Here is a 57,671-nt window from a genome sequence, read left to right on the forward strand (position 1 = left end):
TCTGCTGCGCCGTATCGCCTTTCGGCTGCGCGGTCTCCGACAGTACGAATCCCAGGGTGCCGCCCACGATTGCCGTGGCGACCACGGCGGTTATCCAGCGTTTTGACATGCCACTTCTCCTTCCTCTGGTAAGGCGAAAGGGGGCAGTCTAGGTACGCGGGTGCCAGAAATTCGCTATGCACTTCACAGCCAGGCCGAGCGGCGCGAGGCGTGGGCGCTAACTTGGACGCTTGTCTCACCCGCAGGGTGTATTGCGTCTCGTTTGTGAGTTGGGCGGGCGGCTTGGCACGGCCGAGGCAAGTCTGCTTGGCAGCCAGGCGGAGCTTCACCGCGCCTGCCGTGCACCTTGTGCCTACTCGGGGATTGCCGCAGCCGTGCGGCTGGGCAGTTGCTCGGGCAGGTGAGCCAGCGCCTTGAGGGCCAGCTCGCGGTTCGGATAGCTGCCATAGAGCAGGGCGTAGCGAGTGCCGCTTTCGTGCTGCTGCAGGCGCAGCGGCTGGTCGGGATGACGGCCGAGCAGGGCCTGCATGAACGCCTGGCTTTCGCCTTCGATCAGGCGAATGGTATAGCGCTCGTGGGCCCGCGCCGTCGCGACGTCGCCGCCCTGACCATCGCCCAGACTGGCCGGATCGACCGGCCTGGGCGTCTCGATCAGGCTGCGTTGTGGCTGTGGCTGTGGTTGCGCAGGCTGGAGCTGGGGCTGGCGCAGATCGGTGACGGGCGTGGCCGCGTCCTGGCTGAACAGATCGTGGGCCTGCGGCGGCAGGTGGTGGTAGCCGCTGGCCTGGCCGAGCAGGCGCAGGTCGCGGTACTTGCCGAGGCTCAGGTTGGCCAGGCCTACGCCGTCGCGCGCCACACTCGGACGCAGGAAGACCATCAGGTTGCGTTTCTGCCGTGCGTCGCGGGTCGAGCGGAACAGCCGGCCGACGCCCGGGATGTCGCCCAGCAGGGGAACCTTGCTCGCGCTGGCCGAGGTGTCGTCCTGAATCAGGCCGCCGAGCACGATCACCTGGCCGTCATCGGCCAGCACGGTGCTCTTGATCGAGCGCTTGTTGGTGACCAGATCCACCGCCTGGGCATTGAGGCCGGTGCTGGGAGCGATGGAGGAGATTTCCTGCTCGATCACCAGGCGCAGCGTGGCGCCGTCGTTGATATGCGGCGTGACCTTGAGGGTGACGCCGATGTCCTTGCGCTCGATGGTGGTGAAGGGATTGCCCGCGCCCGACGCGTCGGTGGTGTAGGAGCCGGTCTGGAACGGCACGTTCTGCCCGACCAGAATCTCCGCCGGCTGATTGTCCAGGGTCAGCAGTGTCGGCGTGGACAGCAGATTGCTCTTGCCGGTGGCTGACAGGGCGGTGATCAGCATGCCGAAGTTGTCATTGCCCAGGCCGAAGATCGCTCCGTTGGGCAGCGTCTTGGCCAGCTCGGCGGTCTCGTCGCGGGCGATGGCGCCGAGCAGGGTGCCGATGGACAGTCCGGTGTTGCTGAAATTGACCCCGCCCAGGGCGTTGTGGCGGCCGTCGATGGCCCACTGCACGCCCAGCGCGTCGTTGATGTCGCCGGACATCTCGACGATGGCGGCTTCCACCAGTACCTGCGCGCGCGGCGCATCCAGCTGGCGCACCAGATCCTCGAACAGGCTGACCATGTCGGCTTCGGCCATGATGACGATGGCGTTGAGGCTCTGGTCGGCGCGGATCATCAGTTTCAGGGGCGTCGAACTCTGGTTGCCCTGGCTCTGGCTCAGGTTGTCGCCGAAATCGCCCAGGGTCTCGGCCAGCTGCTTGGCGTCGGCATGGCGCAGGCGTATCACCCGCGTGTTGGCCGAGCGCGAGCTGGGCGTGTCGAGGCTTTGCGCCAGCTTCAGCAGGCGCAGTCGCGCTTCGCGAGGGCCGAGCAGCAGCAGGCGGTTGCTGCGCGGGTCGGCGATGACCTGGGCGCCACCGGCCTGGGCGTTCTGCAGCGAGGCGCCGAGCAGGTTCGCCAGATCGCTGACCCAGGCGTGCTTGAGCTCGTAGACGCTGAAGTTGTCCTGGCTGCGGTCGTCCAGCTGGCGAATCAGGTCGCCGATGCGTTCGATGTTGGCGGGCGCGTCGCTGATGATCAGGCTGTTGGACGAGGGCACCGCGGCCAGGTGGCCGTGGTTGGCCACCAGCGGGCGGATCATCGGCAGCAGGTCATTGGCGGCGCCGTGCTGTACCTGCAGCACGCGGGTTTCCAGGTTGCCCTGGCTGCCGGCGCTGCTTCTGGCCTCGGCATTGGGCATGATGCTGAGCTGGTCGCCTTGCGGCATGACGGCAAAGCCGTGGGTGGTCATCACCGAGAGAAACAGCTTGTACAGCTCGGCCAGGCCCATGGGCTCCTGGGCGATCACCGTGACCTGGCCCTTGACCCGCGGGTCGATGATGAAGGTCTGGCCGCTGATGCTGGAGATCTGCTCGATGAAATCGCGGATGTCCGCGCTCTGCATGTTGACGGTCCAGCTCTCTTCGCTCCGGCCGGGCTGCACCGCTGTGGCGTGGGCCTGGCCTGCGAGCACCAGCAGCAGGGCGGCGCAGCACAGCGTCCTGAGTAGTCGGGAGAGGATCGGCATGGTGGTATGGCAGTTCCATGGCAAATGCGCAGCGGCATCCGATGCAAGGCGAAAGCGCTACGGCTGGAGGGCGGTCGGCAAGGAGGGCGGTAGGCTAATCAAAAAGACGTCGCCGTGTTGCGGGCAGATGGCAATCTGCGATGACGGTCACAGGGGTTTTCGCAAGGCTGCGGCCGGGTGCGCGTTTCGGCGGGATCATCGCCGAACGGGCGAGATGTTCGAGGCAAAGGGTGGGGTCTGGCCACCCTTCGCCCATGGCATGTCAGGGCAGGAAGTGTTGCAGCAGATCGTTGAGAAACAGCTGGCCTTCGGCGGTGGCGCATAGCCGTTCGGGCTCGGCGCGCAGCAGCTTGCGTCCCTCGGCCTCGGCGCGGGCAGCGTCCAGGCTGGCCAGCGGCAGGCCGGTGCGCTCGCTGAACAGGCGGGCCGGCACGCCGTCTGTGAGGCGCAGCACGTTCATCAGGAACTCGAAGGGCAGTTCGTCGGCGCCGAGTACGCGCTCGCCGGCCTGGAAGACCTTGGCCGGGTCCAGATAGTCCTTGGGCAGGCGCGTCTTCCAGCTGCGCAGGATGCGCCCGTCGGGGGCGCTGAGCTTGGCATGGGCGCCGGCACCGATGCCGAGAAAATCGCCGAAGGTCCAGTAGTTGAGGTTGTGCCGCGCCTGCTTGCCCGTCTGGGCATAGGCAGACACCTCGTACTGGGCGTAACCCTCGGCGGCCAGCAGGGCCTGGCCGGCCTCCTGGATGTCCCATAGCAGATCGTCTTCCGGCAGCACCGGCGGCTGGCTCCAGAACACCGTGTTCGGCTCCATGGTCAGCTGGTACCAAGACAGGTGCGTCGGGCCCTGGCTGATGGCGGTGCGCAGGTCGAACAGCGCGTCCTCGATGCTCTGCTCGGGCAGGCCGTGCATCAGGTCGAGGTTGAAGTTGTCGAAGCCGGCGGCGCGCGCCATATCGGCGGCCCGCACGGCCTCGTTGCCGTCGTGGATGCGCCCCAGCGCCTTGAGCTTGGCTTCCTGAAAACTCTGCACGCCGATGGACAGGCGATTGATGCCCAGCGCCCGGTAACCCTTGAACTTGGCCTGTTCGAAGGTGCCGGGGTTGGCTTCCAGGGTGATTTCGATATCCGGGGCGAAGGCCACGCGCCGTTCGACGCCTTCCAGCAGACGGCCCAGGGCGCGGTCGGAGAACAGGCTGGGGGTGCCGCCGCCGAAGAAGATCGACGTCAGCGTCCGGCCGTGCACGTGCCGCAGGTCGGCATCGAGGTCGGCGAGCAGGGCGTCGACGTATTCCTCTTCAGGCAGCGTCGGCCCAGCGGCGTGGGAGTTGAAGTCGCAGTAGGGGCATTTGCGCACGCACCAGGGGATATGGATATAGAGCGCGAGGGGCGGGAGCAGGAAACGCCCGCCAGCGGTATCGCTCATGCCAGCCCCAGGCGCTGTTTGAGCAGCGCCATGGCGCGGGCGCGGTGGCTCAGGCGGTTCTTCTGCTCGGCCGGCAGTTCGGCGCTGGAGCAGCCGGTTTCCGGCACCCAGAACAGCGGGTCGTAGCCGAAGCCGTGCTCGCCACGGGCCTCGTGCAGGATGCTGCCGTGCCACAGACCTTCGCAGAGGATCGGCAGCGGATCGTCGGCGTGGCGCACCAGCGCCAGGGCGCAGACGAACTGCGCGCCGCGCTCGGTATCCGGTACGTCTTTCAGGGCCGCGAGCAGCTTGGCGTTGTTCGCCGCATCGCCCTGACCATCGGCGTAGCGCGCCGAGTAGATGCCGGGTGCGCCGCCGAGGGCATCCACCGCCAGGCCGGAGTCGTCGGCCAGCGCCGGCAGCCCGGAGATGCGTGCGGCATTGCGCGCCTTGAGGATGGCGTTTTCGACGAACGACAGGCCGGTTTCCTCCGGCTCGACGCTGGAGAATTCGCCGATCGAACGCACGCGCACGGCGTCGCCGAGCATGGCCTGCAGTTCCTTGAGCTTGCCGCCGTTATGGCTGGCCAGCACCAGTTCCTTGAAGTCAGTCATCCGGGAACATTTCCTGATTGAAGGTGATGCGGTGCGTGTTGTCGCCCTGGCGCACGTCGAGAGTGAAGCTGAGTATCTCGCGGCTGGAGAAGGGGAACTGCGCCAGGTAGTAGATGGCGCCGCTCTCGGTGACCTGCCTGAAGGTCAGTGCGGTGCTCTGCCCCAGCAGGTTCTTCACCTGGCCGCTGACCTGCGCGGTGCTGGCCTTGCCGGCCTTGAGCACGGCGACGTTGACCACGCCCTGGGTCTTGCTGCGCACCAGGCCGGCGGCGCTGGCGATGTCCGGTTGCAGGAAGCTGGAATTGAACACGCTGTAGTGCACATCGAGGTCGCCGAAGCTCTGCTTGCGTTCGGCGGCGGCCGGCAGGGCCAGGCACAGGGCGATCAGAAAGGGGATGATGCGACGCATGATGGTTCTCCTCGGTCAGGTTCAGACCGCGACGCGGTGGGCTGCGAGATCCGCTCCGCTGATGCGATAGATGCCGATCTCACCCAATAGATTAGGCCAGGCGCGGCTGGCCCAGCCATGGCGGTGATCGCGGTCCACCGCCAGGCGCTCCTCGATCCGTGCGCCCTGGGCGTGGCACAGGCGCTCGAAGTCCTCGAAGGTGCAGAAGTGGATGTTCGGCGTGTTGTACCAGGTGTAGGGCAGGAAGTCCGACACCGGCATGCGACCCTTGGTGGTCAGGTACCAGCGGCAGCGCCAGTGGCCGAAGTTGGGGAAGGTGATGATGCAGGTCTTGCCGACCCGCAGCATCTCGGCCAGCACCTTGTCCGGGTAGTGCAGCGCCTGCAGCGACTGGGTCATGACCACCACGTCGAAACTGTTGCTGGCGAAGTTGCCCAGGCCCAGGTCGAGGTTCTGCTCGATGACGTTGACGCCGCGCTCGATGCACAGGGCGATCTTGTCCGGGTCGATTTCCAGGCCGTAGCCGGAAACCTGCTTGTTGTCGCGCAGCCAGGCGAGCAGTTCGCCGTCGCCGCAGCCCAGGTCGAGCACACGGCTGCCCGGGGCGATCCATTCCTGGATGATGTCCAGATCCGCTCGCATGCTCATACCTCGATTCGCTTCATGTAGCTGCCGAATGCCTGCAGGTAGCGCGGGATCGGCATGAGGAAGGCGTCGTGGCCCTGGGGGGCGTCGATCTCCAGGTAGCAGACGTTCTTCTTCGCCGCCGTCAGGGCATCGACGATCTCCCGCGAGCGGGCGGGGGAGAAGCGCCAGTCGGTGGTGAAGGACATCAGGCAGAAGTCCGCCTTGGCCACGGCCAGGGTCCTGGCCAGGTCGCCGTCGTGGGCGGCGGCCGGGTCGAAGTAGTCCAGCGCCTTGGTCATCAGCAGGTAGGTGTTGGCGTCGAAGCGCCCGGAGAACTCCTCGCCCTGGTAGCGCAGGTAACTCTCCACCTGGAACTCGACGCTGTGGAAGTCGTAGTTGAGCTTCTCGCTCTTCAGGCCGCGGCCGAATTTCTCGCCCATGGCATCGTCGGACAGGTAGGTGATATGGCCGACCATGCGCGCCAGCATCAGCCCGCGCTTGGGGATCACGCCGCGTTCCTGGAAGTGTCCGCCGTGGAACTCCGGGTCGGTGAGAATCGCCTGGCGCGCCACTTCGTTGAAGGCGATGTTCTGCGCCGACAGCTTGGGCGCCGAGGCGATGGCCAGGCAGTGACGCACGCGCTCGGGGTAGCTGATGCTCCATTGCAGGGCCTGCATGCCGCCCAGGCTGCCGCCGATCACCGCGGCCCACTGCTCGATGCCGAGCACATCGGCCAGGCGCGCCTGGCTGTGCACCCAGTCTTCCACGGTCATCACCGGGAAATCCGCGCCATAAGGCTTGCCGGTAGCCGGGTTGGCGCTGCTCGGGCCGGTGGAGCCGTTGCAGCCGCCGAGGTTGTTGAGGCTGACGACGAAGAACTTGTTGGTGTCGATGGGCTTGCCGGGGCCGATGCAGCTGTCCCACCAGCCGGGCTTGCGATCATCCGGGCTGTGGTAGCCGGCGGCATGATGATGGCCGGACAGGGCGTGGCAGATCAGCACGGCATTGCTGCGCGCGGCATTCAGCTCGCCGTAGGTTTCGACGACCAGTTCGTACTCGGCCAGGCTGCGCCCGCAGGCCAGCGCCAGCGGTTCGCTGAAACGAAATACCTGGGGGCTGACCAGGCCGACGGAATCTTCGGGAAAGGCAGTGGGCATGGACGTGGCTAACGAATCGGAGGAGGGCGCCAGTCTAAAGAGCACCGCAGGTAGCGGCAAGCGAGCTGGCAACTGCGCAGCTCATGGCGAGCGCAAGGGCGGGTTGGACCCGCCCCTCGCGCCAGGGTGGGCTATTCGCCGCCGACCTGGGCGCCGATCGCCGAGGGCAGGCTGACCACCTTGCCCTGGCGCTGTACCGGCGCCGGCCGGCGCAGGATGCGCAGCATGTCGGCGGCCTGGGCCAGCTGCAGCTCCAGCTCTTCCTTGTAGCGCGCCAGTTGCTGGCTGCGCTTGCGTGTCTGCTGGGTCTCCTGGGCCAGGGCCTTGAGGCGTAGCATGTGGCTTTCCAGCATCTGCTTGTGTTCCAGGGTGTGCTGCATCAGCGGCATCAGCGCATCCGCGGCCCATTGCTCGGCATCCTGGCGCAGGCGCCGGTGCAGACCGATCACTTCCTGGGCCAGGGTGGCGAAGAAGCGCCGGGTCAGGCTGCGCTGTTCGGTGAGCAGGGTCTTCACGTGCAGGCGGAACTGATCGCCCTTGACCTGCAGCTTCTTCAGCTCACGCTGGTAGCGCTGGATCTTGAACTGCGGCGCGTCGATGCCACCCAGCGGGTTGTCTTCGTTATGTCGGCGGTAGATGGCGGCGACCATGCGGTTGGCCATCTCGGCTTCATGCTCGAGGCTGTGCAGGTCATGCTCCACGGCGCGGAAGAAGTGCAGGATGGCCTGATTGATGCCAAGGGTAGTCCAGCTGCCGGTGAGATTGCGCCGTACATTGGCCAGGTGCTCGTCCAGGCGCTCGGGGCGTGCGGCATGGCGCAGCAGCTGGCCCTGGCGCTGCAGCAGGCGCTGGTTGGTCTTCAGGCCGAGCAGGCGTTTGTGGTGCCGGCTGTGGTCTTCCTTGGTCTTGGCGGTCAGTTCGAACAGCAGCTGGCCATTGTCCTGCTGGTGGTTGCCGAGCAGGGTGAGCTGTTCGCTGACCTTCTCCAGGCGCAGGCCCAGCACGTGCTGGCTGTTGTTGAGCAGGGCCAGGACCTGGCGCACCACCTGATCTTCGATCAGGCGCTCCTTCTGGGTGACGATGCGGTCGCACAGCAGGGTTTCCAGGTTTGCCATCTGACTGCGGGCCAGCAGCTCCTCGTCCTTGCGCACCTTGGCCAGCAAGGCCTGCTTGGCCGACAGCGGCAGCACGTCCTGCTTGGCGATACCCAACTGCTTGGCGGTGGCGCTCTGGATCTGGCCGATGGCGTTCTGCACGAAGGTCTCGCCGGCCAGGTCGTCCCACAGCACGTCGATCTTGTTCAGTACGGCGAACAGGCTGGTCTGGGTGTCTTCGTCGAGCTGGCGGATGTGCTGCTGCCAGATGCTCATGTCACTGGCGGTGACGCCGGTATCGGCGGCCAACAGGAAGATGATCGCCTGAGCATTGGGCAGCATCGACAGGGTCAGCTCCGGCTCGCTGCCCAGCGCGTTGAGGCCGGGCGTGTCGAGAATGCGCAGACCCTGACGCAGCAGCGGGTGATCGAAGTTGACCATGGCGTGACGCCAGGCCGGCACCAGCACCTGGCCACGCTTGCCGGTGCCTTCGAGCATGTCCGGGTGGAAGCCGAGCTGGATCGCCTGCTCCACCGGCATGGGCTTGGTCTTGGCCACCTGGCTGAAGGCCAGGGCCATGTTGGCCGGGTCGCTGGTGTCCAGGGGAATGTTCACCCAGTGCCGGGGAATGCGCTTGAACTGGGCGACGCTGGCCGAGGCGGTGCGCGTCTCGATGGGCAGCAGGCGGATGTAGGAGCGCTCCGAGCGCGGATCGAAGAACAGCTCGGTGGGGCACATGGTGGTGCGCCCGGCGTGCGACGGCAGCATGCGCTGGCCGTACTCGGAGAAGAACAGGCTGTTGATCAGCTCGGTCTTGCCGCGGGAGAACTCGCCAACGAAGGCCAGGGTGATGTGGTCAGTGCGCAGGATCTTCAGCGCGCGCTCGAGCTTGGCCTGCACCGCTTCGGAATTGAGCCGGTTGTGCTCCAGCCAGCTGCGGTAGCGGGTGATCTCGCGCATCAGCTCGCGCTTCCAGGCGACGTAGGCGTCCACTTGCTGGCTGAGACGTTCCATGCTCATCCTGGCTCTCCTCTCGGCAATGCGTGCAGCGGATCGTATCAGGGCGTTCGCTGGCGGCACCGTCGCGGTGCCGACACGCCCTGTACGGTTCGCGCCATTTTGCCGTCAGAACGCACGGCGTTCGTGTGAATAATCCGCATTATGCGGCGCCGCCTGCGGCCGTCAATCTCCCCGCCCGTTTGTCCCGCCTTAAGGCCGGGGGTGCCCGCCGAGCGGTCGTTGCGCGCGCCGAACGGTCATTTCCCGGGAAAGGTCAGCCCAGGCAGCGTCGGCAGACGCTGCGGCGCGTGGATGCGCAAGCGCTTGTGGCGGTTGAGCTCGCCGCTTTCCAGGTTCACCTGGGCCTTGGCGACGCCGAAGGCCTTGGCCAGAAAAGCCAGCAGATGGGCATTGGCCTTGCCCTCGACCGGCGGGGCGGTGAGGCGGATCTTCAGCCTTTCGCCATGCAGCCCGGCGAACTCGTCCTTGCTCGCCTTGGGCTGCAGGTGACAGTCGAGGATCAGGTCCTCGCCGTCCCAGCGAAAGTAGCTCACGCTATCAAAGGAAGGGGCTGAGCATCGGCGGCAGGCCGGTGGAGGCGGCCAGGCTGCCGATGACGAAGCGGTCGATCAGATTGATGGTGATGAAGGCGAAGATCGGCGAGATATCCAGGCCGCCCAGGTTCGGCAGCAGCTTGCGGAACGGTACCAGCAGCGGTTCGCAGATCTGATTGACCAGCTGCGCGCCCGGGTTGTAGCTGCCCGGAGCGACCCACGACAGGATCACGCTGATGATCAGAGCGAAGAAGAACACCTTGAGAAACAGCGAGGTCACGCCGATCACCGACCACACCAGCAACTGCAGGATGAAGCCGCCGACGTTGTAGCCCATCAGGGTCAGGGTCACCACCATCAGCAGCAGCTGCACCAGGATGGCCAGTACCAGCGAGGCCAGGTCCAGCCCGGCGAAGCCCGGAATGATGCGGCGCAGCGGCGTCAGCAGTGGCTGCGTGGCCTTGACGATGAACTGGCTCAGCGGGTTGTAGAAGTCCGCGCGCACCAGTTGCAGGATGAAGCGCAGCAGCACGATCAGCAGGTACAGGCTGCCGAGGGTCTGGATGATGTAGATCAGGGCTTCTATGAGGCCGGACATGCTGTCTCCTTATTGACCCAGTTGTTCGGCCAACTCGGCCGAGCGGTTGGCGGCGGCATTCAGCGCCTGTTGTACCAGGGTTTCGAAGCCGCCGGCCTGGAAGGTTTTGATCGCCGCTTCGGTGGTGCCGTTCGGCGAGGTCACGCGGCGGCGCAGTTCGGCGGCGTCCACATCGCTCTCGCTGGCCATGCGCGCGGCGCCCAGGGCGGTGTGGATGCTCAGGCGGGCGGCGGTTTCGCGCGGCAGGCCGAGCTGTTCGCCGGCCGCGGTCATGGCCTCGATCAGCAGGAAGAAGTAGGCCGGGCCGCTGCCGGAGACGGCGGTCACCGCATCGAGCTGCGCTTCGTCGTCCAGCCACAGGGCCAGGCCCACGGCGCTCAGCACCTGCTCGGCCTGGGCCTTCTGCGCGGCGCTGACGCGCGGATTGGCGAACAGGCCGGATACGCCCTGGCGCAGCAGCGCCGGGGTGTTGGGCATGCAGCGCACCACCGGGCGTTGACCCAGCCAGTTTTCCAGGCTGGCGCAACTGATGCCGGCAGCGATGGAGATGATCACCTGATCGGCGGTCAGGTGCGGCGCCAGGTCCAGGCACACCGCCTTCATCACCTGAGGCTTGACCGCCAGCAAGATCAGCTCGGCGCCTTTGATGGCCTCACTGTTGTCGGCGAAGGTGGCGATGCCGTGCTCCTGCTGCAGGCGCGCGCGCTGTTCGCTGCCGGGCTCGCTGGCGCGGATGGCGCTGGCCGCCACGCCCTGGGCGCGCAGGCCGCCAATCAGGCTGGCGGCCATGTTGCCGGCGCCGACGAAGGCGATGATCGGGTTGCTGCTCATTGCGGGAGTTCCTTCATTCAATGGGAGGGCTGGCCGTAGTCGCGGGCGCCGAACAGGGCGGTGCCGATGCGCACCCAGGTGGCGCCTTCGGCGATGGCGGCCTCCAGGTCATGGCTCATGCCCATGGACAGGGTGTCGAGTTGCAGGCCGAGATCATCGCGCAACTGGCGCAGGCGAGCGAAAGCGGCGTGTTGCGCGGCGATGTCGTCGGTGGGTTCAGGGATCGCCATCAGCCCGCGCAGCTTGAGGTTGGGCATGGTGCTAACGGCTCTGGCCAGCTCCGGCAGTTCCTCCGGGCTGCAGCCGGATTTGCTGTCTTCACCGCTGACGTTGACCTGCAGGCAGATGTTCAGCGGCGCCAGGTGCGCAGGGCGTTGGTCGGACAGGCGTTGGGCGATTTTCAGGCGATCCACCGAATGTACCCAGTCGAAATGCTCGGCGATGGGCCGGGTCTTGTTCGACTGAATGGGGCCGATGAAGTGCCAGATCAAGGGCAGGTCGCTCAGCGCGGCCTGCTTTTCCAGCGCCTCCTGCAGGTAGTTCTCGCCGAAATCGCGCAGGCCGGCGGCATGGGCCTCACGAATGGCGTCGGCCGGTTTGGTCTTGCTCACCGCCAGCAGGCCGATATCGGCAAAATTGCGCTGCGAGGCTTGCGCCGCCTCACGGATGCGCGCTCCGACCTTTGCAATATTCTCTGCTATCGTGGACATTACCTGCGCTCTACAAAGCCCGACCTTTAGAGGGTTCGCGGCATTCTACCTGCTTGCTTGTAATTGGGGAGTCCCATGGATATCACTGAGCTGCTCGCCTTCAGCGCCAAGCAAGGTGCGTCGGATTTGCACCTCTCGGCGGGTCTGCCGCCGATGATCCGCGTCGACGGCGATGTGCGCCGCATCAACCTGCCACCGCTGGATCACAAGCAGGTACACGCGCTGATCTACGACATCATGAACGACAAGCAGCGCAAGGATTACGAAGAGTTCCTCGAGACCGACTTCTCCTTCGAGGTGCCGGGCGTGGCGCGCTTCCGGGTCAACGCCTTCAACCAGAACCGCGGTGCCGGTGCGGTGTTCCGTACCATTCCCTCGAAGGTGCTGACCATGGAGGACCTCGGCATGGGCGAGGTGTTCCGCAAGATCACCGACGTGCCGCGCGGCCTGGTGCTGGTCACCGGCCCTACCGGTTCGGGCAAGTCGACCACCCTGGCGGCGATGCTCGACTACCTCAACAGCAACAAGTACCACCATATCCTCACCATCGAGGACCCCATCGAATTCGTTCACGAGTCGAAGAAGTGCCTGGTCAACCAGCGTGAGGTGCACCGCGACACCCACGGCTTCTCCGAAGCGCTGCGCTCGGCCCTGCGTGAAGACCCGGACATCATCCTGGTGGGCGAGATGCGCGACCTGGAAACCATCCGCCTGGCGCTGACCGCCGCGGAAACCGGTCACCTGGTATTCGGCACCCTGCACACCACCTCGGCGGCCAAGACCATCGACCGTGTGGTCGACGTGTTCCCCGCCGAAGAGAAATCCATGGTCCGTTCGATGCTCTCCGAATCGCTGCAGGCGGTGATCTCGCAGACCCTGCTGAAGAAGATCGGCGGCGGTCGTGTCGCCGCTCACGAAATCATGATCGGCACCCCGGCCATCCGTAACCTGATCCGCGAGGACAAGGTGGCGCAGATGTATTCGGCGATCCAGACCGGCGGCGCCCTGGGCATGCAGACCCTCGATGCCTGCCTGAAGACGCTGGTGTCCAAAGGCCTGGTCAGCCGCGACAGCGCGCGCGAGAAGGCCAAGAGCCCGGAAAACTTCTAACAGCCGTAGCGACTGTGCCGCACGCCGCCAGTCGCCAGGTCCGCTCAGGGCCATAATCGGGCGTGCAGTTGATTGGCGAGACCCAAGATGGAATTCGAAAAACTACTGCGCCTGATGGTCGAAAAAGGCGGCTCCGATCTGTTCATCACCGCTGGCGTGCCGCCGTCGATGAAGGTCAATGGCCGGATCATGCCGGTGACCAAGAACGCCATGTCGCCGGAGCAGACCCGCGAGACCGTGCTGGGTGTGATGAACGAAGCGCAGCGCCGCGATTTTGCCGAGAATCACGAGTGCAACTTCGCCATCAGCGCCCGTGGCATCGGTCGTTTCCGCGTCAGTGCCTTCTACCAGCGCAACCTGGTGGGCATGGTGCTGCGCCGCATCGAGACCAACATCCCCACCATCGATGACCTCAAGCTGCCGGAGATTCTCAAGAAGCTGGCGCTGACCAAGCGTGGCCTGGTGTTGTTCGTCGGTGCCACCGGTACCGGTAAGTCCACCTCGCTGGCGGCGATGATCGGCTACCGCAACAAGAACAGCAGCGGCCACATCATCTCCATCGAAGACCCGATCGAATACATCCACCAGCACCAGAACTGCATCGTCACCCAGCGCGAGGTGGGCATCGACACCGAGTCCTTCGAGGTGGCGCTGAAGAACACCCTGCGTCAGGCACCGGACGTGATCCTCATCGGTGAGGTGCGTACTCGCGAGACCATGGACCACGCCGTGGCCTTCGCCGAAACCGGCCACCTGTGCCTGGCCACCCTGCACGCCAACAACGCCAACCAGGCGCTGGACCGCATCATCAACTTCTTCCCGGCCGACCGGCAGAACCAGGTGTGGATGGACCTGTCGCTCAACCTCAAGGCCATCGTCGCCCAGCAGCTGGTGCCGACCCCGGACGGCAAGGGCCGTCGCGCGGTGATCGAGGTGCTGATCAACACCCCGCTGGCTGCCGACCTGATCCGCAAGGGCGAGGTGCACGAGCTCAAGGGTCTGATGAAGCGCTCCACCGAGCAGGGCATGCAGACCTTCGATCAGGCGCTGTACAACCTCTACACCCAGGGCGAGATCACCTACGAAGATGCGCTGCTCTACGCCGACTCGGCCAACGACCTGCGCTTGATGATCAAGCTCGGTTCGGAAACCGACGGCGATCACCTGACCAGCATGGCCCAGGGCCTGGCGCTGGAGGTCAGCGAGGAAGATCCGGGGCGTCGCTTCCGCTGACGCTGCCTGACGGGGGACGCGCTGCGTCCCCTTCGTTTATCTGGGCGATGCGTTTGCCCTTTCTGCCGGCCAGCACCAGTGCCTGGCCATCGCGCTGCGCACCGGCGCGCGCTTCGCTCATCAGTTGCGGAATCAGCGGGCCTTCCGGCAGGTGCTTCCAGAATCTCAGTGGCAGATGCTGCTGCATTGCCGTGCGGTTGAGCCGCGCCGGATTGAAGGTGCTGCCGTAATAGGCGCGCCAAAGGGCCTGGCCATCATCCTCGGGCTGCTGTGCCCAGGCTTGCCACTGCGCCGGGCAGTGGCGCTCGTGCTGTAGACGCTGGCCGTCCCAGAACACGCCATCGCGCGGCGTGGCGATCAACCAGCTGTGCTTGCCCAGGCGCTCGGCGAAATGGCCGCTGGCCGAGGCCAGGATGTCGTGCGCCGGCTCGAACCAGGCGACGAAATCCGGCGCGCCTTGCGCCTTGCTCGGCTGAAAGCGCACGAAGGCATGCAGGTGATGGGCCTCGCGGCGCACCGCCTTGAGCCTCCGATGCAACTCGCTACCGTCGGGATCGCCGGCCAGCACCGCGCTGCGCTCGCCCTGCACGAAGCGCCAGAGCACGCGGTAGAGCAGGCTCCAGCGCTCCTCGCCGCGGTACTGCGCGGCGCTTTCCAGCAGCTCCAGCAGTTCGGGCGATACGCGCAGGCGACCATTGGGCTCCGGCGCGCGTTCGGCGGGTTGATCGAACAGGCCGGGCGCCGCTTCTTCGTCCAGCCACTGCAGCTGATGCGGCGCCAGGCCCTGCAGCAGGGCGCGGCGCGCGGCCTGGCGCCAGGTGGCGAAGGTGCCGTCGAAGCGCAGGCTGTGCATCACCACAACGCCATCTGCGCCGGGGTGTCGCGCAATTGCTGGCGCAGCACCAGGGATTCGTGTTCGGCCCGCGGTGGCCGGTAATCCTGAGTGACGATGAAGGGCTTGGCCTTTTCCAGCACGCAGCGCAGGCGGGTCAGGTCCTCATAGCGGATGCGCCGTTCACGGCGCAGCGCGCCCAGGCGCCTGGCACTGAGCACGCCGATACCGGGCACGCGGGCGATCAGCGACTCATCGGCGCGGTTCAGGTCCACCGGAAACTGCTCGCGATTGGCCAGCGCCCAGGCCAGCTTGGGGTCGATATCCAGCGCCAGGTTGCCGGGGCCGGCCAGCAGCTCCGTGGCGCTGAAGCCATAGCCGCGCATAAGGAAATCGGCCTGGTACAGGCGATGCTCGCGCAGCAGGGGCGGCGCCTCGAACGGCACGGTTTTCGGGCTCTGCGGGATGGGGCTGAAGGCCGAGTAGTAGACGCGGCGCAGGCGATAGTCCTGATACAGGCTCTGCGCGTTGTGCAGGATGGTGCTGTCGTCGGTGGCGTCGGCGCCGATGATCATCTGCGTGCTTTGCCCGGCCGGGGCGAAGCGCGGCGCGCGGCGCTCCTCCTGGGCCTCGCGCTCGCCCTGGTGGATGCTGTGCATGGCCTGGTGAATGCTGCCGACGTTCTTTTCCGGCGCCAGGCGCACCAGGCTGGTTTCGGTGGGCAGTTCGATATTGACGCTGAGGCGGTCGGCATACAGGCCGGCCTCGGCGATCAGTTCCGGCGCGGCATCGGGGATGGTCTTCAGATGAATGTAACCGCGGAACTGATGTTCCTGACGCAGCAGCTTGGCGACGCGGATCAGCTGTTCCATGGTGTAGTCGGCCGAGCGGATGATGCCGGAGCTGAGGAACAGGCCGCTGATGCAGTTGCGTTTGTAGAAGTCCAGGGTCAGGGTGACCACTTCCTCGGGGGTGAAGCGCGCACGCGGCACGTCGCTGGAGCGGCGGTTGATGCAGTACTGGCAGTCGTACAGGCAGAAGTTGGTCAGCAGGATTTTCAGCAGCGCCACGCAGCGTCCGTCCGGCGTGTAGCTGTGGCAGATGCCCATGCCGTTGGTCGAGCCGATGCCGTCCTTGCCTTTGGAGCTGCGCTTGGGCGCGCCGCTGCTGGCGCAGGAGGCATCGTACTTGGCGGCGTCGGCGAGGATGGTGAGCTTGTCGATCAGTTGCATGGCAGGCGATATCGATACTGTTTTTTTATACAGTATATGGGCATCGTACAGCTATCAAGCCATTCGTTGAGTTGCACCGCCTCGCCGCAAATGAAACCTTCATTCCGCGCGCAGCGTCATAGCTGCATCTCGCACAAGGAGTTCGCCATGCAACGACAGGACACCCATAGCAAGCTGATCGGCTACCTGCTGTGGATTTTCGGTTTTCTCGGTTCGCACCGTTTCTATTATGGCAAGCCGGTGACCGGCACCATCTGGTTCTTCACCCTCGGTCTGCTGTTCATCGGCTGGATCATCGACCTGTTTCTGATCCCCTCGATGGATCGCGAGGCGGACCTGCGCTTCACCGCCGGCGATACCGACTACAACGTCGCCTGGATCCTGCTGACCTTTCTCGGCGTGTTCGGCGTGCACCGCATGTACCAGGGCAAGTGGATCACCGGGATCATCTACCTGCTGACCGGCGGCCTGTTCCTGATTGGCGTGCTCTACGACTTCTGGACGCTCAATTCGCAGATCTCGATCAAAAACGCGCAGCGCGGTTGATCGGGCGGCGACAATTGGCGGTGCGCGCAGCGCACCCTAGGGTCGTCGCGTCGTAGCCCGGATGCAATCCGGGGAAATGAAAAGGGCATCCCGCGGGATGCCCTTTTCGTTGTTGCTGGCCGGATCAGTCGTCGCTGTCGTCGTCGTCCGCGCCGTCGACCTTCATGCCCAGCTCCTTGATCTTGCGCGTCAGGGTGTTGCGCCCCCAACCCAGCAGCAGGGCGGCGTCGCGGCGGCGGCCGGCGGTGTGCTTGAGCGCGGTCTCGATCATGATGCGTTCGAAGGCCGGCACGGCTGTGTCGAGCAGGTTGGACTGGCCGCGTGCCAGGGCCTGGTCGGCCCACAGGCGCAGCGCCTGTTCCCAGTTGGTCACCGGTGCGGCGTCCTGCGGCTGAGTGAGCAGCTCCGGCGGCAGGTCGTCGACATGCACCTCACGCCCCGAGGCCATGACGGTGATCCAGCGGCAGGTGTTCTCCAGCTGGCGCACGTTGCCCGGCCAGGGCAGGTGCTTGAGGTAGTCCTCGGTCTCGCTCTTGAGCAGCTTCGGTTCCACCGCCAGTTCCTGCGCGGCGCGGGCGAGGAAGTGGTTGGCCAGGGTGGGGATGTCTTCGCGGCGGTCGGCCAGGCGCGGAATGTGGATGCGGATGACGTTGAGGCGGTGGAACAGGTCTTCGCGGAACTTGCCGGCCTGCACCAGGGTTTCCAGGTTCTGGTGGGTGGCGGCGATGATGCGCACGTCCACCTTCACCGGGGTATGGCCGCCGACACGATAGAACTCGCCGTCGGCCAGCACGCGCAGCAGGCGCGTCTGGGTGTCGGCCGGCATGTCGCCGATCTCGTCGAGGAACAGCGTGCCGCCATCGGCCTGCTCGAAGCGGCCACGGCGCTGGTTGGCCGCGCCGGTGAAGGCGCCTTTCTCGTGGCCGAACAGCTCGGATTCCATCAGATCCTTGGGGATGGCCGCCATGTTCAGGGCAATGAACGGAGCCGCGGCGCGCGGGCTGTGGCGGTGCAGGGCATGGGCCACCAGCTCCTTGCCGGTGCCGGATTCGCCGTTGATCAGCACGGTGATATTAGAGTGGGACAGGCGGCCGATGGCGCGGAACACCTCCTGCATCGCCGGCGCCTCGCCGATGATTTCCGGGGTGCGCGCCTGCGCGGCGGGCGCGGCCAGGCTCTGCTGTTCCTGGGCATGCTGGAAGGCGCGCTTGACCAGCGAGACCGCCTCGTCGACGTCGAATGGCTTGGGCAGGTATTCGAAGGCGCCGCCCTGGTAGCTGGCCACCGCGCTGTCCAGGTCCGAATGCGCGGTCATGATGATCACCGGCAGGCGCGGGTACAGCTCGCGGATGCGTGCCAGCAGGTCGAGGCCGCTGGCGCCGGGCATGCGGATGTCGGAGATGATCACGTCCGGCTGCTGGCGAGTCAGGCGGGCGAGTACACCGTCGGCACTGTCGAAACTCTGGGTGGTCATGCCTTCCTGTTGCAGGGCCTTTTCCAGTACCCAGCGGATGGAACGATCGTCGTCGACAATCCAGACGGTTTCACTGCGGCTCATGGCGTGGTCGCTCCTTGTTCCAGTGGCAGGAAGATCGAGAACACGGTGTGGCCGGGGTGGCTCTCGCACTCGATCAGGCCCTGGTGCTGACTGATGATGTTCTGGGTAATCGCCAGGCCCAGGCCGGTGCCGTCGGCACGCCCGCTGACCATGGGATAGAAGATGGTTTCCTGCAGCTCCGGCGGAATGCCGGGGCCGTTGTCGATGATCTCGACCTTGACCACCAGGCGGTGGCGCGTGTGGCCGATGGTGAACTGGCGCAGGGTGCGGGTGCGCAGGCTGATGCGCCCCAGGCCCATGTCGTGCTTCTGCCCGGCGATGGCCTGCATGGCGTTGCGCACGATATTGAGTACGGCCTGGATCATCTGCTCGCGGTCGATCAGCAGGTCCGGGATGCTCGGGTCATAGTCGCGCACCAACGTGATGCTGCCTTGCGCTTCCGCCTCGATCAGGTTGGCGACGCGCTCGAGCACCTCGTGCACATTGGTCATCGCCAGCGACGGCAGCTTGTTCGAGCCGAGCATGCGGTCGACCAGATTTCTCAGGCGGTCGGCCTCCTCGATGATGACGTTGGTATAGTCCTTGAGCTCTTCATTGGGCAGTTCGCGCGACAGCAGCTGGGCGGCGCCACGAATCCCGCCGAGCGGGTTCTTGATCTCGTGGGCCAGGCCGCGCACCAGCAGTTTGGTGGTTTCCTGCTTGGACAGCTGCGCCTCTTCCTTGGTGATGCGCAGCAGGCGGTCGCGCGGGTGCACTTCCAGCAGCAGCAGGGTCTCGCCCTTGCTGAACAGCGGCGTCACCGCGTAGTCCACGGTCAGCGTCTGGCCGGTGACCGAGGTCAGCACGGCTTCACGCTTGTTGAACGGATGCGCCTGCTCCACCGCCTGGCGCAAGGATGACAGCGCTTCGGGCGATTCGGTGAACAGGTCGCTGATGAACTGACCGTGGCTGCGCTGGCCGCTGACGGCCAGGAGCATTTCCGCCGCCGGGTTCATGTACTCGAGGCACAGCTGGCTGTCGAGCAGCAGGGTGGCGGTGGTCAGGTTGTCGAGTAGCAGGCGGTGCAGCGCGTCGTTGATGGTCATAGGCAGTGCGTTCCGGCAATGGGCAGGAAAATGCAAGAAGCAAACCAAGGCCCCGAAAAGACGCATTTTTTTGTCGCCCGCCAGTGCTGGCGGCCCGTCTTTGGGCGCTTGCCAGCCGGCTCAGGCGTCGCTCCCGGCTGCTTTTGGGGCGTTTTGCCGGGAGGCGCAGCCGAGACGGCGAGGCTGGGTAGGAAGAAGCGACCCAAAACAGGGAGAGCTTAGGAGGTGGTGCGGATGATTGCACCATAAAGGTGCGTAGCGGCTCAGAAGAAGGGCAGGATGCTGACCTCTTCCTTGGGCTTGTCTTTTAGGGGGCATTCGGGACGAACGCCGTAGTCGTCCTTCTTGCAGGGGTTGACCTTGCGCTTTTGCGCCAGCGTCATGCGATGCATGTGGAAGGGCTGCGCCGGGGTGCGCTCGACGATCAGGCCGGCGGCGTCGATGATCTCGGCCACCAATTGGTGCGTGCCGCGGTCGACATGGCGCAGGGAGAACACCGGGCTGCGGCTCGCCTCGCCCTGCACTTCGCCGTCCAGCAGCAGACGGTAGCTGTGCCCCGGCAGCAGGGCGGGCTCGCTGGTCAGGGTGACGATCATGTCGCCCGAGCCATTGTGGATCGAGGCGTCCGGCTCGGGCAGCAGGACGCGTAGCAGCTGGTAGTGCACGGTGGCCTTGGTCACCGGCTGCTGCGTCGGCGCCAGTTTGACCGTGGGCGTCGCCTGGTTCAGCTGCACGCTGTTGGATGGCGGCAGGGTCACCCGTTCGGCGTTGCCGCTGCGCGGCTTGTCGGTAAAGACACGGTTACCCTCAGCATCGATATAGGTGTAGACCTGGGCCAATGCGGCCGGCGCGATGAGCAGAAGGAGGACTAACGGCAGACGCATATTCAATTGGCGGGCTTCGGTGTTGGACGGGGGGGCGGCGGTGTCTGGCGCGCCGGGCTGTTCAGGCTGATGCGCTGCACGGTAAAGGTTTCGGTCGCGCTCTGCTGGATGATGCGCTCACCTGCAACGACCGCCACCGCCAGGCTGTGCTCGCCGCGGTCGACATTGGTCAGTTGCAGGCTGGGTACGTTACTCGCCTGGCCGTAGGGCTCGCCATCGAGGATCAGGCGCAGGCGATGGCCCGGCTGCAGGCGGGGCTCGATATTGACGCTGACGATAAAGGTGCCGTTGTTGGCGCGCATGGCTTCGTCGTCCGGAATGCCGGTCAGGCGCAGCACCGAATAGGGTGCCTCGGACTGCGGCGAGCTGGCGCCGGTGCTCTCGGCCGGCGCCTTGGGAACCTGCATTTCCACGGTGTTGGTCGGCGGCAGGTCGACGCTCTCGGCCGCCGTGCCGTCAGGCGGCTGGTTGGTATACACGGTATTGCCGTTGGCGTCGGTGTACTTGTAGATCTGCGCGCTGGCCGGCAGAGCCAGGGCGAGCAGCAGGCAGGCGAGTAATGGGCGCATGGGCCGGTCCTTCCTCGGGTGGTGCCCTAAGCCTTGCACTGCTATGGGTTCCTGGCAAGCGCGGGGCGCTGTGGCTGTGATGTTTGGCTACAAATCGGTTCGGGCCATGGGGCCGCCCAGGCTGTGCGCAGCCTATTCTGCAGATTCTCTGGCGCTGTGGCTTTCGGTGCGCGCGGCGCACCCTACAGGTGGGAAATGAAAAAAGCCCCGCCAGGCAGAGCCGGGCGGGGCTTTCAAGCGCGCCGTCAGACGGCGCGAGTCTGGCTTAGACGCTGTAGTACAGGTCGTATTCCAGCGGGTGCACGAAGGTGCGCACCTTGATTTCTTCTTCGCTCTTCAGCTCGATGTAGGCATCGATGAAGTCGTCGGAGAACACGCCGCCCTTGGTCAGGAACGCGCGGCCCTTGTCCAGCTCTTCCAGGGCTTCCTTCAGGCTGCCGCACACCTGCGGGATCAGCTTGCCTTCTTCCGGCGGCAGGTCGTACAGGTTCTTGTCGGCTGCATCGCCCGGGTGGATCTTGTTCTGGATACCGTCGATACCGGCCATCAGCAGGGCAGCGAAGGCCAGGTAGGGGTTGGCAGCCGGGTCCGGGAAGCGCGCTTCGATACGGCGGGCTTTCGGGCTGGCAACGTAGGGGATACGGATCGAGGCGGAACGGTTGCGAGCCGAGTAGGCCAGCATCACCGGTGCTTCGAAGCCCGGAACCAGACGCTTGTAGGAGTTGGTCGACGGGTTGGTGAAGCCGTTCAGGGCCTTACCGTGCTTGATGATGCCGCCGATGAAGTACAGGGCGGTCTCGGACAGACCGGCATAGCCTTCGCCGGCGAAGGTGTTCTTGCCGTCCTTGGAGATCGACATGTGCACGTGCATGCCCGAGCCGTTGTCGCCGTACAGCGGCTTCGGCATGAAAGTGGCGGTCTTGCCGTAGGCATCGGCCACGTTGTGCACGCAGTACTTCAGGGTCTGAACTTCGTCAGCCTTGGCCACCAGGGTGTTGAACTTCACGCCGATTTCGTTCTGACCGGCAGTGGCCACTTCGTGGTGGTGCACTTCGACGACCAGGCCCATTTCTTCCATGGCGTTGCACATGGCGGTACGGATTTCGTGGTCGTGGTCGCACGGCGGAACCGGGAAGTAACCGCCCTTGACGGCCGGACGGTGGCCCTTGTTGCCGCCTTCGACGTCGCCGTCGGTCATCCAGGAGCCTTGCTCGGAGTAGATCTTGAACATCGAGCCGGAGATGTCGGACTTGAACTTCACTTCGTCGAAGATGAAGAACTCGGGCTCGGGACCAACGAATACGGTGTCGCCGATGCCGGTGGTCTTGAGGAACTCTTCGGCGCGCTTGGCGATGGAGCGCGGGTCGCGGTCGTAGCCTTGCATGGTGCTCGGCTCGATGATGTCGCAGACCAGGATCAGGGTCGGCTCTTCGGTGAACGGGTCCAGCACGGCGGTGTCGTCCACCGGCATCAGGATCATGTCGGAGGCTTCGATGCCTTTCCAGCCATGGATGGACGAGCCGTCGAACATCTTGCCGTGCTCGAAGAAGTCTTCGTCCAGGGCGTCACGGGCCGGCATGGTCACGTGGTGCTGCTTGCCCTTGGTATCGGTGAAGCGCAGGTCTACCCACTTCACGTCGTGTTCTTTGATCAGTTGAACAGCCTTAGACATGTTGTCCTCCAGGTGGAAAAGGCTCGTATCGATGAGCCCCGATATGTGCGGTGAAGCCCGGCGGGATAGTCCGTCAGGGCGACCTGCCTCACAAGGGAGCAAATTGCATGCCAGTGCCCTTTATTGGGCAGAGGCCGCGAAACTCAGGCGCTGCGCCGCCTGCGCGGCAAATCCGCATGGATATTTGCACCATTTAAGGGCTGCAAAATATTGGAAAGACCTATTTTGGTGCGCTCTCTCGATGCTGCAGTATTTTTGGTCAAAGCTTGAGCAATTTCCGCTATAATCCGCGCCCCTGTTTTTTCGTCGCCTCGAGCGGGCGCTTTATTCATGAAGCTGATCGTCAAAGTTTTCCCGGAAATCACCATCAAGAGTCGCCCGGTGCGCAAGCAGTTCATCCGCCAGTTGGGGAAGAACATCCGCGCTGTGCTGCGCGATCTCGACCCTGAGCTGCGGGTCACCGGTGTCTGGGACAACCTCGAGGTGGAAACCGACCTGGACGATCCCAAGCTGCTCGCCGAGATGACCGAGCGCCTGCGCAACACACCGGGCATCGGTCTGTTCCTCGAGGTCAACGAATATCCGCTGGGCGATCTGGATGCGATCACCGAGCACTGCAAGCGCCACTACGCCGATCAGCTGCCGGGCAAGATCTTCGCCGTGCGCTGCAAGCGCGGCGGCAAACATCCCTTCAGCTCCATCGACGTCGAGCGCCATGTCGGCTCGCGCCTGCGCCAGGAGTGCAATGCCGTCGGCATCGATCTGAAGAAGCCGGAAGTCGAAGTGCGCATGGAGATCCGCGATCAGCGCCTGTTCGTGGTGCACAACCGTCACGAAGGCCTGGGCGGCTACCCGCTCGGTTCGCTGGAGCAGACCCTGGTGCTGATGAGCGGCGGCTTCGACTCCACCGTGGCGGCCTATCAGATGATGCGCCGCGGCCTGGTCAGCCACTTCTGCTTCTTCAATCTCGGTGGTCGTGCCCATGAACTGGGCGTAATGGAAGTGGCGCACTATATCTGGCAGAAGTTCGGCCGCTCGCAGCGCGTGCTGTTCATCAGCGTGCCGTTCGAGGAAGTGGTCGGCGAGATTCTCGGCAAGGTCGACAACAGCCAGATGGGCGTGATCCTCAAGCGTATGATGCTGCGCGCCGCCACCCGGGTGGCCGAACGCCTGGAGATCGAGGCGCTGGTCACCGGCGAGGCGATCAGCCAGGTGTCCAGCCAGACCCTGACCAACCTGGCGGTGATCGACTCGGCCACCGACATGCTGGTGATGCGCCCGCTGATCGCCAGCCACAAGCAGGACATCATCGACACCGCCACGCAGATCGGCACCGCCGAGTTCGCCAAGAACATGCCCGAGTACTGCGGCGTGATCTCGGTCAACCCGACCACCAAGGCGCGCGGTTATCGCATCGAGCGCGAGGAAGCGCAGTTCGACATGGCCATCCTCGAGCGCGCCCTGGAGCGCGCCACCCAGCTGCCGATCGATCGGGTGATCGACGAGCTGGGCAAGGACGTGCAGGTCGAGGAAGTGCGCGAGGCCCTGGCCGGGCAGATCGTCATCGACATCCGTCACCCCGATGCCGCCGAAGACGAGCCGCTGGACGTGCCGGGTGTCGAGGTGCAGACGCTGCCGTTCTACGCGCTGAACAACAAATTCAAGGAACTGGATGAGAACCGCCAGTACCTGCTGTATTGCGACAAGGGCGTCATGAGTCGCCTGCATGCCCATCACCTGCTGAGCGAGGGGCATGCCAATGTGCGCGTTTATCGTCCGGCATAGGACGCCGGGGCTCAATGGCGGCAGTATCCGCCATCGCCCTCCCGACCCTTGGCTTTCAGGCGCACCCGTTCAGGTTCGCTGAACCCGTTTTCTTCATATTCGTCGTCCAGGCTGGACGGCACACCGAATCCTCTGATCGAGATACACACAGTGATCGAAAAACTGCGCAACATCGCCATCATCGCCCACGTCGACCATGGCAAAACCACCCTCGTCGACAAACTCCTGCGTCTGTCCGGCACCCTCGACCGCAAAGAAGCGGAAAACGAGCGCGTCATGGACTCCAACGACCAGGAAAAAGAGCGCGGCATCACCATTCTGGCCAAGAACACCGCGCTGAAGTGGAACGACTACAACATCAACATCGTCGACACCCCCGGGCACGCCGACTTCGGCGGTGAAGTAGAGCGCGTGATGAGCATGGTCGACTCCGTGCTGCTGGTGGTCGACGCCCAGGACGGCCCCATGCCGCAAACCCGCTTCGTGACCCAGAAGGCGTTCAAGGCCGGTCTGCGTCCGATCGTCGTGGTCAACAAGATCGACCGTCCGGGCGCGCGCCCTGACTGGGTCATCGACCAGATCTTCGACCTGTTCGACAACCTCGGCGCCACCGACGAGCAGCTGGACTTCCCGATCGTCTACGCCTCGGCCCTGAACGGCATCGCCGGCATGGACCACGAGAAGATGGACGACAACATGGATGCTCTGTTCCAGGCCATCGTCGATCACGTCCCGGCGCCGGTCGTCGACGTCAACGGTCCGTTCCAGATGCAGATCTCGCAGCTGGACTACAACAGCTTCCTCGGCGTGATCGGCATCGGCCGCATTGCCCGCGGCACCATCAAGGCCAACAGCCCGGTGACCGCCATCGGCGCCGACGGCAAGAAGCGCAACGGCCGTATCCTGAAAATCATGGGTCACTCCGGCCTGCAGCGCGTCGAGGTTCAGGAAGCCCAGGCTGGCGACATCGTCTGCGTATCGGGTATGGACGAGCTGTACATCTCCGACACCCTGTGCGACCAGAACAACGTCGAGGCTCTGCCGCCGCTGACCGTTGACCAGCCGACCGTGAGTATGACCTTCCAGGTCAACGACTCGCCGTTCGCCGGCAAGGAAGGCAAGTTCGTCACCAGCCGCAACATCAAGGACCGCCTGGAGAAGGAACTGCTGCACAACGTCGCCCTGCGCGTCGAGCCGGGCGAGACCCCTGAGAAGTTCAAGGTCTCCGGCCGTGGTGAACTGCACCTGTCGGTACTGATCGAAACCATGCGCCGTGAAGGCTTCGAGCTGGCCGTAGGTCGTCCGGAAGTGGTGATCATCGAGAACGAGGCCGGCGAGAAGCAGGAGCCGTACGAGAACGTCACCATCGACATCGAAGAACAGCACCAGGGTTCGGTGATGGAGCAGATGGGCCTGCGCAAGGGCGATCTGACCAACATGGTTCCCGACGGCAAGGGTCGTATCCGCCTGGAGTACACCATCCCGGCACGCGGTCTGATCGGCTTCCGTAACAACTTCCTGACCCTGACTTCGGGCAGCGGCATCCTGACCTCGACCTTCAGCCACTATGGCGCGATCAAGGCCGGTGAAGTCACCAACCGTCAGAACGGCGTACTGGTCTCCATGGCCACCGGCACCGCGCTGACCTACTCGCTGGAAACCCTGCAGGCGCGCGGCAAGCTGTTCCTCGAGCCGGGTCAGGACATCTACGAAGGCCAGCTGTGCGGCATCAACAGCCGTGACAACGACCTGGTGATCAACCCCACCAAGGGCAAGAAGCTCGACAACATGCGCGCTTCCGGCAAGGACGAAGTCATCGCCCTGGTTCCGCCGATCAAGTTCACCCTCGAGCAGGCGCTGGAATTCATTGCCGATGACGAGCTGGTGGAAGTGACGCCGAAGTCGATCCGTCTGCGTAAGAAGTACCTGAACGAGAACGACCGCAAGCGCTTCGAACGCGCCAAGGTCTGAGTCTCCCCAGGCTGAAATGAAAAGCCCCGCCAGAGCGATCTGGCGGGGCTTTTTGATGCCCTTTAGATGCGCTTGCGCCGATGGTTCCGTGCAGCTGATAGGGGCAAAGTGATATTATTTTCGCATTAACCCACTTGTGTCGTGTGGGGAAGTACCTTCTTTTCAGATGTCGAATCTATGCCAACCAATGGCCTGACCATTCTCATTCTTGCCGCTGAAAGCGGTATCAAACAGGAGCGCTGGACGGCCACGTCAGCGCCCAAACAATTGATTTCAGTAAGGGGGGAAACCCTGCTCGGGCGTACGCTGCGATTGCTTGAAGCCCAAGGTGCGAAGGAGCCGCTTCTATTGACCGCCAACGAGGTGTTGGCATCGTACCCTGTGCCGAGCTGGTGTCCGTTGCAGCGAGAAACCAAGGCGCACAGCCTGCTCTCGGCTGATGCGGTGATCCGGGAGGGCGATCTCCTGGTCCTCTACAGCGATGTTTACTATTCCGAGGCCGCTCTCGCTACGGTCCTGGCCTGTGAGGGCACTCGATTCTATGGGCGCGATGGTCGAAGCGCTTACACCTTCAAGAACTACGGTGAACTGTTCGCTGTGCGTATTGCTGCCTGCGATCGCGAGCGAGCCCGCCTGGCCTTGGCAGATGCCATCGCGTTCTATGATCGCACCGGTAATCAGAGTTTCTGGACGTTCTACAGGCTGATGGCAGGCTTGCCGCTGCACGACCACAAGGCTATCGAGCGTCGTTTCTTCGTGAACATCCATGATGAAACGGACGATATCGATTTTGCCGATGAAGTCCCGTCGTTGCTTGAGGCCATCGAGAAGCCATTGCGCTGGCGGGTGCGTCATCTGCTGCGGCGTTTAAGTCTTGCCAACAAGAAGCGCCGTGAGCGCGCGCGCCGCGTGGCTGCAGATTCCAGAGCGCTGGTCTGAAAGGTATCGATATCCCAAGGTTCATTGCTGGCTCTGGATTCTGCAGATCGGGATGCCTCAGCTCTGCTGAAGGCTCTTGGGGGCGTATCGCTTGAAAGAGGGCCCCGACATTCATGCCGGGGCTCTCTGCTTTCACCGGTCGCTGCGCGGCCTGCAGGCCAGCAATCCGTAGATCGCCAGGCCGATCACCAGCAGCAAGCTGAGCGACATCACTCGCCCGAGGCCTGGCGCAGCGACTGCGCCGGGGTGTCGCCGAGGTTGTTGAGCATGCGCTCGCTGTACCAGTCGAGGAAGTTGACCACGCCGAACTCGTAGGTCTTGGAGTACGGGCCGGGCTGGTAGGCGGTGGAGTTGATGCCGCGCTGGTTTTCCTCGCCGAGGCGACGGTCCTGGTCGTTGGTGGCGTCCCACACCTGGCGCAGACGCTCCACGTCGTAATCGACGCCTTCCACCGCATCCTTGTGCACCAGCCACTTGGTGATCACCACCGTCTCCTGGGCGCTGATCGGCCACACGGTGAAGTTGATCAGGTGGTCACCCATGCAGTGGTTCCACGAGTGCGGCAGGTGGAGGATGCGCATGGAGCCCAGGTCCGGGTTCTGGATACGCCCCATCAGCTTCTTGCAGCCCGGCTTGCCGTCCATGGTCATGGACACGGTGCCCTTGAGCAGCGGCATGCGCACGATGCGGTTACGCAGGCCGAAGCCGGCATGGGCGTAAGGAATCTTCTCCGCGTCCCAGGCGGCGGCGCATTCGGCGACGTGATCCTTGAATTCCTGGGTTGCGCGCGGGTCGTTGGTGTCGTCCCACTCCAGCAGGGTGTTGAGCAGCTCCGGGTGCGAACCGTTGCAGTGGTAGCACTCGCGGTTGTTCTCGATCACCAGCTTCCAGTTGGCCTTCTCCGGCATCACGCTCTGCACCGCGACCTTGGTGTTCTCCATGTCGTACGGCTCCATGTAGTGAGCCAGGCCGGCGAGAAATTCGTCGATCGCCGGCGGGTTCTCCGCCAGGCTGATGAAGATGAAACCGCCGGCGCTCTTGCAGTGAACCGGCTTGAGGTTGTAGTCGCTGAGCTTGAAGTCCGCGCCCATCTCGGTGCCGGCGAACAGCAGGCGGCCGTCCAGCTCGTAGGTCCACTGGTGGTAGGGGCAGACCAGCTTGGCCACCTTGCCCTTGTCGCTCACGCACAGACGCGAGCCGCGGTGACGGCAGACGTTGTGGAAGGCGTGGATCTGTCCCTCGGCGCCGCGGACGACGAGGATCGGGTTGTCGCCCAGCTGCAGGGTGATGAAGTTGCCCTTGGTCGGGATCTCGCAGGTCATGCCGGCGATCAGCCATTCCTTGTGGAAGATCTCCTGCATGTCGATCTGGAACAGGCGCTCGTCGTTGTAGAAGGGCTGTGGCAGCGAGAAGGTGCGTTCGCGCTCGTGCAGCATGCGGGCGGTGGCCTTGCGTGCGGGCTCCAGCGGGTCGCCCAGGCTCAGGGTATGGGTGCAGTCCATCGGTGACTCCTCATGGCTGGCGCGGGTGCGGCAGCCGTACATGTGGCTGATACGGTGTATGACGCAAGACGTTCGTCGGCCGCTGCGTCGCCTGGAATCGGCGCGATGCGTGGCGCGATCTGTTGTGGTCCATCTGGTGAGGAGTGTGGATCCGGCAAGTGGGGAAACCTTATCCATGGGCGACACGGCCGAATGCGTTTCCGACGCGGCAGGCCCCGTGCCATCGGGCAGGTCGCGATAAGCATGCGGATGTCGCAGTTAGATAAATGATCCTCGGTGGCCTTTCGCACAATCGCTGCCATATAGGCCGATGTCCGGCCGCGTGGAGAGCCGTTCATGACCACCAACGCCTTCCTCAACCCGGTTACGACGCAAACCTGGACCAACGGCCGCCATCTGGTGCGTTGCGTCAAGGTGATCCAGGAAACCTGGGATGTGCGCACCTTTTGCTTCATGGCCGATCAGCCGGTGCTGTTCTTCTTCAAGCCGGGGCAGTTCGTCACCCTGGAGCTGGAGATCGACGGACAGCCGATCATGCGTTCCTACACCATCTCCAGCTCGCCGTCGGTGCCCTACAGCTTCTCCATCACCATCAAGCGGGTGCCGGGCGGCAAGGTCTCGAACTGGCTGCACGACAACCTCAAGGAGGGTGACGAGCTGCCGGTGCATGGTCCGGTGGGGCTGTTCAATGCCATCGATTTCCCGGCCGACAAGGTACTGTTCCTTTCCGGTGGCGTGGGCATCACCCCGGTGATGTCGATGGCGCGCTGGTTCTTCGATACCAACGCCAACGTCGACATGGTCTTCGTGCACAGCGCACGTTCGCCCAAGGACATCATCTACCACCGCGAGCTGGAACACATGGCCTCGCGCATCACCAACTTCAGCCTGCACCTGATCTGCGAGAAGCACGGCCTGGGCGAGGCCTGGGCCGGCTACCGCGGCTACCTCAACCAGAGGATGCTGGAGCTGATCGCCCCGGACTTCATGGAACGCGAGATCTTCTGCTGCGGGCCGACGCCTTACATGAGCGCGATCAAGCACCTGCTGCAGGGTAACGGCTACGACATGAGCCGCTACCATGAGGAAGCCTTCGGCCCGACGCCGCCGGAGATTCGCGCCGAGGTCAAGGAACTGGCCGCCGAAGCGGCCGAGGCGCCGGAGGTGCCCGTTGCCGATCTGCACCAGGTGGAGTTCATCAGCACCGGCAAGAGCATCCGCGTCGCCCCCGGCGAAACCGTGCACGCCGCCGCCGCCAAGCTCGGCTTGCACATTCCCAAGGCCTGCGGCATGGGCATCTGCGGCACCTGCAAGGTCATGAAGACCGCCGGCGAGGTGGACATGGAGCACAACGGTGGCATCACCGACGAGGACGTCGCCGAGGGCTACATCCTGTCTTGCTGCAGCGTGCCGAAGGGGGATGTGGCGATCGATTATTGAGTGGCAGGCGACGCTGGCGGCTGACGGGGATTTGACTAGTCTTCACAGGGCTCCCGGCGCGTGCTCTTCATCCCGCAGTAGAAGTGTTCCCAGGGGCATGGGTGGGAACGGACGGTGTCCGTTCTCTTTGCTGGGGATGCTGCCACGCCTAGGGCGCACGGCTGTTCCCCATATTGCGTGCAGGGGGCCTCGGGATGGGGTGCAACAACGGGCGCGGGCGAGGGGCGGTGCGGGCCGGTGGCCGTCTTCCCTTTGCGGTACTGGTATGTGGCGGGGTGGCCTTGAATGCGATGGCGCCAGTGGCAGCCATCGATTTCAACGGCAGCGAATCGGCCGGCGATGCCGTCATCGACAACACCATCGATGGCGTCAATTTCAACGACCAGAGCACGGCCGGCAATGCCACTATCAACAACAGCTTCAGTGGCCTGACCTTCTTCAACGATCAGAGCACGGCCGGTAATGCGACGATACGCAGCGAGAACGGTGGCGCGACGATCTTCACCGGGCAGAGCAGCGCCGGCAACGCGCTGATCGTCAGCGGTGAGGAGGGTGGTACGTTCTTCACCGGCAGCAGCAACGGGGGCACGGCCCGGCTGGTGGCGGAGGATAGTGGCTTCGTCGACTTCACCGAAGTCCAGGGGCCTGCTGGTGGGGGGCGCTTCACCGTCGGCTCGATCGAGGGCAACGGTAGCTTCGAGTTCGGCTCGGCGGTGGTGGCCGTCGGCAGCAACAACCTGGATACGCAGGTAATCGGCTCCCTCAGTGGCGATGTGGACGGCACCCTGATCAAGATCGGCAGTGGCACGCTGACGGTGCGCGGCGAGAACGCCAACAGTTTCGCCAGCGCCATTCGCATCGAGGGCGGGCTGATCAACTTCGATGAAGGGGACAGCCTGGGCAGCGGCGGTATCGTGCTCGACGGCGGCGGACTGCAGTGGGCTGATAATTCCTCATTCGATATCTCCCCGCGGATCGATGCGCTGGGGGCGGCAGGCGGCACCTTCGATACCAACGGCAACGATGTGCTGCTCTCGGGCGCCATTGGTGGTAGCGGCTCGCTGACCAAAGTTGGCGCCGGCGTACTCGTCCTGCAGGGGGCGGCCAGCTACAGCGGTGCCACTATTGTCCAGGCCGGTACCCTGCGTCAGGGCAGCGCCGGCGGCTTTGTACAGAACGGCGCTTATGTGATCAATGGCGGTGCGCTCGACCTCAACAGCGTCGGTCTAAGTATGGGATCGCTGTCCGGCAGCGGCGGTCAAGTGTTGCTCGGCAGCGCCGATCTGGTGGTCAACCAGGCGAGCAATACCAGCTTCGCCGGCTCCATCCTCGGTTCGGGCGCCTTCATCAAGGACGGTGCCGGTACGCTCGATCTGGGCGGTAGCCACGGCATCGCGGGTATCACCGAAGTCCGCGGCGGAACCCTGGCGGTCAACGGCTCACTGCTTTCCGCTATCCAGGTACAGAGCGGCGCCACGCTGAGTGGCACCGGTAGCGTCGGCAATGTACTGATAAACGCTGGCGGCACCCTGGCACCTGGCAACTCCATTGGCACGTTGAATGTCGATGGCGACCTGGTCTTCGGTCCGAACTCGGTCTATCAGGTGGAGACGGATGCGGCGGGCAACGCCGACCGGGTGGTGGTCAGTGGCCTGGCCAGTCTCGCCGGAGCCGTGCAGGTACTGGCGGAGAATGGCAGCTATGCGCCGAGCACCAGCTACAACATCCTCAGTGCGGGACAATTGAGCGGCCAGTTCGACAGCGTCAGTTCCAATCTGGCCTTCCTGACACCCAGCCTTAGCTATGAGGGCAATGCCGTCACTCTGACGCTGGCACGCAACGACACCAGCTTTACCAGCCTGGCGCGTACGCCCAACCAGCGCGCATTTGCCGAAGCCGCCGAGCGCCTCGACGAGGATAACGAGGTCTATCGCACCCTGCTCGACCTGGGCGAGGACGAGGTCGCCGACACCTTCAACAAGCTGTCCGGCGATGCCCATGCCAGCATCGCCTCGTCGGTGCTGTTCGACGATCTCAATCTGTCGCGGGCGCCGCTGGGCAACCTGCGGCGCAACCTTGCTTCTCCGGAGCGTGTGCTGCCCTACTGGGTACAGGTGGGCGGTGGGCGTCAGCGCATCGACGACGACGGCAACGCTGGCGAGATCATTCAGGATCACGAGAGCATGCTGCTGGGCGGAGACTGGCCGGCATATGGCGACTGGCGTCTGGGTGGCGCCTTCGGGTTCGGTCAGGAGCGTCTCGACGTCAACTCGCGTGACGCCAAGGCCGATTCCGACAGCTATCGCTACGCTCTCTACGGTGGGCGCGACGTGGCGCTGACGCAGGGCACGCTGAAGATCTTCGGCGGCGGCGGCTATAGCCAGCACCAGATCGACAGCCGTCGCGACGTACGCCTGATCGACGGCCCCGAACGCCTGACTCGTCAGTACGACGTCAATACCGCGCAGGGCTTCGGCGAGCTGGCCTGGCACCTGAAATTCAGTGAGCCGGCCTATGTCGAGCCCTTCGTCGGCTTGTTGCTGATCGACCAGCGCAGCGACAGCTTCAGCGAGAAGGGTGGGGCGGCGGCGCTGTCTGCGAGCAGCCAGCGCAACGAGTTGCTCAGTACCAGTCTCGGTGTACGCGGCCAGCAGTTGTTCCAGGTCGCCGAGCGCGACCTGCTGCTAAACGGCTCGTTCACCTGGCGGCAGATCAACGGTGACCTGCGCCCGGAGCTGGACCTGCAGTTGGAGGGGGGCGACAGGTTCCGCGTGTTGGGCACCGAGCTGCCGCGCAACAGCTTCCTGGTCGAGCTCAATGCCGATTACTCGATCACCCCGAACATCGTCCTCGACATCGATTACAACGGCGTATTCAGCGACCGCAGCAACGCCAACAACATCGCCTTCAACCTGCGCTGGAAGATGTAGGCAGCGGCCCGGCGCCAGCCGGGCCGGCTTCAGGCGCTCATCACCTCACGGATATCGGCCGCCAGCTGGCGCACGCGCGCCTCGTCGGTGTCCCAGCTGCACATGAAGCGCGCGCCGCCGGCGCCGATGAAGGTGTAGAAGCGCCAGCCGCGGGCGGTGAGGGCGGCGATGGCCGGTTCCGACAGCTGCAGGAACACGCCGTTGGCTTCGACCGGGAACATCAGACTTACGCCGGGGACATCGGCCACCAGTTCGGCGAGCAGTTGCGCGCAGCGGTTGGCATGGTTGGCGTACTTGAGCCAGGCGTCGTCCTGCAGGATGCCCACCCAGGGCGCGGACAGGTAGCGCATCTTCGAGGCCAGCTGGCCGGCCTGCTTGCAGCGGTAGTCGAAGTCCTCGGCCAGCGCCTTGTTGAAGAAGATGATCGCCTCGCCCACGGCCATGCCGTTCTTGGTGCCGCCGAAGCACAGGACGTCGACGCCGGCCTTCCAGGTCAGATCGGCCGGGCTGCAGCCGAGGAAGGCGCAGGCGTTGGAGAAGCGCGCGCCGTCCATGTGCAGGTTGAGATTGAGCTCCTTGCAGGTCTGGCTGATGGCGCGGACTTCTTCCGGGCGGTACACAGTGCCGACCTCGGTGGTCTGGGTCAGGGTGACCACGCGCGGTTTCGGGTAGTGGATGTCCTGGCGCTTGAGGGCGATTTCGCGGATGGCCTGCGGCGTCAGCTTGCCGTTCTCGGTCCTGGCCAGCAGCAGTTTGGAGCCGTTGGAGAAGAACTCCGGCGCGCCGCATTCGTCGGTCTCGACGTGGGCGGTCTCCGAGCAGATCACGCTGTGGTAGCTCTGGCACAGGGAGGCCAGGGCCAGGGAGTTGGCGGCAGTGCCGTTGAAGGCGAAGAACACTTCGCAGTCGGTCTCGAACAGGCGGCGGAAGTGATCGGCGGCACGCGCCGTCCATTCGTCGTCGCCGTAGGCGCGCTGGTGGCCCTGGTTGGCCTCGGCCATGGCGGCCCAGGCTTCGGGACAGATGCCGGAGTAGTTGTCGCTGGCAAATTGCTGGGCATTGTCGGGCATTGGCGCGTTCCTTCTGAAAAGCCGGCCGGCGAATCTGCCGGCAAAGGGGTCACTTTACTCCGTGGCCGCAGTGGCAGACGTCCGCTGCGGCGACGACTTGTTGTGTCGATGCGTACTGGCCGGTCCGGTCGTGAACAACCGTTCGGCCAGGGAATGGAACTCGGCGGGTCCTGCCGGGCTCACACTTCTAGGGTCGGCAATCGGCCCTCTTTCGCAATCAGAGAAGGAGTTTCATATGACTTATCGTCACCTGCTCGCCGTTGCCCTGCCGCTGGCCGTGGCGCTTCCCGTCAGCGCTGCCGAGTGGTCGGCGCAGGCCAAGAACGAGTTCGTTCAGCAGTGCGTGGCCGGCGCCCCGGCAGGCTACGAGGAGCCACAGCTGCGTGCCTATTGCGACTGCGCGGCCACCAAGGTCAGTCAGGAATTCACCGAGGCCGAGTTGCAGGAAATGAGCCGTCAGTCGCCGCCGGATCCCGCCATGCAGCAACGCATGATGAACGCATCCAGCAGCTGTGGCGACAAGCTCAAGCCGTGACAGTCGGTTGAGCAGAACGCATGCATCTGCGCCGGGGCCCCGTGGGCCCTGGCGTGGCGCCGGATGTCCACAGGCAATGCACAGCAATGCCCCCAAGATTTGTGCACAAGCCTGACGCAACCCTCTGATTCTGTTCGTTTTTTGTTCGCTCCCCGGAAAGCCTCGGTGCTTCTGGGCTGTGGCCTGCGCCGAACAGTCTATGCACAGTTTCGTCCACACCTTCTGTGCATATCCCCAGCGCCTTCTGCCCCGTCCGTCGTTTCACGAGTGGATAAGTCCCGTGCAGCGAGCCTGGACAATTATCGAGCAATCGACGCAAGCCCCCGCCGCTTCCTGGCTGCAGCCATGTGCTGACAGCTTATGCACAGCTTGATGCACCTCTTCTGTGCATGATCCTTCTTGTTAACTGTTTGATAAATATACGAAAACCGCCTTGTATCGGACTTCCCGGCGCGCCCGACGGGGGGCCTCGGCTTCCCCCCGTTATCCGGCGCCAAGGCAGGCCCCGGAAGCCAGGCGCCTATTTGCGACAAGGCCATGTCGCAAACGAATGCTCTCGCGGCGTTGGCAGGCATTTGAGGGGGCAGGGGCGGCCCTACCATCGCTGCACAGGGCCTTGCCGGCCCGTCCGTCCAAGACCGCCGCCCACAGGCGCCGCAGGAGAACCGAGATGTTCAGCAAGCAAGATCAGATTCAGGGTTACGACGACGAGTTGCTCGCGGCGATCGATCAGGAAGAACGCCGTCAGGAAGAGCACATCGAGCTGATCGCCTCGGAAAACTACTGCAGCCAGCGCGTGATGGAAGCGCAGGGCAGCGGCCTGACCAACAAGTACGCCGAGGGCTACCCGGGCAAGCGCTACTACGGTGGCTGCGAGTATGTCGACAAGGTCGAGCAGCTCGCCATCGATCGTGCCAAGCAGCTGTTCGGCGCCGACTTCGCCAACGTTCAGCCGCACTCCGGCTCGTCCGCCAACAGCGCCGTCTACCTGGCCTTGCTCAATGCCGGCGACACCATCCTCGGCATGAGCCTGGCCCACGGCGGCCACCTGACCCACGGCGCCAAGGTGTCGTCTTCGGGCAAGCTGTACAACGCCGTGCAGTACGGGCTGAACCCCGCCACCGGCCTGATCGACTACGACGAGGTCGAGCGCCTGGCCGTGGAGCACAAGCCGAAGATGATCGTGGCCGGCTTCTCCGCCTATTCCAAGACCCTGGATTTCCCGCGTTTTCGCGCCATCGCCGACAAGGTCGGTGCACTCCTGTTCGTCGACATGGCGCACGTCGCCGGTCTGGTTGCCGCTGGCCTGTATCCGAACCCGATTCCCTTCGCCGATGTGGTCACCACCACCACCCACAAGACCCTGCGCGGTCCGCGTGGCGGCCTGATCCTGGCCAAGGCCAACGAGGAGATCGAGAAGAAACTTAACTCCGCCGTGTTCCCCGGCGCTCAGGGCGGCCCGCTGATGCACGTGATCGCGGCCAAGGCGGTGTGCTTCAAGGAAGCCATGGAGCCCGAGTTCAAGGCTTACCAGCAGCAGGTCATCGACAACGCCCAGGCCATGGCCAAGGTCTTCATCGAGCGTGGCTACGAGGTGGTGTCCGGCGGTACCGACAACCACCTGTTCCTGCTCAGCCTGATCAAGCAGGGCCTGACCGGCAAGGAGGCCGACGCCGCGCTCGGTCGTGCCGGCATCACCGTGAACAAGAACGCCGTGCCGAACGACCCGCAGTCGCCGTTCGTGACCTCGGGCATCCGCATCGGTACCCCGGCGGTGACCACCCGCGGCTTCAAGGTCGCCCAGTGCCAGGCGCTGGCCGGTTGGATCTGCGACATCCTCGACCACCTCGGCGATGCCGATGTCGAGGCGCAGGTGGCCAAGCTGGTGGCCGGGTTGTGCGCGGACTACCCGGTGTATCGCTAAGCCAACCTTCTCCCCCGGCCCCTCTCCCGCAAGCGGGAGAGGGGAGTAGAACCCTGGAGCATGCCCATGCAACGTTATTCCGGCTTCGGCCTGTTCAAGCACTCGTTCAGTCACCATGAGAACTGGCAGCGCATGTGGCGTAATCCAACGCCCAAGCCGGTTTACGACGTGATCATCGTCGGCGGTGGCGGCCACGGCCTGGCCACCGCCTATTACCTGGCCAAGGAGTTCGGCGTGAAGAACGTCGCCGTGGTCGAGAAGGGCTGGCTGGGCGGCGGCAATACCGCGCGCAACACCACCATCGTGCGTTCCAACTACCTGTGGGACGAGTCCGCGCACCTGTACGAGCACGCGATGAAGCTGTGGGAAGGCCTGTCGCAGGACCTGAACTACAACGTCATGTTCTCCCAGCGCGGCGTGTTCAACCTCGGCCACACCCTGCAGGACATGCGTGACATCGAGCGCCGCGTCAGCGCCAACCGCCTCAACGGCATCGATGGCGAGGTGGTGGACGCCAAGCAGGTGGCGGAGATGATCCCCTACCTGGATTGCTCGAAGAACACCCGTTACCCGATTCTCGGCGCCTCGCTGCAGCGCCGTGGCGGCGTGGCCCGTCACGACGCCGTGGCCTGGGGCTTCGCCCGTGCCGCCGACGCCCTGGGCGTCGACCTGATCCAGCAGACCGAAGTGATCGGCTTCCGCAAGGAAAACGGTGCGGTGATCGGCGTGGAAACCAGCAAGGGCTTCATCGGCGCCAAGCGCGTCGGCGTGGTCGCTGCCGGTAACTCCGGGCACCTGGCCAAGCTCGCCGGCTTCCGCCTACCGCTGGAGTCGCACCCGCTGCAGGCGCTGGTCTCCGAGCCGATCAAGCCGATCATCGACACCGTGATCATGTCCAACGCCGTACACGGCTACATTAGCCAGTCGGACAAGGGCGACCTGGTCATCGGCGCCGGCATCGACGGCTACAACGGCTACGGCCAGCGCGGCTCCTACCCGACCATCGAGCACACCCTGCAGGCCATCGTCGAGATGTTCCCGGTGCTCTCGCGCGTGCGCATGAACCGCCAGTGGGGCGGCATCGTCGACACCACGCCGGACGCCTGCCCGATCATCGCCAAGACGCCGGTGAAGAACCTGTACTTCAACTGCGGTTGGGGCACCGGTGGCTTCAAGGCCACCCCGGGTTCGGGCCACGTGTTCGCCGCCAGCCTGGCCAAGGGCGAGATGCACCCGCTGGCCAAGGCCTTCTCCATCGAGCGCTTCCACAACGGTGCGCTGATCGACGAGCACGGCGCAGCCGGTGTGGCCCACTAAAGGTCGCGCGTAGCGCGACGGCTGATGACCCTCTCCCGCTTGCCGGAGAGGGTGGCCCGAAGGGCCGGGAGAGGGTAGAGCGGTGGACACCGCACCCCTCTCCCACAACCCCTCTCCCGCGGGAGAGGGGAGACAAGCTTGCCCCGCGCGGTCATCCGAGCGGGTTTGAAGATTCACCGGAGGTAGCAACCATGCTGCACATCTTCTGCCCTCACTGTGGCGAACTGCGTTCCGAAGAAGAATTCCATGTCGGCGGCCAGGCGCACATCGCCCGCCCGCTGGACCCGAACGCCTGCACCGACGAGGAGTGGGGCGAGTACCTGTTCTTCCGCGACAACCCGCGCGGCATCCACCACGAGTTGTGGATCCACGCCGCCGGCTGCCGCCAGTACTTCAACGTCACTCGCCACACGGTGAGCTACGAGATTCTCGAAACCTACAAGATCGGCGAGCGCCCCAGCGTGACTGAGGCGTCGCTTGCCGCGAAGAAGACCGTCGACCAAGGAGTAACGGCATGAGCCAGGTCAATCGTCTTGCCCAGGGTGGCCGCATCGACCGCAGCCAGCCCCTGACCTTCAGCTTCAACGGCCAGACCTATCAGGGCTATGCCGGCGATACCCTGGCCGCCGCGCTGCTGGCCAACGGCGTCGACGTGATCGGCCGCAGCTTCAAGTACTCGCGTCCGCGCGGCATCGTTGCCGCCGGTGCCGAAGAGCCCAATGCCGTGCTGCAGATCGGCTCCACCGAGGCGGCGCAGATCCCCAACGTGCGTGCCACCCAGCAGGCGCTGTACGCGAACCTGACCGCCACCAGCACCAACGGCTGGCCGAGCGTCAACACCGACCTGATGGGCATTCTCGGCAAGGTCGGCGGCGGCATGATGCCGCCCGGTTTCTACTACAAGACCTTCATGTATCCGCAGAACCTCTGGCTGACCTACGAGAAGTACATCCGTAAGGCCGCAGGTCTGGGGCGCTCGCCGAAGGAAAACGACCCGGACATCTACGACTACATGAACCAGCACTGCGACGTGCTGGTGGTCGGTGCCGGCCCTGCCGGTCTGGCTGCGGCCCTGGCCGCCGGACGCAGCGGTGCGCGGGTGATCCTCGCCGACGAGCAGGAAGAGTTCGGCGGCAGCCTGCTGTCCACCCGCGAGATGCTCGATGACAAGCCGGCCGCCGACTGGGCCGCCAAGGCCATCGCCGAGCTGCAGAAGATGCCGGAAGTGACTCTGCTGCCGCGTGCCACGGTCAACGGCTACCACGACCACAACTTCCTCACCATTCACCAGCGCCTGACCGATCACCTCGGTGAAGTCGCGCCGATGGGCCAGCCGCGTCAGCGCATGCACCGTGTGCGTGCCGGTCGCGTGGTGCTGGCCACCGGTGCCCACGAGCGCCCGCTGGTGTACGCCAACAACGACGTGCCCGGCAACATGCTGGCCGATGCCGTGTCGACCTACGTGCGTCGTTACGGCGTGGCCCCCGGGCAGAAGCTGGTGCTGTCGACCAACAACGATTACGCCTACCGCGTGGTGCTCGACTGGCTCGACGCCGGTCGCCAGGTGGTGGCCGTGGCCGACGCGCGCAGCAACCCGCGTGGCAGCTGGGTCGAAGAAGCGCGCCGGCGTGGCGTGCGCGTACTCACCGGCAGTGCCGTGGTCGAGGCGCGCGGTAGCAAGCGCGTTACTGGTGCGCGCATCTGCGCCATCGACCTGGTCTCGCACAAGGTCACCAGCCCGGGCGAGACCGTCGACTGCGACCTGATCGTCAGCTCCGGCGGCTACAGCCCGGTGGTGCACTTGGCCTCGCACCTGGGCGGGCGTCCGATCTGGCGTGAAGACATCCTCGCCTTCGTCCCGGGTGAAGGTTTCCAGAAGCGTCACTGCGCCGGTGCCGTGAACGGTGTGTTCGGTCTCGGCGACGCCCTGGCCGATGGTTTCGAAGCCGGTGCCAAGGCTGCAGCCGAAGTCGGCTTCAAGGCCGTGACCGGCAGCCTGCCGAAGGCCGAGAAGCGCATCGAGGAAGCCTCGGTCGCGCTGTTCCAGGTGCCGCACGACAAGGGCACTTCCCGTGCGCCGAAGCAGTTCGTCGATCAACAGAACGACGTCACCGCCGCGGGCATCGAGCTGGCCACCCGTGAGGGCTTTGAGTCGGTCGAGCACGTCAAGCGCTACACCGCGCTGGGCTTCGGCACCGACCAGGGCAAGCTGGGCAACATCAACGGCCTGGCCATCGCCGCCAAGTCGCTGGGCATCAGCATCAGTGAGATGGGCACCACCATGTTCCGCCCGAACTACACTCCGGTGACCTTCGGCGCCATCGCCGGCCGTCACTGCGGCGAGCTGTTCGAGCCCAAACGCTACACCGCCCTGCAGAAATGGCACCTGGAAAACGGCGCCGAGTTCGAGGACGTCGGCCAGTGGAAGCGTCCCTGGTACTTCCCGAAAAACGGTGAAGACCTGCATGCCGCCGTGGCCCGCGAGTGCCTGGCCGTGCGTAACGCGGTGGGCATCCTCGACGCCTCGACCCTGGGCAAGATCGACATCCAGGGCCCGGATGCGCGCGAGTTCCTCAACCGCGTCTACACCAACGCCTGGACCAAGCTGGACGTGGGCAAGGCCCGCTACGGCCTGATGTGCAAGGAAGACGGCATGGTCTTCGACGACGGCGTCACCGCCTGTCTGGCCGACAACCATTTCGTCATGACCACCACCACCGGCGGCGCCGGCCGCGTGATGGAGTGGCTGGAGATCTACCACCAGACCGAATGGCCGGAGCTGAAGGTGTACTTCACCTCGGTCACCGACCACTGGGCAACCATGACCCTGTCCGGCCCCAACAGCCGCAAGCTGCTGGCCGAGGTCACCGACATCGATCTGGACAAGGACGCCTTCCCCTTCATGAGCTGGAAGGAAGGCAAGGTCGGTGGCGTACCGGCCCGCGTGTTCCGCATCTCCTTCACCGGTGAGCTCTCCTACGAAGTCAACGTGCAGGCCGACTACGCCCTGGGCGTGTGGGAGCAGATCATCGAGGCGGGCAAGAAGCACGGCCTGACCCCGTACGGCACCGAGACCATGCACGTGCTGCGCGCCGAGAAGGGTTTCATCATCGTCGGCCAGGACACCGACGGTTCGGTCACCCCGGACGATCTGGGCATGGGCTGGTGCGTCGGTCGCACCAAGCCGTTCTCCTGGATCGGCTGGCGCGGCATGAACCGCGAGGACTGCCTGAAGGAAAACCGCAAGCAGCTGATCGGCCTCAAGCCGCTGGATCCGAACAAGGTCCTGCCGGAAGGCGCGCAGTTGGTGTTCGATCCCAAGCAGCCGATTCCGATGACCATGGTCGGTCACGTCACCTCCAGCTACATGAGCGCGGCCATGGGTTACAGCTTCGCCATGGCCCTGGTCAGGGGTGGCCTGTCGCGTATCGGCGAGCGCGTGTTCGCGCCGCTGGCCGATGGCAGCGTGATCGAAGCCGAAATCGTCAGCCCCGTGTTCTATGACCCGAAAGGGGATCGCCAGAATGTCTAACGTCAATGTCTACAAGCAACGCCCCGACGACATCGCCGGGCAATCGCCGCTGCACCACGCCGGCCTGCACGAGCTGGCCGGCAAGGGCCGCAAGGGCGCCGGAGTGACGCTGCGCGAGAAGAAGCTGCTGGGCCATCTGGTCCTGCGTGGCGACGCCGACGATGCCGACTTCGCCGGCGGCGTGCACAAGGCCCTGGGCCTGGAGCTGCCGGTGGCGCTGACCCTGGTGGCCAACGGCGACACCTCGCTGCAGTGGCTGGGCCCGGACGAGTGGCTGCTGATCGTGCCCGGCGGCAGCGAATTCGAGGTCGAGCGCAAGCTGCGCGAGGCCCTGGCCGGCCAGCACATCTCGGTGGTCAACGTCAGCGGCGGGCAGACCCTGCTGGAGCTGTCCGGGCCCAAGGTGCGCGAGCTGCTGATGAAGTCCACCAGCTATGACGTGCACCCGAGCAACTTTCCGGTGGGCAAGGCGGTGGGTACGGTGTTCGCCAAGTCGCAGCTGGTGATTCGCCACACGGGCGAGGAAACCTGGGAACTGCTGGTCCGCCGCAGCTTCTCCGACTACTTCTGGCTGTGGCTGCAGGATGCCAGCGCGGAGTATGGGTTGGCGGTCGAGGCCTGAAGCTGACACGAACGGCTCCCTCTCCCCTTTGGGGAGAGGGTTGGGGAGAGGGGAAGAGCGGATTGCGTTGTTCCGGCGGCCCTCTCCCCAGGCCCCTCTCCCGCAGGCGGGAGAGGGGTGAAAATCATCGGAGTCTATTATGAGCCGCACCCCCGACACCTGGATCCTCACCGCCCACTGCCCGAGCGTGCTCGGCACGGTGGACGCGGTGACGCGCTTTCTGTTCGAGCAGCGCTGCTACGTCACCGAGCACCATTCGTTCGATGACCGCCTGTCCTCGCGCTTCTTCATCCGCGTCGAGTTCCGCCAGCCGGAGGGGTTCGACGAGGCCGCGTTCCGCGCCGGGGTGGCCGAGCGTCTGGCGCCCTTCGCCATGCAGGTCGAGCTGACCCCGCCGGGTTACCGGGCCAAGGTGGTGCTGATGGTGTCCAAGGCCGACCACTGCCTGAACGATCTGCTCTATCGCCAGCGCATTGGTCAGCTGGCCATGGACGTGGTGGCGGTGGTGTCCAATCACCCGGATCTCGAGCCGCTGGCGCGCTGGCACGGCATTCCCTATCACCACTTCCCGCTCGACCCGGCCGACAAGCCGGCGCAGGAGCGCAAGGTGTTGCAGGTGATCGAAGAGACCGGCGCGGAGCTGGTGGTGCTCGCCCGCTACATGCAGGTGCTGTCGCCCGAGCTGTGCCGCAGGCTGGACGGCTGGGCGATCAATATCCACCACTCGCTGCTGCCCGGCTTCAAGGGCGCCAAGCCCTACCACCAGGCCTATCAGAAGGGCGTCAAGCTGGTCGGCGCCACCGCGCACTACGTCAACGACCACCTCGACGAGGGCCCGATCATCGCCCAGGGCGTGGAGGCGGTGGACCACGCCCACTACCCCGAAGACCTGATCGCCAAGGGCCGCGACATCGAGTGCCTGACCCTGGCGCGCGCAGTCGGTTATCACATCGACCGCCGTGTATTCCTCAACGCCAACCGTACGGTGGTGCTCAACGCCTGAGGGGCAATCGCAGTCGCGTGGGGTGGGCTTCAGCCCACATGCTTTTTCGATGGGCAGAAGCGGAACGTCGCTAGGCCCACCCTATGGTCGCCATTCGGTGCGCGCACCGGCAGTCAACACAGGAACATCGGTGCGCATGGCGCACCCTACGGAACCCGCCCTGCCAGGTTTTACCGGCGGTGTCCGGCAACAGACGAAAGAAGCTCCAGTGCAAGGCCGCGCGGCCGCCGGTCGCGTCTTGTGTCCACAACAAGAAAGAGGAGAGTTACGCATGTCTGATAATCGTGGTGTGGTTTACCTCGGCGCGGGCAAGGTCGAAGTGCAGAAGATCGACTACCCGAAAATGCAGGACCCGCGTGGTAAGAAGATCGAGCACGGGGTCATCCTGAAAGTCGTTTCCACCAATATCTGCGGCTCCGACCAGCACATGGTGCGCGGTCGTACCACCGCTCAGGTCGGCCTGGTTCTGGGCCACGAGATCACCGGCGAGGTGATCGAGAAGGGCCGCGACGTCGAGCGTCTGCAGATCGGCGATCTGGTTTCGGTGCCCTTCAACGTCGCCTGCGGTCGCTGCCGCAGCTGCAAGGAACAGCACACCGGCGTCTGCCTGACCGTCAACCCGGCGCGTGCCGGCGGTGCCTACGGCTACGTCGACATGGGCGACTGGACCGGTGGCCAGGCCGAATACGTGCTGGTGCCCTACGCCGACTTCAACCTGCTCAAGCTGCCGGATCGCGACAAGGCCATGGAGAAGATCCGTGACCTGACCTGCCTGTCCGACATTCTGCCTACCGGTTACCACGGCGCGGTCACCGCTGGCGTCGGCCCGGGCTCCACCGTCTACGTCGCCGGTGCTGGCCCGGTCGGTCTGGCTGCCGCCGCCTCGGCGCGTCTGCTCGGCGCTGCCGTGGTCATCGTTGGTGACCTCAACCCGGCCCGTCTGGCCCATGCCAAGGCGCAGGGCTTCGAGATCGCCGACCTGTCGCTGGACACCCCGCTGCATGAGCAGATCGCTGCGCTGCTGGGCGAGCCGGAAGTCGATTGCGCCATCGACTGTGTGGGCTTCGAGGCCCGTGGTCATGGTCACGAAGGTGTCAAGCACGAGGCCCCGGCCACCGTACTCAACTCGCTGATGCAGGTCACCCGCGTCGCCGGCAAGATCGGCATCCCCGGTCTGTACGTCACCGAAGACCCGGGCGCGGTGGACGCCGCGGCGAAGATGGGCAGCCTGAGCATCCGCTTCGGCCTCGGCTGGGCCAAGTCGCACAGCTTCCACACCGGCCAGACCCCGGTGATGAAGTACAACCGCGCACTGATGCAGGCCATCATGTGGGATCGCCTCAACATCGCGGAGATCGTCGGCGTACAGGTCATCAGCCTGGACGACGCACCGCGCGGTTACGGCGAGTTCGACGCAGGCGTGCCGAAGAAATTCGTCATCGACCCGCACAAGATGTTCAGCGCTGCCTGATGCCTTGGCCGGATGAGAGTCGCGGGGAGCGTCCCCCTGGCTCCATCCGGGCAACGCCAGTTTCACGGCCTAGGCGCATTGGTCCGCGCCTTCTTTCGGGAGCCTGCGGGCTCCCTTTTTCTGTCTGGCCTCAATCAGCCTCGGCGCGCAGTTGCGCGATACGGGAATCCTTGTCCTGCCAAAGCTGCGTCACCCAGCCCTGCAGGTACTGACGAAACTCGCCGTCCTGCTCGTAATCGCCCTGCCACAGCGCCGGGTCCAGCTCGCGTGTCTGAATATCGACGATCACCCGCGGTACCTGGCCGCTGAGCAGCGCCCAGAAGCCCGGCACCTGCTTGCCGGGGTAGACCAGGGTGACGTCCAGCACGGCATCGATCTGCTCGCCCAGGGCGGCGAGCACGAAGGCCACGCCGCCGGCCTTGGGCTTGAGCAGGTACTGGTAGGGCGAGCCCTGCTGCGCCTGCTTGACCGGGGTGAAACGAGTGCCTTCGAGGTAGTTGACCACGGTCACGGGCAGGCGCTTGAACTTCTCGCAGGCGGCCTTGGTGATCTGCAGATCCTTGCCCTGCATGTGCGGATTCTTCGCCAGGAAGGCCTTCGAATAGCGCTTCATGAAGGGGTAGTCCAGCGCCCAGAAGGCCAGGCCGAGAAAGGGCACCCAGATCAGTTGCTGCTTGAGGAAGAACTTGAAGTAGGGCGTCTTGCGGTTGAACGCCTGCACCAGCGCGGGAATGTCGACCCAGGACTGGTGGTTGCTGATTACCAGGTAGGAGCGGTCGCTGCGCAGCTCGGCGTTGCCGCGGATGTCCCAGTGGGTCGGGGTGGTCAGGGCGAAGATGCGCTTGCAGTTTTCTGCCCAGAACTCGGCCACCCACATCACGCCGCGCGAACAGGCGTCGCGTGCGCCCTGGCCGGGAAGCACGAACTTGGCCAGGGCGATCAGCAGCAGCGGGCCGATCAGCAGCAGGGTATTGGTCAGCAGCAGGGCTATATTGAACAGGCCGGTCAGCAGGGGACGCATATCAACTCCTTGGCGGGCGCGAAGGGGCCATCATAAGCACCGGAAGATTTTGTCTCAAAATCGCGACTACTGGCCTATGGCCATTTCTCTTGGGAGTGTCGATGCTGTAACCGCTCTCTCCGGCCCTGTTGCGCCGTCGGGGCGGAGCGCTTCGGCAACTCTGGGTGGACAGTTTCGATGTTAAAACGCATCGCCGTGGCCGATCTGCGAGTCGGTATGTATATCCAGGAATTCTGCGGTTCATGGATGGACCATCCGTTCTGGAAATCCAAGTTTCTGCTCGAGACGCAGCAGGACCTGCAGCGCATTCAGGCCAGCAGCATCGGCGAGCTGTGGATCGACGTCAGCAAGGGCCTGGACGTCGCAGCCGGGGCCCAGGCCAGCAGCGAGGCCGAGGCGCAGCAGGAGATCGAGGCCACGCTGATGGCCGCGGTAGAGCGCCGGCGCAGTCCGCCCGTGGTCGCCATGGATGTCGAACTGGAACGCGCAGCCAAGGTCTGCGCGCGCTCCAAGGAGGCCGTGCTGAGCATGTTCAGCGATGCACGCATGGGGCGTGCGCTGGACTTCGGCCAGGCAGAGTCGCTGGTCACGGAGATTTCCGAGTCGGTGCTGCGCCACCCCAGCGCCCTGATCAGCCTGGCGCGCCTCAAGCATGCCGATGAATACACCTACATGCATTCGGTGGCGGTCTGTGCGCTGATGATCGCCCTGGCGCGCCAGCTCGGTCTCGGTGAGGGCGCGGTACGCGAGGCCGGACTGGCCGGGCTGTTGCACGATGTGGGCAAGATGGCGATCGATCAGGACGTGCTGAACAAGCCCGGCAAGCTCAACGATGCCGAGTTCTCGGCGGTGCGCCGCCATCCCGAAGCCGGCGGCGAGATCCTTATCTCCGGCAAGCAGGTCAGCGCACTGGTGCTGGATGTCTGCCTGCACCACCATGAAAAGGTCGATGGCAGCGGTTACCCGCATGGTCTGCAGGGCGAGCAGATCAGCCTGTTCGCCAGAATGGGCGCCGTGTGCGACGTTTACGACGCCATCACCTCCAATCGTCCCTACAAGGCGGGGTGGGACCCGGCCGAATCGATCCGCAAGATGGCCGAGTGGAAGGGGCACTTCGACGAGGGCGTGTTCCAGGCCTTCGTCAAGACCGTCGGCATATACCCGGTCGGTTCGCTGGTGCGCCTGGAAAGCGGTCGCCTGGCGGTGGTGCTGGAGCAGAATGCCAAGTCGCTGCTGGTGCCCAGGGTCAAGGCGTTCTTCCTGGCCAAGTCGAAGCTGCCGATCCCGCCGGTGGTGATCGACCTGAGCAAGCCGACAGCCCAGGATCGCATCGTCGGGCGGGAATCGGCGGCGGCCTGGGGCTTCGAACACCTCGAGGAACTGTGGAGCGGCACGCCCCAGCCACGCCGGCGGTAATCCTTTGTAATCCCGCAAGGGGAACACCACGGGCCTGCTGCAGTCGGAAAACGGGACTTCCCCTGCACAGGAGTGCCCCGTTTTGAAATACGCCCTGCTTCTGCTGGCCGCCGCCGTCAGCCTGCCGACCATGGCCAATCAGCAACCCGATCTCTACGGCCGCTACGAGCTGATCAAACTGCCCGCCCTGGGCCAGACCCTCAAGGCCAAGATGGACACCGGTGCGATGACCGCGTCCCTGTCGGCCAAAGATATCGAGCCGTTCAAGCGCGACGGCGAGGATTGGGTGCGCTTTCGCCTGGCGGTGGAGGGGGCCGACGACACCCTTTACGAGCACCCCCTGATCCGCATCGCCGAGATCAAGAAACGCAGCGAGGAGTCGGATGCGCCGGCCCCGGCCGAGGTGGCCTATTCGCAGCGTCCGGTGATCGAGATGCCGATCTGCCTGGGCGACGAGAAACGCACCATCGAAGTCAATCTCACCGACCGCAGCACCTTCCGCTACCCTCTACTGATCGGTGCCAGTGCCATGCGCGATCTTGGTGCGGCAGTGGATCCGGCGGAGCGCTACACCCGCGACCGTCCACAATGCTGAGTTAATTGTCGCATTTCGGAAAAGGCTGATACTCATTGGCCAGTACACTCGACGCGAGTGCCCCGTGATGCCCTTCTGGTTGAGCGGCAGCGGGCCTGCTTTTTGCTAAGTGCAATTCTTCGCCAGGCCTGTAGGCCCTTTAGGTCGCTGAGGTGTCGCAATGACGGGAGTACTCGAGCCGGGTGTACGGCTGCTACAGCGTTTCAGTTTTGCCCACAAGTTCCAGCTGGTGTTCCTGTTGTTCGCATTGCCGCTGGGCTACGCCTTGTGGGTAATCAGCAGCGATTACCGGGCCCGCCTGCAATCGGTCGATCAGGAAGTCGAGGGCGCTCAGGCCCTGGAGCGAATGGCAACGGTGCAGCAGGAGCTGATCGCCCAGCGCACCCTGCTGGCGCGCTGGAAAGGCACCGAAAAGGCCGCCGAAGGGCTGCTGCAACAGCGTGAGGCGCAGCTCGACCAGGCCCTGCAGGCGGCAGCCGAGCCCTTGCAAAGTAGCCTGATCAGCGAGCAGGCGCGCCAGCATTTTCAGTCCCTGCAAGGTGAGCGTGACAGCCTGCGTGCGGCAGGGCTGGGCAAGGTGGCCCTGCCCGACGCGCTGGAGCGCTACCAGAGGGCGCTGCTGTACCTGATCGCCCTGCGCGAGCAGGTGGCCACCGACAGCGGCCTGATCCTCGATCCACGTCTGGATACCTACCTGATGATGGAGCAGGTCACCTACATCCTGCCGCGCCTGCTCGAACAGCTCGGCACCTTTGCCGCCCAGGGGCATGGCGCGGTGGTGTCGCAGCATTTCACCCTGCAGAGCAGGGTGCTGATCCGTGACCTGCGGCGCAGCCTGGACGAGCAGCGTGCGCAACTGGTCAAGGCGCAGACCACCCTGTCGCGCGAGGCGCCGCAGACCATGCGTCAGCTCGGCGCGCCGTTCGAAAGCGCGCTCGCGGCATTCGACGATTTCCTCCAGCAGATCGACCGCGACATGTTCGAGGCCAGCCCCATGGCCCTCACGCCCGAGCAGTTCGTGCAGCGTGTGGAGGCGCTGGAGGGGCAGCTGCACGGCCTGCAGCAGGCGGTCTACCGGCAGTTCACCGCCAGCCTCGGCGAGTATCGACAGGAGTCGCTGAGCTCGATGATCGAAGTGATCGGCGCCTTCAGCCTGCTGACCGTGCTGGCGCTCTACGTGCTGCTGTGTCTCAACGCCTCGATCCGCCTCGGCACCACCCGTATCATCGACGCGGCGCGCGGCCTGCGTGACGGCGACCTGCGCGTGCACATGCAGGTCAACGGGCGTGACGATCTGGCCGCCATCGCCCAGGCGCTGAACACCGCGGTCGAGCAGATGCGCGATTCGCTGCAGGGCGTCAACCGTGAAAGCCGGCAGCTCGACGCCACGGTGCAGCTGCTTGGCGGCCAGGCGCGCGATGCGCTGGACGCCGTCGAACAGCAGCAGGCGCAGATGAGCCAGATCGCCACGGCCGCCACGCAGATGGCCGCCACCGCACAGAGCGTGGCGCAGAGCTGCGAGCAGGCGGCCGTGGAGGCCCAGCAGACTCGCGAGGTGGCCATGAGCAGCAACCAGCGCAGCGAGCGCACCAGTGCCAGCATGCGTCAGCTGAGCAGTCGCCTCGGCGACAGCGCCGCCGCCCTGCAGCAGCTGCGCGAGCAGACCCAGCAGATCAATCGGGTAGTGGAAGTGATCAAGGGCATTGCCGAGCAGACCAACCTGCTGGCGCTCAACGCGGCCATCGAGGCGGCCCGCGCCGGTGAGGCCGGACGCGGCTTCGCCGTGGTCGCCGACGAGGTGCGCTCGCTGTCCAAGCGCACCCAGGATTCGACCCAGGAAATCGCCCAGACCGTCGACAACCTGCAGCGCGTGGTCGGCCAGTCGGTCACCCTGATGGAAGAGGCCTGCGGTCAGGCCGATGGCGACATCGGCAGCGTCCTGGCCATGGGCGACGAACTGCAGAACATCGTTGACTCGGTGCAGCGCGTCAGCGACCGCCTGGCGCAGATCGCCACCGCCGCCGAGCAGCAGGCGGCCACCGCCGACGAGGTCAGTGGCAATATCCAGCAGGTCGATCAGGCCGCCGGCCAGTTGCTCGATGGCGCTCAGGCGGTGAGCAGTGCAGCCGAGCAGTTGCGCCGCGGCAGCGAGGGCCTGGCGCAGAACACCGGTCGCTTCAGGCTCGACTGAGGCTGACCGCGGCGGCCAACTCTGTTAAAAACGATAAAAACAACAGGAGCCGCGCCGATGAAAACCGCTGCCGAAGTGCTTCGTAGCAAGCCCTACGCCTACGTTTACAGCGTCGACAGCGAAGATTCGCTGGTCGACGGCCTGCGGATCATGGCCGAGAAGGGCGTGGGCGCCCTGGTGGTCATGTCCGGCGGGCGCCTGGTCGGGATCGTCAGCGAGCGCGATTACGTGCGCAAGGTGGCGCTGGCCGACCTCTCCGTGCTCGAGACCAAGATCAGCCACATCATGACCCGCGACGTCATCAGCGTCGGCCCGCGCGACAGCGTGCAGCACTGTATGGAGCTGATGACCGAACGTCGCCTGCGCCACCTGCCGGTGCTGGCCGAAGGCGAACTGATCGGCCTGCTCTCCATCGGCGATCTGGTCAAGGACACCATTGCCGAACAGGCCAACCTGATCCGCCAGCTGGAGCAGTACATTCGCGGCGAGATTCCGTAAGAACGAGCCGCTCGCTATCCCTGGGGCGAGGGCAACCGCCGATATCTGCTGGCGGGTCATCTGCCCCACGCCCATCCCCGCTTGACGCTGGTCCCAGCCCTCGGCAGTCTGCCGCTGCCGAACTCCAGGTGCAGGACGCCCGATGCCGCAGATACTGATAGTCGAAGACGAAGCCGCGATTGCCGATACCTTGGTCTACGCCCTGCAGGCCGAAGGCTTCGTCACGCGCTGGTCAAGCCTGGGCGGCGAGGCCCTGACGCTGCTGGAAAACGGCGCCTTCGACCTGGCCATTCTCGATGTCGGCCTGCCGGATATCAGCGGCTTCGAAGTGTGCAAGCGCCTGCGCCGCTTTTCCGAGGTGCCGGTGATCTTCCTCACCGCCCGCAGCGAGGAGATCGACCGCGTGGTGGGCCTGGAAATCGGCGCCGACGACTACGTGGTCAAGCCCTTCAGCCCGCGCGAGGTGGCCGCCCGGGTCAAGGTCATCCTCAAGCGCATGGCGCCGCGTGAAACGCCGGCCGCCGGCGCCGCGAGCGCCTTTCAGATCGACGATGCGGCGTTCTGCATCCACTACCATGGCCAGGCCCTGAGTCTGACCCGTCACGAGTTCCGCCTGCTGCGTACCTTGCTCGGCCAGCCGCGTCGGGTCTATTCCCGCGAGCAGTTGCTCGACGCCCTCGGCGTGGCCAGCGAGGCCGGCTACGAGCGCAACATCGACAGCCACATCAAGAGCCTGCGCGCCAAGCTGCGTGCCATCGCCCCAGCCGAAGAGCCGATCCAGACCCATCGCGGCCTGGGCTACAGCTACCAGCCGGAGAGCTAGAGCCTCTCTAGGATCTGCTGCGCGTCGGCTAAACGGCGTTGCAAACGCCTTCGGAATGCTCATTTACCCTTGTAAACTCCGCTTCCTCAGGCGTTTGCGCCACCGTTTCCCTCTAGCCCGCGAGATCGTAGAGAGGCTCTTACCATGCCGCTGGGCGTACGCATCTTCCTCGTCTACTTCCTCTTCGTTGGCCTGGCCGGCTGGTTCGTGCTGAGCACGGTGATGGACGAGATACGCCCCGGCGTGCGCCAGAGCACCGAGGAAACCCTGGTCGATACCGCCAACCTGCTGGCCGAGATCCTGCGCGATGAGCTTAAGGCCGGCACCCTCGGCCAGGGCCGCCTGACCGAGGCGCTGGAAGCCTACGGCCGGCGCCAGCCGCAGGCGAGCATCTGGGGCCTGACCAAGGCCGAGGTCAACCACCGGATCTACGTCACCGACGACCAGGGGATGGTGCTGCTCGACTCCACCGGCCAGGCGGTGGGCCAGGATTACTCGCGCTGGAACGACGTGCTGCTCACCCTGCGCGGCCAGTACGGTGCGCGCTCGACCCGCGAGGACCCGGAAGACCCCGACTCCTCGGTGATGTACGTCGCCGCGCCGATCAAAGATGGCGAGCGGATCATCGGCGTGGTCTCGGTGGCCAAGCCCAACCGCACCCTGCAGCCCTATATCGAGCGCTCGCAAACGCGCCTGGGCTGGCTCGGCGCCGGGCTGATCGGTCTGGGCCTGCTGATCGGTGCACTGCTCTCCTGGTGGCTCGGCGCCGCCCTGGGCAAGCTCACCCGCTACGCCCAGGCGGTCAGCGAGGGCCAGCGCGCCGAGGCGCCGCAGGTACGCGGTGGCGAGCTGGGGCAACTGGCCGTGGCGGTGGAGCGCATGCGCACCGAGCTGGAGGGCAAGGCCTACGTCGAGCGCTACGTGCACACCCTGACCCACGAGCTGAAAAGCCCGCTGGCCGCCATTCGCGGCGCGGCCGAACTGCTCGACGGCGACATGCCAGCCGAGCAGCGCCAGCGCTTCGTGGCCAATATCCAGCAGGAAAGCGCGCGCCTGCAGAACCTCATCGAACGCCTGCTGCACCTGGCGCAGGTGGAGCAGCGTCAGGGCCTGGAGGAGCGCGTGGCGGTGCCGCTGGCGGCGCTGGTCGAGGAGTTGCTGCAGGCGCAGCAGGCGCGCATTGTCGCTGCCGGCCTGCGAGTCGAGCCGGCCGTGCCGGCGAACCTGAGCCTGCGCGGCGAACGCTTTCTGCTGCGTCAGGCGCTGGCCAACCTGCTGGACAACGCCCTGGACTTCACCCCGCCCGGCGGGTGCATCCGCATCGCCACCGAGCGCCAGGGCGAGCGCATCGTGCTGTGCCTGTTCAACCAGGGTGAAGCCATCCCCGAGTACGCCCTGGCGCGCCTGACCGAGCGCTTCTACTCCCTGCCGCGCCCCAACGGTGGCCGCAAGAGCACCGGGCTGGGCCTGAACTTCGTGCAGGAAGTGGCCGAGCTGCATGGCGGTGAATTGCAGATCGGCAATGTCGAAGGTGGCGTGGAGGCGCGCCTGATACTGCCGGCGTAGGGCGCCGCAGATAGCGAGCTCGTATGGTGCCTGGTGCGTCCGGCGCCCCGTACGGCCTGATCCTTTCCGTCTTGTTGGAGCCCCGTAGGGTGCGCCGCGCGCACCGCCTGTACGGGGTTGTCGATCAATAGCGCAAGCGATGGGTTGCCTGGCTAATTGGTGAATTGGTGCATTGGTCCGCACGGCGCACCCTACGGTCCGCGCCGTCGCTAAACTAATCGAAATATACGATTGTTTTGTTTGTTTATTTGCGATTTTTAATCAAATTTATATGGGTAGCATAGGGTCCGTAGCCACTTTCCAGCCCGCTCAGGAGCCTGACCATGAAAAAGCAAATCCTCGCCAGCTTCGTTATCGCCGCCCTGTCCGCCAGCGCTTTCGCCCTGCCGCAGGTTTCCGTTGAACAACTCGCTGCCCCGGTGGTTGCCGAAGATGGTGCGGACCGCGTCGGCGTCAATCGCATCGCTGCCGACGGTGCGGACCGTGTCGGCGTCAATCGCATCGCTGCCGACGGTGCGGACCGTGTCGGCGTCAATCGCATCGCTGCCGACGGTGCGGACCGTGTCGGCGTCAATCGCATCGCTGCCGATGGCGCGGACCGTGTCGGCGTCAATCGTATCGCCGCCGATGGTGCAGACCGCGTCGGCGCCAGCCGTATCGGCTGATGCCGCCTCGCTCAGATTTCGACTGAAGGCGCCCGCTCGGGCGCCTTTGTCGTTTCTGCGGGCAGGCGGATGGCCTCGACCTGCCACCAGCTCGGCAGCAGACGGCGTACTTCCGGGCGGGCGAAACGGTCGTCGATCAGGTAGAGCACGCCTTCGTCCTCGGTGGTGCGGATCACCCGGCCGGCGGCCTGCACCACCTTCTGCAGGCCGGGGTAGAGGTAGGTGTAGTCGTAGCCGTCGCCGAACAGCGCGTGCATGCGCTGGCGGATTTCCTCGTTGATCGGGTTGACCTGGGCCAGGCCGAGGGTGGCGACGAAGGCGCCGATCAGGCGTTCGCCGGGCAGGTCGACGCCTTCGCCGAACACCCCGCCGAGCACAGCGAAGCCGATGCCGCGCCCGCCGACCTGAAAGCGTTCGAGAAAGCCCTGGCGCGCCGCCTCGTCCATCTGCCGCGACTGCACCCAGACGGGAATCTCGGGGTACTCGCGGGCCAGCAGGTCCAGCACCTGTTGCAGGTACTGGTAGCTGCTGAAGAAGGCCAGGTAGTTGCCCGGCCGTTCGCCGTACTGACCGGCGATCAGCCGGCAGATCGGCGCCAGCGAGGCGTCGCGGTCGCGGTAGCGGGTCGACAGGTTGCGCACCGCGCGCACCTGCAGCTGCTCGGCGTGGAATGGCGAGTCGACGTCCAGGCACTGCGTCTCCTGCGGCAGGCCGAGCAGGTCGAGGTAGTAGTGGCTGGGGCTGAGGGTGGCGGAGAACAGCGTGGCGCTGTGCGCCTGCTCGAAGCGCGGGCCGAGAAAGGGCGCCGGCAGGACGTTGCGGATGCACAGGGTGGAGTAGCTGCGGCCCTTGTCGCCCTCGACGCGGCTGATGTCGAACAGCGAGTGTGGGCCGAAGCTCTCGGCCAGGCGACAGAACAACATGGCGTCGAGGTAGAAACGCAGCAGTTCGCCGGCGTTGCCTTCGGGCTGGTCGGTCAGATGATCGGTGATGGCGCTGACCGCCTTGCCCAGGGCGGCGAGCAGCAGGTCCGGTGCCAGCGGATGGACCTGGTAAGGCACCTGCTGCTCGCGGTGCAGCTGGTTCCAGTGGCGGTCGACCCGCTCCAGCACGCCTTTGAGCTTGGCCGGGGCGTCGCGGCGCATGGCCTTGAAGCGCGCCTGGTCCAGCTCGGCGCTGTACATGCTGCGGCCGCGTTCGACCAGGTTGTGCGCCTCGTCCACCAGCAGGCAGACGCGCCACTGGTTGACCAGGGTCAGGCTGTGCAGCAGGGCGCCGAGGTCGAAGTAGTAGTTGTAGTCGCCCACCACCACGTCGCTCCAGCGGCACAGCTCCTGGCTCAGGTAGTAGGGGCAGATGCCGTGGGCGATGGCGATCTCGCGCACGGCCTGCTGATCCAGCCAGCGCTCCTTCAGCGCCGCGCTGCGCGCCGCCGGCAGGCGATCGTAGAAGCCCCTGGCCAGTGGGCAGGATTCGCCGTGGCAGGCCTTGTCCGGATGCTCGCAGGCCTTGTCGCGGGCCACGTGCTCCAGCACCCGCAGCGGCGTCTCGGGCTGGCGCAGGCGCTGCAGCGCGTCCAGCGCCAGGCGCCGGCCTGGGGTCTTGGCGCTGAGGAAGAACAGGCGATCGATCTGCTGGCCGGGCATGGCCTTGAGCTGCGGGAACAGGGTGCCGAGGGTCTTGCCGATGCCGGTGGTGGCCTGCGCCAACAGGTAATGGCCGTCGCGCGCGGCGCGGTACACGGCCTCGGCCAGTTGCCGCTGGCCATGGCGAAATTCGGCGTAGGGAAAGCGCAGCGTGGTCAGCGCTGCGTCGCGCGCCAGGCGATGGGCCTGCTCCTGGCGCGCCCAGTGGATATAGCGGCGGCATTGCAGCTCGAAGAACTGGCGCAATGCCTCAGCGCTATGGCGCTCGCGAAACCCCGTTTCCTTCTGGCTGATGACGTTGAAGTACACCACCGCCAGGTCCAGCTCATCGAGTTCCAGCGCCTGGCACAGCAGCCAGCCGTAGACCTTGACCTGCGCCCAGTGCAGCAGGCGATGGTTGGCCGGGATGCGCGCGACGTCGCCGCGGTGGGTCTTGATCTCTTCCAGCAGGCGAAACTCGGGGTCGAAGCCGTCGATGCGGCCGCTGACCGTCAGTTCCTCGAACTCGCCACTTACGGCCAGCTCGGACATATAGTCGGGGCCGCGCCTGGCGACCACCGTGGCATGCCCCGCGATACCCTCTTGAGCGGTGGGCGAGGGGGTGAAGCGCAGGTCGAGGTCGCCCTCCTTGGCGGTGAACTCGCACAGCTCGCGCACGGCGATGCGCAGGCTCACTCAGCCCACTCCACATAGCAGACGCTGACCGGCATGCCGTGCTCGGCGCAGAACGCCAGCCAGCGTTTCTGGTTGTCCTGCAGGCGGTCGCCCGGGCCTTTCACCTCGATCATCCGGTAGCGCCGCTCGGCCGGCCAGAACTGGATCAGGTCGGGCATGCCGGCGCGGTTCTCGCGGATATCGGCGAGCAGGCGGCGGAACCAGGCGCCCAGGTGTGCCGGCGGCAGGCAGGCCAGCGCCTGCTCCAGGCGCTCGGCGTCGAGCAGCTCCCAGAACACGAAGGGTGACTGGATGCCGAACTTCTCGGCATGGGTGCGGCGCATGGCCTCGATGTAGCTGCCATCGTCCAGGCGCGCCAGGCAGGCGGCGAACAGCTCGCTGCGCCGGGCGTGGAAGTCGGCGCGGTGCAGGTCCACCGGGCCGGCGTGGAAGGGGTGGAAGAAGGCGCCGGGCAGCGGGGCGAAGATCGCCTCCCAGCAGAGCAGGCCGAACAGCCCGCAGATCAGCGTGTTCTCCACGTAATGCACCGGGGCATCGGGTCCGGCCAGATACGCGGCCACGGCCAGCTCGACGCTGGCGGCGCGTGGCAGGCGCAGGTCGATTCGATCCTCCACCAGCTTCGCCGCCCTGGCCGGAGTCGGCAGGGCGAGGCGTCTGCACAGACGGGTGCGCGCCCGTTCGGCCAGCTGCGCCTCCTCGCCGTTATATGGCGAATCGATGACCTGTTCGGCCAGGGCCAGCGCCTCGGCATCGCGGCCCAGGCGCTCCAGCACGCGGATCTGCCGCTGCCGTGAGCCGACCGCGCTGGTGTCGCGGTACAGCGTCAGCGCCGACTCCAGCTCGCCGGCGCGTTCCAGTTGCTGGGCCAGGCGCAGCAGCAGGCGCTGGTGGCGCTCGCCGATATGCGGGTTGTCGGTGGCGAAATCACCGAGCAGTTGCAGCACCTCGGTTACCGCCATGCCGGCGTCGAAGGCGTCGCGGCAGAGGCGCAGGTGCAGGTAGTCGTCGACGTCCTGGCGGCTGCGGAAGCCGCGCGAGCCCGGGGTGATCGGCACCTGCTCGTAGCGAAAGATGCCCAGATCGGCCAGGACGAATTCCGACCAGGCCTGCGCCAGGTTGCCGAAGAACATCAGCCGCAGGCGGTCGCACAGCGGCCCGATGGCCAGGCTCAGCAGACGGTCTTCCAGGTGCGGGCACCAGTCGGTCAGGCTGCGCGGCTCGACATGCAGCTCGCGCAGATGCGCCAGCAGTTCGCTCTTTTTCAGCGCGCCGCGCGGCAGGTCGGCGGCGAAATGCGCAGCCAGTTCGTCCTTGAGCAGCAGCGCGCCGAGTTCGTCGAAGGTCAGCGCGGCGTCGTCGATCAGCCAGTCCAGTTCCAATAGAGGCGCGGCGGCGTTGTCGATGGCGCCGATCTCGGCGTAGCTGAGTTTGCTCGCGCGAAAGTGCACGCCCTTGCGCATCACCAGCCTCACCAGCAGCGCCTGGGCCGGCAGCGGCAGCTGGATGAAGCTGGCGATAAAGGCCTGCTCGGCCGCGTCCATCAGCTCGCGATGATGGGTATCGAGCCAGTCTAGGGCCTTGCGGAAGTTGGCCAGGTAATAAAGTTCGGGGGCGTCGAGGGCGGGCATGAGGGGAAGCATGGTACTGGTTTTTTATACAGATACCAGTGCCCGCACTGCCGCGCAATGGCGACGGGACGGATGGCCTGCAGGCTTGCCCGCGCGTTTGGTCCGGGAATGCATAGCTGTGCAGGGCAAAAGGCCCCGGGCAGTTGCCTGCCTCGGGGCCAGGCGAGCTACTCGTAGCGCCAGTAGAGGGTCACGCCGGAGAAGCTGGAATAGCCCCTAACGCCAATATGCCAGGTGCCGGCGGCAGGATTTTCCTGAATGCAGGTTTCCTGATTGCCTTCGAGGTAGGGACGGCAGGTCCATTGGCTGGTCGTGGGCTGGCTGCCCAGGTGGGTGTAAAGGTCGGCATCACCGCTGCCACCACTGATCCGCACAGTCAGACGCCGGGCACCGCTGGGTACGGCCACGCTGTGCCGTACCCAGGCTCCCCGCGCGCCGGAGAGGTTGGGGTAGGTCTGCTCTTCACCATTGCCACCATCACTGGCATCGCAGCCGCGCTGGGCAATCAGGTCGCTGGCCCGCTTGGCTTTGACAATGCCGTAGCCGTAATAGGGGTCGCGACCTGGCGTGCCACGGTCTTCGGCGGTGATGTTGACC

The 57,671-nt window shown here is 65.1% G+C and carries 48 protein-coding genes (1 of these 48 running past the window's edge); 23 read left to right on the forward strand and 25 right to left on the reverse strand.

The features are described 5' to 3' along the window. Window positions 1-352: 352 nt before the first annotated feature. The 11 genes from gspD to N7333_RS07630 all read right to left on the reverse strand — a co-directional run bounded on the left by gspD (window position 353) and on the right by N7333_RS07630 (window position 11,588). Window positions 353-2,593: a type II secretion system secretin GspD gene (gspD, locus tag N7333_RS07580; RefSeq protein ID WP_177491115.1), complete on the reverse strand. Its 2,241-nt coding sequence runs from the start codon at window positions 2,591-2,593 to the stop codon at window positions 353-355. Window positions 2,594-2,855: 262 nt separating this feature from the next. After that, window positions 2,856-4,016, reverse strand: coding sequence for a radical SAM family heme chaperone HemW (hemW, locus tag N7333_RS07585; RefSeq protein WP_129482508.1), 1,161 nt, complete (start codon window positions 4,014-4,016; stop codon window positions 2,856-2,858). Further along, complete coding sequence (gene rdgB / locus N7333_RS07590) at window positions 4,013-4,609, reverse strand: RdgB/HAM1 family non-canonical purine NTP pyrophosphatase (protein WP_129482509.1); 597 nt, start codon at window positions 4,607-4,609, stop codon at window positions 4,013-4,015. The genes hemW and rdgB overlap by 4 nt, the downstream gene beginning before the upstream one ends. Beyond that, window positions 4,602-5,018: a DUF4426 domain-containing protein gene (locus tag N7333_RS07595; RefSeq protein ID WP_004373780.1), complete on the reverse strand. Its 417-nt coding sequence runs from the start codon at window positions 5,016-5,018 to the stop codon at window positions 4,602-4,604. The genes rdgB and N7333_RS07595 overlap by 8 nt, the downstream gene beginning before the upstream one ends. A 21-nt stretch (window positions 5,019-5,039) precedes the next feature. After that, entirely contained in the window at window positions 5,040-5,660 is a 621-nt protein-coding gene (gene metW, locus N7333_RS07600) for a methionine biosynthesis protein MetW (protein WP_012019970.1), read from the reverse strand. 2 nt (window positions 5,661-5,662) lie between these two features. Continuing rightward, window positions 5,663-6,802, reverse strand: a complete 1,140-nt coding sequence (locus N7333_RS07605) for a homoserine O-acetyltransferase (protein WP_004373776.1) — start codon at window positions 6,800-6,802, stop codon at window positions 5,663-5,665. A gap of 131 nt (window positions 6,803-6,933) precedes the next feature. Next, window positions 6,934-8,916 (reverse strand): dynamin-like GTPase family protein, encoded by a 1,983-nt coding sequence (locus tag N7333_RS07610; RefSeq protein WP_004373774.1) that lies wholly within the window; start codon window positions 8,914-8,916, stop codon window positions 6,934-6,936. A 236-nt stretch (window positions 8,917-9,152) separates the two neighbouring features. Further along, window positions 9,153-9,449 (reverse strand): DUF167 domain-containing protein, encoded by a 297-nt coding sequence (locus N7333_RS07615; RefSeq protein ID WP_129482510.1) that lies wholly within the window; start codon window positions 9,447-9,449, stop codon window positions 9,153-9,155. 4 nt (window positions 9,450-9,453) lie between these two features. After that, window positions 9,454-10,047 carry a YggT family protein gene (locus N7333_RS07620; RefSeq protein ID WP_129482511.1) on the reverse strand — a complete coding sequence of 198 codons (594 nt, stop codon included), beginning with the start codon at window positions 10,045-10,047 and terminating at the stop codon, window positions 9,454-9,456. A 9-nt stretch (window positions 10,048-10,056) separates the two neighbouring features. Next, the gene (gene proC, locus N7333_RS07625) at window positions 10,057-10,878 is read right to left on the reverse strand and encodes a pyrroline-5-carboxylate reductase (protein WP_129482512.1); all 822 of its coding nucleotides are present in this window, start codon (window positions 10,876-10,878) and stop codon (window positions 10,057-10,059) included. A gap of 17 nt (window positions 10,879-10,895) precedes the next feature. After that, window positions 10,896-11,588: a YggS family pyridoxal phosphate-dependent enzyme gene (locus N7333_RS07630; protein WP_129482513.1), complete on the reverse strand. Its 693-nt coding sequence runs from the start codon at window positions 11,586-11,588 to the stop codon at window positions 10,896-10,898. A gap of 75 nt (window positions 11,589-11,663) precedes the next feature. Between N7333_RS07630 and N7333_RS07635 the strand changes: the two genes are divergently transcribed. Next, entirely contained in the window at window positions 11,664-12,698 is a 1,035-nt protein-coding gene (locus N7333_RS07635) for a type IV pilus twitching motility protein PilT (protein ID WP_004373763.1), read from the forward strand. 87 nt (window positions 12,699-12,785) lie between these two features. Then, complete coding sequence (locus N7333_RS07640; protein ID WP_012019966.1) at window positions 12,786-13,931, forward strand: PilT/PilU family type 4a pilus ATPase; 1,146 nt, start codon at window positions 12,786-12,788, stop codon at window positions 13,929-13,931. Here N7333_RS07640 and N7333_RS07645 read toward each other — a convergent pair. Next, entirely contained in the window at window positions 13,897-14,784 is an 888-nt protein-coding gene (locus N7333_RS07645) for a TIGR03915 family putative DNA repair protein (RefSeq protein WP_129482514.1), read from the reverse strand. The two genes, N7333_RS07640 and N7333_RS07645, sit on opposite strands and share 35 nt — an antisense overlap. Then, window positions 14,784-15,995: a putative DNA modification/repair radical SAM protein gene (locus N7333_RS07650; protein ID WP_004373756.1), complete on the reverse strand. Its 1,212-nt coding sequence runs from the start codon at window positions 15,993-15,995 to the stop codon at window positions 14,784-14,786. The genes N7333_RS07645 and N7333_RS07650 overlap by 1 nt, the downstream gene beginning before the upstream one ends. Window positions 15,996-16,142: 147 nt before the next feature. On the opposite strand from N7333_RS07650, the gene N7333_RS07655 reads away from it, so the two are divergent. Then, window positions 16,143-16,541 carry a TM2 domain-containing protein gene (locus N7333_RS07655; RefSeq protein ID WP_012019964.1) on the forward strand — a complete coding sequence of 133 codons (399 nt, stop codon included), beginning with the start codon at window positions 16,143-16,145 and terminating at the stop codon, window positions 16,539-16,541. Window positions 16,542-16,665: 124 nt separating this feature from the next. Here N7333_RS07655 and ntrC read toward each other — a convergent pair whose 3' ends face one another. The 6 genes from ntrC to N7333_RS07685 all read right to left on the reverse strand — a co-directional run bounded on the left by ntrC (window position 16,666) and on the right by N7333_RS07685 (window position 22,641). Beyond that, window positions 16,666-18,099, reverse strand: coding sequence for a nitrogen regulation protein NR(I) (ntrC, locus tag N7333_RS07660; protein ID WP_004373752.1), 1,434 nt, complete (start codon window positions 18,097-18,099; stop codon window positions 16,666-16,668). Beyond that, entirely contained in the window at window positions 18,096-19,184 is a 1,089-nt protein-coding gene (glnL, locus tag N7333_RS07665) for a nitrogen regulation protein NR(II) (protein ID WP_129482515.1), read from the reverse strand. Before glnL ends, ntrC begins: the two co-directional genes overlap by 4 nt. A gap of 263 nt (window positions 19,185-19,447) precedes the next feature. Beyond that, on the reverse strand, window positions 19,448-20,068 hold the full coding sequence (locus N7333_RS07670) for a DUF4124 domain-containing protein (RefSeq protein WP_129482516.1): 621 nt from the start codon (window positions 20,066-20,068) through the stop codon (window positions 19,448-19,450). A 2-nt stretch (window positions 20,069-20,070) separates the two neighbouring features. Then, window positions 20,071-20,637, reverse strand: coding sequence for a DUF4124 domain-containing protein (locus tag N7333_RS07675; protein WP_096825403.1), 567 nt, complete (start codon window positions 20,635-20,637; stop codon window positions 20,071-20,073). Window positions 20,638-20,902: 265 nt separating this feature from the next. Further along, complete coding sequence (gene glnA / locus N7333_RS07680; RefSeq protein WP_004373746.1) at window positions 20,903-22,309, reverse strand: glutamate--ammonia ligase; 1,407 nt, start codon at window positions 22,307-22,309, stop codon at window positions 20,903-20,905. A 143-nt stretch (window positions 22,310-22,452) separates the two neighbouring features. After that, on the reverse strand, window positions 22,453-22,641 hold the full coding sequence (locus tag N7333_RS07685; RefSeq protein ID WP_129482517.1) for a hypothetical protein: 189 nt from the start codon (window positions 22,639-22,641) through the stop codon (window positions 22,453-22,455). On the opposite strand from N7333_RS07685, the gene thiI reads away from it, so the two are divergent. The 3 genes from thiI to N7333_RS07700 all read left to right on the forward strand — a co-directional run bounded on the left by thiI (window position 22,640) and on the right by N7333_RS07700 (window position 27,004). Further along, on the forward strand, window positions 22,640-24,094 hold the full coding sequence (gene thiI / locus N7333_RS07690) for a tRNA uracil 4-sulfurtransferase ThiI (RefSeq protein ID WP_129482518.1): 1,455 nt from the start codon (window positions 22,640-22,642) through the stop codon (window positions 24,092-24,094). The genes N7333_RS07685 and thiI overlap by 2 nt on opposite strands. A gap of 150 nt (window positions 24,095-24,244) precedes the next feature. Continuing rightward, the gene (gene typA, locus N7333_RS07695) at window positions 24,245-26,065 is read left to right on the forward strand and encodes a translational GTPase TypA (RefSeq protein ID WP_004373743.1); all 1,821 of its coding nucleotides are present in this window, start codon (window positions 24,245-24,247) and stop codon (window positions 26,063-26,065) included. 177 nt (window positions 26,066-26,242) lie between these two features. Then, entirely contained in the window at window positions 26,243-27,004 is a 762-nt protein-coding gene (locus N7333_RS07700) for a hypothetical protein (RefSeq protein WP_129482519.1), read from the forward strand. A gap of 209 nt (window positions 27,005-27,213) precedes the next feature. Here N7333_RS07700 and gbcA read toward each other — a convergent pair whose 3' ends face one another. Then, window positions 27,214-28,506 (reverse strand): glycine-betaine demethylase subunit GbcA, encoded by a 1,293-nt coding sequence (gene gbcA, locus N7333_RS07705; protein ID WP_129482520.1) that lies wholly within the window; start codon window positions 28,504-28,506, stop codon window positions 27,214-27,216. A 336-nt stretch (window positions 28,507-28,842) separates the two neighbouring features. On the opposite strand from gbcA, the gene gbcB reads away from it, so the two are divergent. After that, window positions 28,843-29,946 carry a glycine-betaine demethylase subunit GbcB gene (gene gbcB / locus N7333_RS07710; RefSeq protein ID WP_004373736.1) on the forward strand — a complete coding sequence of 368 codons (1,104 nt, stop codon included), beginning with the start codon at window positions 28,843-28,845 and terminating at the stop codon, window positions 29,944-29,946. Between the two features lie 299 nt (window positions 29,947-30,245). After that, on the forward strand, window positions 30,246-32,876 hold the full coding sequence (locus N7333_RS07715; RefSeq protein WP_177491118.1) for an autotransporter domain-containing protein: 2,631 nt from the start codon (window positions 30,246-30,248) through the stop codon (window positions 32,874-32,876). Between the two features lie 29 nt (window positions 32,877-32,905). On the opposite strand, the gene N7333_RS07720 is transcribed toward N7333_RS07715, so the two are convergent. Then, window positions 32,906-33,946 carry a low specificity L-threonine aldolase gene (locus tag N7333_RS07720; protein ID WP_004373730.1) on the reverse strand — a complete coding sequence of 347 codons (1,041 nt, stop codon included), beginning with the start codon at window positions 33,944-33,946 and terminating at the stop codon, window positions 32,906-32,908. Between the two features lie 235 nt (window positions 33,947-34,181). Here N7333_RS07720 and N7333_RS07725 point away from each other — a divergent pair, with 235 nt between their 5' ends. The 8 genes from N7333_RS07725 (at window position 34,182) to fdhA (ending at window position 44,350) form a co-directional block, all read left to right on the forward strand. Beyond that, the gene (locus N7333_RS07725) at window positions 34,182-34,481 is read left to right on the forward strand and encodes a hypothetical protein (RefSeq protein ID WP_004373726.1); all 300 of its coding nucleotides are present in this window, start codon (window positions 34,182-34,184) and stop codon (window positions 34,479-34,481) included. Between the two features lie 670 nt (window positions 34,482-35,151). Then, complete coding sequence (gene glyA, locus N7333_RS07730) at window positions 35,152-36,405, forward strand: serine hydroxymethyltransferase (protein ID WP_004373724.1); 1,254 nt, start codon at window positions 35,152-35,154, stop codon at window positions 36,403-36,405. Window positions 36,406-36,471: 66 nt separating this feature from the next. Then, window positions 36,472-37,722, forward strand: coding sequence for a sarcosine oxidase subunit beta family protein (locus N7333_RS07735; protein ID WP_004373722.1), 1,251 nt, complete (start codon window positions 36,472-36,474; stop codon window positions 37,720-37,722). 191 nt (window positions 37,723-37,913) lie between these two features. After that, window positions 37,914-38,240 (forward strand): sarcosine oxidase subunit delta, encoded by a 327-nt coding sequence (locus N7333_RS07740; RefSeq protein ID WP_012019958.1) that lies wholly within the window; start codon window positions 37,914-37,916, stop codon window positions 38,238-38,240. Beyond that, window positions 38,237-41,254: a sarcosine oxidase subunit alpha gene (locus N7333_RS07745; protein ID WP_129482522.1), complete on the forward strand. Its 3,018-nt coding sequence runs from the start codon at window positions 38,237-38,239 to the stop codon at window positions 41,252-41,254. The genes N7333_RS07740 and N7333_RS07745 overlap by 4 nt, the downstream gene beginning before the upstream one ends. Next, window positions 41,247-41,876, forward strand: a complete 630-nt coding sequence (soxG, locus tag N7333_RS07750) for a sarcosine oxidase subunit gamma family protein (protein WP_004373715.1) — start codon at window positions 41,247-41,249, stop codon at window positions 41,874-41,876. Before N7333_RS07745 ends, soxG begins: the two co-directional genes overlap by 8 nt. A gap of 139 nt (window positions 41,877-42,015) precedes the next feature. Further along, window positions 42,016-42,879 (forward strand): formyltetrahydrofolate deformylase, encoded by an 864-nt coding sequence (gene purU / locus N7333_RS07755; RefSeq protein WP_004373713.1) that lies wholly within the window; start codon window positions 42,016-42,018, stop codon window positions 42,877-42,879. 271 nt (window positions 42,880-43,150) lie between these two features. Next, window positions 43,151-44,350, forward strand: coding sequence for a formaldehyde dehydrogenase, glutathione-independent (gene fdhA / locus N7333_RS07760; protein WP_129482523.1), 1,200 nt, complete (start codon window positions 43,151-43,153; stop codon window positions 44,348-44,350). A gap of 130 nt (window positions 44,351-44,480) precedes the next feature. Here fdhA and N7333_RS07765 read toward each other — a convergent pair whose 3' ends face one another. Beyond that, window positions 44,481-45,371, reverse strand: a complete 891-nt coding sequence (locus tag N7333_RS07765; protein WP_129482524.1) for an acyltransferase — start codon at window positions 45,369-45,371, stop codon at window positions 44,481-44,483. A gap of 177 nt (window positions 45,372-45,548) precedes the next feature. Here N7333_RS07765 and N7333_RS07770 point away from each other — a divergent pair, with 177 nt between their 5' ends. The 7 genes from N7333_RS07770 (at window position 45,549) to N7333_RS07800 (ending at window position 53,125) form a co-directional block, all read left to right on the forward strand. Further along, window positions 45,549-46,787 (forward strand): HD-GYP domain-containing protein, encoded by a 1,239-nt coding sequence (locus tag N7333_RS07770; RefSeq protein ID WP_129482525.1) that lies wholly within the window; start codon window positions 45,549-45,551, stop codon window positions 46,785-46,787. Between the two features lie 82 nt (window positions 46,788-46,869). Continuing rightward, window positions 46,870-47,382 carry an ATP-dependent zinc protease gene (locus N7333_RS07775; protein WP_129482526.1) on the forward strand — a complete coding sequence of 171 codons (513 nt, stop codon included), beginning with the start codon at window positions 46,870-46,872 and terminating at the stop codon, window positions 47,380-47,382. A gap of 160 nt (window positions 47,383-47,542) precedes the next feature. Continuing rightward, window positions 47,543-49,573 (forward strand): methyl-accepting chemotaxis protein, encoded by a 2,031-nt coding sequence (locus N7333_RS07780; RefSeq protein WP_012019953.1) that lies wholly within the window; start codon window positions 47,543-47,545, stop codon window positions 49,571-49,573. A 57-nt stretch (window positions 49,574-49,630) separates the two neighbouring features. Continuing rightward, the gene (locus tag N7333_RS07785; protein WP_004373701.1) at window positions 49,631-50,071 is read left to right on the forward strand and encodes a CBS domain-containing protein; all 441 of its coding nucleotides are present in this window, start codon (window positions 49,631-49,633) and stop codon (window positions 50,069-50,071) included. A 142-nt stretch (window positions 50,072-50,213) separates the two neighbouring features. Further along, complete coding sequence (gene creB / locus N7333_RS07790; protein ID WP_129482527.1) at window positions 50,214-50,894, forward strand: two-component system response regulator CreB; 681 nt, start codon at window positions 50,214-50,216, stop codon at window positions 50,892-50,894. Window positions 50,895-51,038: 144 nt separating this feature from the next. After that, window positions 51,039-52,460 carry a two-component system sensor histidine kinase CreC gene (gene creC, locus N7333_RS07795; RefSeq protein ID WP_129482528.1) on the forward strand — a complete coding sequence of 474 codons (1,422 nt, stop codon included), beginning with the start codon at window positions 51,039-51,041 and terminating at the stop codon, window positions 52,458-52,460. 323 nt (window positions 52,461-52,783) lie between these two features. Beyond that, complete coding sequence (locus N7333_RS07800; protein ID WP_279858623.1) at window positions 52,784-53,125, forward strand: hypothetical protein; 342 nt, start codon at window positions 52,784-52,786, stop codon at window positions 53,123-53,125. Window positions 53,126-53,136: 11 nt separating this feature from the next. Here N7333_RS07800 and N7333_RS07805 read toward each other — a convergent pair whose 3' ends face one another. The 3 genes from N7333_RS07805 to N7333_RS07815 form a co-directional block, all read right to left on the reverse strand. Continuing rightward, entirely contained in the window at window positions 53,137-55,446 is a 2,310-nt protein-coding gene (locus N7333_RS07805; RefSeq protein ID WP_129482530.1) for an ATP-dependent DNA helicase, read from the reverse strand. Further along, window positions 55,443-57,074, reverse strand: a complete 1,632-nt coding sequence (locus N7333_RS07810; RefSeq protein ID WP_129482531.1) for a VRR-NUC domain-containing protein — start codon at window positions 57,072-57,074, stop codon at window positions 55,443-55,445. The genes N7333_RS07805 and N7333_RS07810 overlap by 4 nt, the downstream gene beginning before the upstream one ends. A gap of 167 nt (window positions 57,075-57,241) precedes the next feature. Continuing rightward, window positions 57,242-57,671, reverse strand: partial view of a S8 family serine peptidase gene (locus tag N7333_RS07815; RefSeq protein ID WP_129482532.1) — the final stretch only. It continues 1,133 nt past the right edge of the window; the window shows 430 of its 1,563 coding nt (coding positions 1,134-1,563); its start codon lies beyond the right edge, outside the window; the stop codon is at window positions 57,242-57,244.

This window comes from Pseudomonas sp. GD04158 (assembly GCF_029834875.1).
Taxonomy (GTDB): domain Bacteria; phylum Pseudomonadota; class Gammaproteobacteria; order Pseudomonadales; family Pseudomonadaceae; genus Aquipseudomonas; species Aquipseudomonas hydrolytica.

Coding starts and splice junctions, on each gene's coding strand:
- purU (WP_004373713.1), top strand. CDS start 42,016: ATGAGCCGCACCCCCGACACCTGGATCCTCACCGCCCACTGCCCGAGC.
- glnA (WP_004373746.1), bottom strand. CDS start 22,309: ATGTCTAAGGCTGTTCAACTGATCAAAGAACACGACGTGAAGTGGGTA.
- glnL (WP_129482515.1), bottom strand. CDS start 19,184: ATGACCATCAACGACGCGCTGCACCGCCTGCTACTCGACAACCTGACC.
- N7333_RS07700 (WP_129482519.1), top strand. CDS start 26,243: ATGCCAACCAATGGCCTGACCATTCTCATTCTTGCCGCTGAAAGCGGT.
- proC (WP_129482512.1), bottom strand. CDS start 10,878: ATGAGCAGCAACCCGATCATCGCCTTCGTCGGCGCCGGCAACATGGCC.
- N7333_RS07800 (WP_279858623.1), top strand. CDS start 52,784: ATGAAAAAGCAAATCCTCGCCAGCTTCGTTATCGCCGCCCTGTCCGCC.
- N7333_RS07670 (WP_129482516.1), bottom strand. CDS start 20,068: ATGCGTCTGCCGTTAGTCCTCCTTCTGCTCATCGCGCCGGCCGCATTG.
- creC (WP_129482528.1), top strand. CDS start 51,039: ATGCCGCTGGGCGTACGCATCTTCCTCGTCTACTTCCTCTTCGTTGGC.
- N7333_RS07595 (WP_004373780.1), bottom strand. CDS start 5,018: ATGCGTCGCATCATCCCCTTTCTGATCGCCCTGTGCCTGGCCCTGCCG.
- glyA (WP_004373724.1), top strand. CDS start 35,152: ATGTTCAGCAAGCAAGATCAGATTCAGGGTTACGACGACGAGTTGCTC.
- N7333_RS07620 (WP_129482511.1), bottom strand. CDS start 10,047: ATGTCCGGCCTCATAGAAGCCCTGATCTACATCATCCAGACCCTCGGC.
- N7333_RS07645 (WP_129482514.1), bottom strand. CDS start 14,784: ATGCACAGCCTGCGCTTCGACGGCACCTTCGCCACCTGGCGCCAGGCC.
- thiI (WP_129482518.1), top strand. CDS start 22,640: ATGAAGCTGATCGTCAAAGTTTTCCCGGAAATCACCATCAAGAGTCGC.
- N7333_RS07610 (WP_004373774.1), bottom strand. CDS start 8,916: ATGAGCATGGAACGTCTCAGCCAGCAAGTGGACGCCTACGTCGCCTGG.
- N7333_RS07810 (WP_129482531.1), bottom strand. CDS start 57,074: ATGCCCGCCCTCGACGCCCCCGAACTTTATTACCTGGCCAACTTCCGC.
- gbcA (WP_129482520.1), bottom strand. CDS start 28,506: ATGGACTGCACCCATACCCTGAGCCTGGGCGACCCGCTGGAGCCCGCA.
- N7333_RS07770 (WP_129482525.1), top strand. CDS start 45,549: ATGTTAAAACGCATCGCCGTGGCCGATCTGCGAGTCGGTATGTATATC.
- creB (WP_129482527.1), top strand. CDS start 50,214: ATGCCGCAGATACTGATAGTCGAAGACGAAGCCGCGATTGCCGATACC.
- hemW (WP_129482508.1), bottom strand. CDS start 4,016: ATGAGCGATACCGCTGGCGGGCGTTTCCTGCTCCCGCCCCTCGCGCTC.
- N7333_RS07640 (WP_012019966.1), top strand. CDS start 12,786: ATGGAATTCGAAAAACTACTGCGCCTGATGGTCGAAAAAGGCGGCTCC.
- gspD (WP_177491115.1), bottom strand. CDS start 2,593: ATGCCGATCCTCTCCCGACTACTCAGGACGCTGTGCTGCGCCGCCCTG.
- N7333_RS07655 (WP_012019964.1), top strand. CDS start 16,143: ATGCAACGACAGGACACCCATAGCAAGCTGATCGGCTACCTGCTGTGG.
- N7333_RS07725 (WP_004373726.1), top strand. CDS start 34,182: ATGACTTATCGTCACCTGCTCGCCGTTGCCCTGCCGCTGGCCGTGGCG.
- N7333_RS07745 (WP_129482522.1), top strand. CDS start 38,237: ATGAGCCAGGTCAATCGTCTTGCCCAGGGTGGCCGCATCGACCGCAGC.
- N7333_RS07740 (WP_012019958.1), top strand. CDS start 37,914: ATGCTGCACATCTTCTGCCCTCACTGTGGCGAACTGCGTTCCGAAGAA.
- N7333_RS07635 (WP_004373763.1), top strand. CDS start 11,664: ATGGATATCACTGAGCTGCTCGCCTTCAGCGCCAAGCAAGGTGCGTCG.
- N7333_RS07675 (WP_096825403.1), bottom strand. CDS start 20,637: ATGCGCCCATTACTCGCCTGCCTGCTGCTCGCCCTGGCTCTGCCGGCC.
- N7333_RS07605 (WP_004373776.1), bottom strand. CDS start 6,802: ATGCCCACTGCCTTTCCCGAAGATTCCGTCGGCCTGGTCAGCCCCCAG.
- rdgB (WP_129482509.1), bottom strand. CDS start 4,609: ATGACTGACTTCAAGGAACTGGTGCTGGCCAGCCATAACGGCGGCAAG.
- N7333_RS07630 (WP_129482513.1), bottom strand. CDS start 11,588: ATGTCCACGATAGCAGAGAATATTGCAAAGGTCGGAGCGCGCATCCGT.
- N7333_RS07720 (WP_004373730.1), bottom strand. CDS start 33,946: ATGCCCGACAATGCCCAGCAATTTGCCAGCGACAACTACTCCGGCATC.
- ntrC (WP_004373752.1), bottom strand. CDS start 18,099: ATGAGCCGCAGTGAAACCGTCTGGATTGTCGACGACGATCGTTCCATC.
- N7333_RS07780 (WP_012019953.1), top strand. CDS start 47,543: ATGACGGGAGTACTCGAGCCGGGTGTACGGCTGCTACAGCGTTTCAGT.
- N7333_RS07765 (WP_129482524.1), bottom strand. CDS start 45,371: ATGCGTCCCCTGCTGACCGGCCTGTTCAATATAGCCCTGCTGCTGACC.
- metW (WP_012019970.1), bottom strand. CDS start 5,660: ATGCGAGCGGATCTGGACATCATCCAGGAATGGATCGCCCCGGGCAGC.
- N7333_RS07735 (WP_004373722.1), top strand. CDS start 36,472: ATGCAACGTTATTCCGGCTTCGGCCTGTTCAAGCACTCGTTCAGTCAC.
- fdhA (WP_129482523.1), top strand. CDS start 43,151: ATGTCTGATAATCGTGGTGTGGTTTACCTCGGCGCGGGCAAGGTCGAA.
- soxG (WP_004373715.1), top strand. CDS start 41,247: ATGTCTAACGTCAATGTCTACAAGCAACGCCCCGACGACATCGCCGGG.
- N7333_RS07650 (WP_004373756.1), bottom strand. CDS start 15,995: ATGCAACTGATCGACAAGCTCACCATCCTCGCCGACGCCGCCAAGTAC.
- N7333_RS07785 (WP_004373701.1), top strand. CDS start 49,631: ATGAAAACCGCTGCCGAAGTGCTTCGTAGCAAGCCCTACGCCTACGTT.
- gbcB (WP_004373736.1), top strand. CDS start 28,843: ATGACCACCAACGCCTTCCTCAACCCGGTTACGACGCAAACCTGGACC.
- N7333_RS07685 (WP_129482517.1), bottom strand. CDS start 22,641: ATGAATAAAGCGCCCGCTCGAGGCGACGAAAAAACAGGGGCGCGGATT.